This window comes from Janthinobacterium sp. SUN100 (assembly GCF_030397705.1).
Lineage (GTDB): Bacteria > Pseudomonadota > Gammaproteobacteria > Burkholderiales > Burkholderiaceae_D > Janthinobacterium > Janthinobacterium kumbetense.
This window is the reverse complement of record NZ_JAPUBU010000006.1, coordinates 1-56,439: the sequence shown is the minus strand read 5'-3', so window position 1 is coordinate 56,439 and position 56,439 is coordinate 1. Positions and strand designations below refer to the sequence as shown.

Annotated in this window: 55 protein-coding genes and 1 rRNA gene (1 of these 56 only partly in view); 21 read left to right on the top strand and 35 right to left on the bottom strand. The window is 62.7% G+C overall.

The features are described from left to right. Positions 1-524, top strand: the 3' portion of a protein-coding gene (gene fmt / locus O0881_RS25875) for a methionyl-tRNA formyltransferase (RefSeq protein WP_289906774.1). The gene continues 433 nt to the left of window position 1, outside the view; 524 of the gene's 957 nt are visible here — the last part of the coding sequence; its start codon lies beyond the left edge, outside the window; the stop codon is at positions 522-524. An 87-nt stretch (positions 525-611) separates the two neighbouring features. On the opposite strand, the gene O0881_RS25870 is transcribed toward fmt, so the two are convergent. Beyond that, positions 612-3,089: an IPT/TIG domain-containing protein gene (locus O0881_RS25870; protein WP_289913575.1), complete on the bottom strand. Its 2,478-nt coding sequence runs from the start codon at positions 3,087-3,089 to the stop codon at positions 612-614. Positions 3,090-3,730: 641 nt separating this feature from the next. On the opposite strand from O0881_RS25870, the gene metH reads away from it, so the two are divergent. After that, entirely contained in the window at positions 3,731-7,525 is a 3,795-nt protein-coding gene (gene metH, locus O0881_RS25865; RefSeq protein WP_180278628.1) for a methionine synthase, read from the top strand. A 120-nt stretch (positions 7,526-7,645) separates the two neighbouring features. After that, complete coding sequence (locus O0881_RS25860) at positions 7,646-8,017, top strand: SPW repeat protein (protein WP_099665530.1); 372 nt, start codon at positions 7,646-7,648, stop codon at positions 8,015-8,017. 72 nt (positions 8,018-8,089) lie between these two features. Here the strand turns inward: O0881_RS25860 and O0881_RS25855 are convergent, their stop codons facing one another. The 8 genes from O0881_RS25855 to rsmB all read right to left on the bottom strand — a co-directional run bounded on the left by O0881_RS25855 (position 8,090) and on the right by rsmB (position 16,314). Next, positions 8,090-9,370, bottom strand: coding sequence for an EAL domain-containing protein (locus O0881_RS25855; protein ID WP_077399474.1), 1,281 nt, complete (start codon positions 9,368-9,370; stop codon positions 8,090-8,092). Between the two features lie 137 nt (positions 9,371-9,507). Next, positions 9,508-10,287 carry a class II glutamine amidotransferase gene (locus tag O0881_RS25850; protein WP_099668254.1) on the bottom strand — a complete coding sequence of 260 codons (780 nt, stop codon included), beginning with the start codon at positions 10,285-10,287 and terminating at the stop codon, positions 9,508-9,510. 77 nt (positions 10,288-10,364) lie between these two features. Then, the gene (locus O0881_RS25845; RefSeq protein WP_077399469.1) at positions 10,365-10,622 is read right to left on the bottom strand and encodes a DUF3567 domain-containing protein; all 258 of its coding nucleotides are present in this window, start codon (positions 10,620-10,622) and stop codon (positions 10,365-10,367) included. A 153-nt stretch (positions 10,623-10,775) separates the two neighbouring features. Further along, positions 10,776-11,177: a GTPase gene (locus O0881_RS25840; RefSeq protein ID WP_099665531.1), complete on the bottom strand. Its 402-nt coding sequence runs from the start codon at positions 11,175-11,177 to the stop codon at positions 10,776-10,778. Continuing rightward, positions 11,174-11,893 (bottom strand): response regulator, encoded by a 720-nt coding sequence (locus O0881_RS25835; protein WP_034784724.1) that lies wholly within the window; start codon positions 11,891-11,893, stop codon positions 11,174-11,176. Before O0881_RS25835 ends, O0881_RS25840 begins: the two co-directional genes overlap by 4 nt. A gap of 98 nt (positions 11,894-11,991) precedes the next feature. Next, positions 11,992-14,289 (bottom strand): ATP-binding protein, encoded by a 2,298-nt coding sequence (locus tag O0881_RS25830; RefSeq protein WP_099665532.1) that lies wholly within the window; start codon positions 14,287-14,289, stop codon positions 11,992-11,994. Then, the gene (locus tag O0881_RS25825; RefSeq protein ID WP_251350982.1) at positions 14,289-14,795 is read right to left on the bottom strand and encodes a DUF4390 domain-containing protein; all 507 of its coding nucleotides are present in this window, start codon (positions 14,793-14,795) and stop codon (positions 14,289-14,291) included. The genes O0881_RS25830 and O0881_RS25825 overlap by 1 nt, the downstream gene beginning before the upstream one ends. A 97-nt stretch (positions 14,796-14,892) precedes the next feature. Continuing rightward, complete coding sequence (rsmB, locus tag O0881_RS25820; RefSeq protein ID WP_289913574.1) at positions 14,893-16,314, bottom strand: 16S rRNA (cytosine(967)-C(5))-methyltransferase RsmB; 1,422 nt, start codon at positions 16,312-16,314, stop codon at positions 14,893-14,895. Positions 16,315-16,690: 376 nt separating this feature from the next. Between rsmB and argS the strand changes: the two genes are divergently transcribed. The 7 genes from argS to O0881_RS25785 are packed head-to-tail and all read left to right on the top strand — an operon-like array spanning position 16,691 to position 22,877. Next, the gene (gene argS, locus O0881_RS25815; RefSeq protein WP_289913572.1) at positions 16,691-18,400 is read left to right on the top strand and encodes an arginine--tRNA ligase; all 1,710 of its coding nucleotides are present in this window, start codon (positions 16,691-16,693) and stop codon (positions 18,398-18,400) included. A gap of 20 nt (positions 18,401-18,420) precedes the next feature. Beyond that, the gene (locus O0881_RS25810) at positions 18,421-19,137 is read left to right on the top strand and encodes an SPOR domain-containing protein (RefSeq protein WP_289906768.1); all 717 of its coding nucleotides are present in this window, start codon (positions 18,421-18,423) and stop codon (positions 19,135-19,137) included. Positions 19,138-19,146: 9 nt separating this feature from the next. Beyond that, positions 19,147-19,818 (top strand): thiol:disulfide interchange protein DsbA/DsbL, encoded by a 672-nt coding sequence (locus tag O0881_RS25805; RefSeq protein WP_289913571.1) that lies wholly within the window; start codon positions 19,147-19,149, stop codon positions 19,816-19,818. Positions 19,819-19,855: 37 nt separating this feature from the next. Continuing rightward, entirely contained in the window at positions 19,856-20,617 is a 762-nt protein-coding gene (locus O0881_RS25800) for an SDR family oxidoreductase (RefSeq protein WP_289913569.1), read from the top strand. Positions 20,618-20,627: 10 nt separating this feature from the next. Continuing rightward, positions 20,628-21,422 (top strand): biotin--[acetyl-CoA-carboxylase] ligase, encoded by a 795-nt coding sequence (locus tag O0881_RS25795; protein ID WP_289913568.1) that lies wholly within the window; start codon positions 20,628-20,630, stop codon positions 21,420-21,422. A 4-nt stretch (positions 21,423-21,426) separates the two neighbouring features. Continuing rightward, the gene (locus O0881_RS25790) at positions 21,427-22,185 is read left to right on the top strand and encodes a type III pantothenate kinase (protein ID WP_289913567.1); all 759 of its coding nucleotides are present in this window, start codon (positions 21,427-21,429) and stop codon (positions 22,183-22,185) included. Continuing rightward, positions 22,179-22,877 (top strand): SPOR domain-containing protein, encoded by a 699-nt coding sequence (locus O0881_RS25785; RefSeq protein WP_289913566.1) that lies wholly within the window; start codon positions 22,179-22,181, stop codon positions 22,875-22,877. Before O0881_RS25790 ends, O0881_RS25785 begins: the two co-directional genes overlap by 7 nt. Here the strand turns inward: O0881_RS25785 and O0881_RS25780 are convergent, their stop codons facing one another. The 6 genes from O0881_RS25780 to O0881_RS25755 all read right to left on the bottom strand — a co-directional run bounded on the left by O0881_RS25780 (position 22,878) and on the right by O0881_RS25755 (position 29,761). Continuing rightward, positions 22,878-23,921, bottom strand: coding sequence for a septal ring lytic transglycosylase RlpA family protein (locus tag O0881_RS25780; RefSeq protein WP_289913564.1), 1,044 nt, complete (start codon positions 23,919-23,921; stop codon positions 22,878-22,880). Further along, positions 23,921-25,036, bottom strand: a complete 1,116-nt coding sequence (gene rodA / locus O0881_RS25775) for a rod shape-determining protein RodA (protein ID WP_077399426.1) — start codon at positions 25,034-25,036, stop codon at positions 23,921-23,923. Before rodA ends, O0881_RS25780 begins: the two co-directional genes overlap by 1 nt. A gap of 8 nt (positions 25,037-25,044) precedes the next feature. Further along, positions 25,045-27,015, bottom strand: coding sequence for a penicillin-binding protein 2 (gene mrdA, locus O0881_RS25770; RefSeq protein ID WP_289913563.1), 1,971 nt, complete (start codon positions 27,013-27,015; stop codon positions 25,045-25,047). Between the two features lie 12 nt (positions 27,016-27,027). Further along, positions 27,028-27,540 (bottom strand): rod shape-determining protein MreD, encoded by a 513-nt coding sequence (gene mreD, locus O0881_RS25765; RefSeq protein ID WP_289913562.1) that lies wholly within the window; start codon positions 27,538-27,540, stop codon positions 27,028-27,030. After that, positions 27,537-28,607 (bottom strand): rod shape-determining protein MreC, encoded by a 1,071-nt coding sequence (gene mreC / locus O0881_RS25760; RefSeq protein WP_289913560.1) that lies wholly within the window; start codon positions 28,605-28,607, stop codon positions 27,537-27,539. The genes mreD and mreC overlap by 4 nt, the downstream gene beginning before the upstream one ends. Before the next feature lie 110 nt (positions 28,608-28,717). Next, entirely contained in the window at positions 28,718-29,761 is a 1,044-nt protein-coding gene (locus O0881_RS25755) for a rod shape-determining protein (protein WP_010393186.1), read from the bottom strand. Positions 29,762-30,111: 350 nt separating this feature from the next. On the opposite strand from O0881_RS25755, the gene gatC reads away from it, so the two are divergent. The 4 genes from gatC (at position 30,112) to O0881_RS25735 (ending at position 34,605) form a co-directional block, all read left to right on the top strand. Next, entirely contained in the window at positions 30,112-30,414 is a 303-nt protein-coding gene (gene gatC / locus O0881_RS25750; RefSeq protein WP_077399414.1) for an Asp-tRNA(Asn)/Glu-tRNA(Gln) amidotransferase subunit GatC, read from the top strand. 53 nt (positions 30,415-30,467) lie between these two features. After that, the gene (gene gatA / locus O0881_RS25745) at positions 30,468-31,952 is read left to right on the top strand and encodes an Asp-tRNA(Asn)/Glu-tRNA(Gln) amidotransferase subunit GatA (RefSeq protein ID WP_099665545.1); all 1,485 of its coding nucleotides are present in this window, start codon (positions 30,468-30,470) and stop codon (positions 31,950-31,952) included. Between the two features lie 37 nt (positions 31,953-31,989). Next, entirely contained in the window at positions 31,990-33,465 is a 1,476-nt protein-coding gene (gene gatB / locus O0881_RS25740; RefSeq protein WP_289913684.1) for an Asp-tRNA(Asn)/Glu-tRNA(Gln) amidotransferase subunit GatB, read from the top strand. Between the two features lie 102 nt (positions 33,466-33,567). Continuing rightward, positions 33,568-34,605, top strand: a complete 1,038-nt coding sequence (locus O0881_RS25735; protein WP_289913559.1) for an oxidoreductase — start codon at positions 33,568-33,570, stop codon at positions 34,603-34,605. On the opposite strand, the gene O0881_RS25730 is transcribed toward O0881_RS25735, so the two are convergent. The 5 genes from O0881_RS25730 to O0881_RS25710 all read right to left on the bottom strand — a co-directional run bounded on the left by O0881_RS25730 (position 34,598) and on the right by O0881_RS25710 (position 37,533). Beyond that, positions 34,598-34,930: a hypothetical protein gene (locus tag O0881_RS25730; RefSeq protein ID WP_289913682.1), complete on the bottom strand. Its 333-nt coding sequence runs from the start codon at positions 34,928-34,930 to the stop codon at positions 34,598-34,600. The genes O0881_RS25735 and O0881_RS25730 overlap by 8 nt on opposite strands. Then, a complete protein-coding gene (locus tag O0881_RS25725; RefSeq protein ID WP_289913558.1) occupies positions 34,930-35,394 on the bottom strand; it encodes a carboxypeptidase regulatory-like domain-containing protein in 465 nt (154 codons plus the stop codon). The genes O0881_RS25730 and O0881_RS25725 overlap by 1 nt, the downstream gene beginning before the upstream one ends. A gap of 65 nt (positions 35,395-35,459) precedes the next feature. After that, positions 35,460-35,651 (bottom strand): YqaE/Pmp3 family membrane protein, encoded by a 192-nt coding sequence (locus O0881_RS25720; RefSeq protein WP_077399393.1) that lies wholly within the window; start codon positions 35,649-35,651, stop codon positions 35,460-35,462. 73 nt (positions 35,652-35,724) lie between these two features. Continuing rightward, entirely contained in the window at positions 35,725-36,618 is an 894-nt protein-coding gene (locus O0881_RS25715; RefSeq protein ID WP_289913557.1) for an alpha/beta fold hydrolase, read from the bottom strand. A gap of 21 nt (positions 36,619-36,639) precedes the next feature. Further along, positions 36,640-37,533: a LysR substrate-binding domain-containing protein gene (locus O0881_RS25710; RefSeq protein ID WP_289913556.1), complete on the bottom strand. Its 894-nt coding sequence runs from the start codon at positions 37,531-37,533 to the stop codon at positions 36,640-36,642. A 126-nt stretch (positions 37,534-37,659) separates the two neighbouring features. On the opposite strand from O0881_RS25710, the gene O0881_RS25705 reads away from it, so the two are divergent. Both O0881_RS25705 and O0881_RS25700 read left to right on the top strand, forming a co-directional pair. Next, positions 37,660-38,403, top strand: coding sequence for a sulfite exporter TauE/SafE family protein (locus O0881_RS25705; RefSeq protein WP_289906753.1), 744 nt, complete (start codon positions 37,660-37,662; stop codon positions 38,401-38,403). Then, positions 38,403-38,645: a GNAT family N-acetyltransferase gene (locus tag O0881_RS25700; protein WP_289913555.1), complete on the top strand. Its 243-nt coding sequence runs from the start codon at positions 38,403-38,405 to the stop codon at positions 38,643-38,645. Before O0881_RS25705 ends, O0881_RS25700 begins: the two co-directional genes overlap by 1 nt. Here O0881_RS25700 and pyrE read toward each other — a convergent pair. Further along, positions 38,642-39,304 carry an orotate phosphoribosyltransferase gene (gene pyrE / locus O0881_RS25695; protein WP_034784688.1) on the bottom strand — a complete coding sequence of 221 codons (663 nt, stop codon included), beginning with the start codon at positions 39,302-39,304 and terminating at the stop codon, positions 38,642-38,644. The two genes, O0881_RS25700 and pyrE, sit on opposite strands and share 4 nt — an antisense overlap. 108 nt (positions 39,305-39,412) lie before the next feature. On the opposite strand from pyrE, the gene O0881_RS25690 reads away from it, so the two are divergent. Then, a complete protein-coding gene (locus O0881_RS25690) occupies positions 39,413-40,189 on the top strand; it encodes an exodeoxyribonuclease III (protein ID WP_077399376.1) in 777 nt (258 codons plus the stop codon). 6 nt (positions 40,190-40,195) lie between these two features. Here O0881_RS25690 and O0881_RS25685 read toward each other — a convergent pair whose 3' ends face one another. The 13 genes from O0881_RS25685 to O0881_RS25625 form a co-directional block, all read right to left on the bottom strand. Next, complete coding sequence (locus tag O0881_RS25685; RefSeq protein ID WP_289913554.1) at positions 40,196-41,110, bottom strand: pseudouridine synthase; 915 nt, start codon at positions 41,108-41,110, stop codon at positions 40,196-40,198. Position 41,111: 1 nt separating this feature from the next. Then, positions 41,112-42,014 carry a M48 family metallopeptidase gene (locus tag O0881_RS25680; protein WP_077399370.1) on the bottom strand — a complete coding sequence of 301 codons (903 nt, stop codon included), beginning with the start codon at positions 42,012-42,014 and terminating at the stop codon, positions 41,112-41,114. Continuing rightward, positions 41,995-43,254: an AmpG family muropeptide MFS transporter gene (locus O0881_RS25675; protein WP_289913553.1), complete on the bottom strand. Its 1,260-nt coding sequence runs from the start codon at positions 43,252-43,254 to the stop codon at positions 41,995-41,997. The genes O0881_RS25680 and O0881_RS25675 overlap by 20 nt, the downstream gene beginning before the upstream one ends. After that, positions 43,254-43,865 (bottom strand): methionine biosynthesis protein MetW, encoded by a 612-nt coding sequence (gene metW / locus O0881_RS25670; RefSeq protein ID WP_289913552.1) that lies wholly within the window; start codon positions 43,863-43,865, stop codon positions 43,254-43,256. The genes O0881_RS25675 and metW overlap by 1 nt, the downstream gene beginning before the upstream one ends. Beyond that, the gene (locus O0881_RS25665) at positions 43,862-45,061 is read right to left on the bottom strand and encodes a homoserine O-acetyltransferase (protein WP_099665556.1); all 1,200 of its coding nucleotides are present in this window, start codon (positions 45,059-45,061) and stop codon (positions 43,862-43,864) included. Before O0881_RS25665 ends, metW begins: the two co-directional genes overlap by 4 nt. 135 nt (positions 45,062-45,196) lie before the next feature. After that, a complete protein-coding gene (gene ptsP, locus O0881_RS25660; RefSeq protein ID WP_077408955.1) occupies positions 45,197-46,939 on the bottom strand; it encodes a phosphoenolpyruvate--protein phosphotransferase in 1,743 nt (580 codons plus the stop codon). 44 nt (positions 46,940-46,983) lie between these two features. After that, on the bottom strand, positions 46,984-47,253 hold the full coding sequence (locus O0881_RS25655) for an HPr family phosphocarrier protein (RefSeq protein WP_034749416.1): 270 nt from the start codon (positions 47,251-47,253) through the stop codon (positions 46,984-46,986). A gap of 92 nt (positions 47,254-47,345) precedes the next feature. Further along, a complete protein-coding gene (locus tag O0881_RS25650) occupies positions 47,346-47,750 on the bottom strand; it encodes a PTS fructose transporter subunit IIA (RefSeq protein WP_035824452.1) in 405 nt (134 codons plus the stop codon). 14 nt (positions 47,751-47,764) lie between these two features. After that, entirely contained in the window at positions 47,765-48,721 is a 957-nt protein-coding gene (gene gshB, locus O0881_RS25645; protein WP_099665557.1) for a glutathione synthase, read from the bottom strand. A 97-nt stretch (positions 48,722-48,818) separates the two neighbouring features. Continuing rightward, entirely contained in the window at positions 48,819-50,117 is a 1,299-nt protein-coding gene (gene gshA / locus O0881_RS25640; protein ID WP_077399358.1) for a glutamate--cysteine ligase, read from the bottom strand. A gap of 204 nt (positions 50,118-50,321) precedes the next feature. Further along, complete coding sequence (gene amt, locus O0881_RS25635; protein ID WP_289913551.1) at positions 50,322-51,845, bottom strand: ammonium transporter; 1,524 nt, start codon at positions 51,843-51,845, stop codon at positions 50,322-50,324. Between the two features lie 11 nt (positions 51,846-51,856). Continuing rightward, positions 51,857-52,195, bottom strand: a complete 339-nt coding sequence (locus tag O0881_RS25630; protein WP_010393464.1) for a P-II family nitrogen regulator — start codon at positions 52,193-52,195, stop codon at positions 51,857-51,859. An 11-nt stretch (positions 52,196-52,206) separates the two neighbouring features. Further along, on the bottom strand, positions 52,207-52,974 hold the full coding sequence (locus tag O0881_RS25625) for a TorF family putative porin (protein WP_289913550.1): 768 nt from the start codon (positions 52,972-52,974) through the stop codon (positions 52,207-52,209). Between the two features lie 269 nt (positions 52,975-53,243). Here O0881_RS25625 and O0881_RS25620 point away from each other — a divergent pair, with 269 nt between their 5' ends. From O0881_RS25620 to O0881_RS25605, 4 genes are all read left to right on the top strand, one after another. Further along, positions 53,244-53,492 (top strand): accessory factor UbiK family protein, encoded by a 249-nt coding sequence (locus tag O0881_RS25620; protein ID WP_035824443.1) that lies wholly within the window; start codon positions 53,244-53,246, stop codon positions 53,490-53,492. A gap of 114 nt (positions 53,493-53,606) precedes the next feature. Then, positions 53,607-55,127: a YifB family Mg chelatase-like AAA ATPase gene (locus O0881_RS25615; RefSeq protein ID WP_289913549.1), complete on the top strand. Its 1,521-nt coding sequence runs from the start codon at positions 53,607-53,609 to the stop codon at positions 55,125-55,127. 64 nt (positions 55,128-55,191) lie between these two features. Further along, entirely contained in the window at positions 55,192-55,737 is a 546-nt protein-coding gene (locus O0881_RS25610; protein WP_289913548.1) for a hypothetical protein, read from the top strand. Positions 55,738-55,918: 181 nt separating this feature from the next. After that, the gene (locus O0881_RS25605) at positions 55,919-56,263 is read left to right on the top strand and encodes a DUF1840 domain-containing protein (protein ID WP_034749443.1); all 345 of its coding nucleotides are present in this window, start codon (positions 55,919-55,921) and stop codon (positions 56,261-56,263) included. Positions 56,264-56,323: 60 nt separating this feature from the next. Here O0881_RS25605 and rrf read toward each other — a convergent pair. Continuing rightward, positions 56,324-56,436, bottom strand: a 5S ribosomal RNA gene (rrf, locus tag O0881_RS25600). Positions 56,437-56,439 lie beyond the last annotated feature (3 nt).

Sequence of the window (56,439 nt, the reverse complement as noted above, 5' to 3'; positions counted from 1 at the left end):
TGCAGATGGAAGAAGGCCTCGATACGGGCCCCATGCTGGCCATCGAGCGCACGCCCATCGAGGCGGGCGATTCCACCGCCAGCCTGCACGACAAGCTGGCTACCCTGGGCGGCAAGATGATCGTCGAGACCCTGCGCAAGATGCAGCTGCAAGCGCTGGAAGCCGTGCCGCAGCCGGAAGCGGGCGTCACCTATGCGGCAAAAATCGCCAAGGAAGAAGCGGCGCTCGATTTCAGCCTGCCGGCGCTGGAACTGGGCCTGAAAATCCGCGCCTTCAATCCGTTTCCCGGCGCCTGCGGCCAGGTCGATGGCACCACCATCAAGATCTGGGCCGCCGACGTGCTCGAAGCGGACAGCAAGGAAGCGCCGGGCCAGGTGCTGGCAGCCGACGCCCAGCACGGCATCGTCGTGGCCTGCGGCAATGGCTCGCTGCGCCTGACGGAACTGCAAAAACCGGGCGGCAAGCGCCTGCCTGCGGCCGAATTCATCAAGGGCTTCCCCCTCGAAGGCAAGCGCTTCGCCTGACTTCACCGGATCGCACCGCGCCATCATGCCGATGGCCATAAAAAAAGGCTTGCCGCGGCAAGCCTTTTTTGCACCCGCCCCGCTAGCTTAGCGGCGCTGCACCTTCAGCAGGCGTGCGCCCACGGACGACGACAGGCTGACCTCGAAACGGCCGCCGGCCGGCACGGCGCTCACGTCGACATTGGCTTTGCCACCCGTCAAGTCACTGGCAACCACCGTCTTGCGGCCATCGGCAGCCACGTGCATGACGGCGGCATACGGTTCCGCCTCGGCATTCCAGACCAGCGCCAGCTGGCCGCCGCTTTGCGCCGCATCAAACGTGGCATCGTTGGCGGCAGCCTTGCTGCGGCGCGCCGGGCGTTCCAGCTTGGCCAAAGCCTTGCCATTTGCCAACACTTGCACATCGCTGATTTCGCCCGGGTTGGCGAAGCTGACGCGGAAATGGCTCATGGCGTTGCCGCCATGGTCGGCCACGGAGACGCCATCGAAGGGCAAGTCGATAGTCTGTCCGGACGCCGTCAACACGCGCAAGGTATAAGCATGGCCGCTGCCGCTGGCAGCGGCGCCGATGCGCGCCGACGAGGCAACGGCCGGGCGCAGAGCCACGCCGCCAGGCGTGATGCGGCCGGAAATGGTCAGGTAGCCGTTCTGGGCCACGGCCATGCTGGCGGCCAGCACATTGCTGCCCGTAATCTGCGTGCTGCGTTTTTCCAGGAATTGCTGCACCCGCGCATAGCTGTAGTCGGAGAACCAGGCGCCGCTGCAATAGCTCATCACGTCCTTCATCGGCGTGTTGCCATAGACTGCCTTGCTCAGCTGGCCGATGCTGCCTGCATAGTTGCTGTTGTACAACGGTTGCGGGCCCAGATTGCCATTCGCATATGGGTAGTCGACAGCAGCGCCAGCCGGACCGCCGCAGGCAACGTGCTGCAGCGAGTGGTTGTGGCCCAGCTCATGCACGAGCGTAGTCAGCCATAGAGGCCATTGATTGCCGAAGGGATCGACCGATGCAACGCTCTTGAACTGGGCATCGAGGCCGATGGCCGACGTGAAGTCGTTGCCGCTGCTGCGCTCGTTGATGTAGGCCAGGCCGGCTGCGTTGGTGACGGACATCCTCGGCACGAAACCATAATAGTAGGCACCGCTGTCTTCCATCGCGCGCCGGTTTTCCAGCTTGCCCAGGGCATCGCTCCACCAGCTGTCGGCCGTGCTGCTGCCTGGCAGGCTCAGCGCGGCGCGCGTCGTGATGCTGATATTTTCCGTCGCATACGGATACACGCGCAGCAGCGCGGCGCGGATCACCTCGGCGTCAGGCAGTTGCGCCACGCCATCATCGGTGCTCAAGGGCACGAGCACCAGACGGATCTTGGCCAGGCTGGCCACCACGGGCGCCGCTTCCTGGCTCACTTGCACGCCGTCATTGCCGACGGCCGTTACGCGCACGCGCACGCCGGGCAAGATCCAGCCTGCAGGCAGGACGGCACTGAAATTGCCGTTGAAACTGTCATCGTTCTTCGTCGTCGGCAAGAGCGCCGGTCCCGTCATCGCGATACTGCCCAGGTTGCTGCCATTGGCGGCGGTCGCATTCAAGGTGACCGCCGGGCTGGCCTGACCCGCCTGCCCGGCCAGCACGGACACGCGCACGGCGGCCGGCTTGCCGCGCGTCAAGCGCAAGGCCGTATTGCTGGCATTCAAATTCAGTACTTGCGCGAAATCAATACTGCCCAGGGTAAAGGCCGACACCGTGCCCGCATTCACGGCGATGCGCGACGCAGCCTCCAGCATCACGTTGCCCGTGGCCGCGGCCGGCGCGGACAGCAGCAGCTGGCTGGCAGTGGCGCTGACGATGACGGCCGGCGTATTGCCCACCGACGCCGAAGTGACCTGGTCGAGATTGCTGCCCTGCACCGTCACGGACAAGCCCCCGCTGTTGACGGCCGAGGTGATCGACGTCACCGTCACGCTGGCCAGCACCGTGTACGTGTCGCCGCTGAGCACATCGTTGTAGGGACCACGCACCGTCAGCGCGCCTGTCGCCGCGCCCGCAGGCACCAGCACCGTCACGCTGCCGGCCGTCTGGCTTTGCGGCGTTGCCGCCGCACCATTGCCAAACTGCACCGCCGTCACGGCGCCCATGCCGCCGCCCGTGATCGTCACGCTGGAACCGACGCCACCCGTCGCCGGTGCGACGCCGCCCACGCTCAAGGGCAGGTACACATTGACGTTATAGCTGGTGGCCGCCGTGCCGCTGGCGCTGACGAGGCTCAAGGCGCCCGATACGGGCACGCCCGGCATGGTCAGGGTGATGCTGGTGTCGCTGGCGGCGCTGGTGGCGACGGTCACGCCGCCCACCTGGAAAGCCGTCACGCGGCTCAGATTCGTGCCCGTAAGCACCAGGCTGCCCCCGACGGCGACATTCGCCGCCGAAACGGCCGTCACGGCAGGCAGCAGCACGGGCGTGCCCGACGTGGTCGCCACCACCGTGTCGCCGCCCCCACCGCCACCACCGCCGCAGGCGGACAGGCCCAGCATGACAAACAATGCGACAAGCAGATGGTTTTTCATGGCTGGCAACCATGTTGATGCAGCGCGATGCCGGGAAGGACACGAGATAAATGTGACATATTGGTGACTTTTGGTGAGAATTTAATTTCGAAGAACCAATATTATGGTTTAGTTCGATTCCCAAAGACAACTATTAATGCTTTTGATTCAATTGGTTTTGATAATAATTAAAATATCTGCTTGGCAAACTTTATTCTGAGCATTATTCCCCTCACTCTGTGTTGGCTAAAATCAAAATTACTTTCCTTTGCAGCTATTGCCATTCGACTCATTAAAAATATGCTGATGCGGCGTAAATAATGTGGAAATTTTTCCACAGCCTAGACGCCATATCGTTCTGCCAACTTTGCTGGAAGAATTAACGTTTTGAGTAAGATTTTCAGGAATGTAATTTTCAGAAGCAGGCGTGGCGGCAGACGATGTGTTGCAAGAAGGCCTGCCGTGGGGCGAACGGCCGCTTTTGCTTAAAACCAAAGCAGCCTGATGCCGTATAATTTTAGACCCGGTGAAATCAGGCGATTGCCACCTTCTGCCTGCCCTACCCGGCCGGCAACTCTCCGTCAGCTGATCCTGCTGACCCGCATCCGCCTCGTAACGTCTTGTCGCCGCGCCGCCGCCCGTTTGCCTATTGAAAGCATGAAATGAACGATACCGTGATCCCCGCCATGTCCCCGACCGAAGCCACCTTGCGCGCCATTCTGGCGCAGCGGATCATGATTCTCGACGGCGCCATGGGCACGATCATCCAGCAATACAAGCTCGACGAAGAAGCGTACCGCGGCGGCCCCGCCGGCCGCTTCATCGATTTCGCCGCGCCGGCCGACAGTGGCGCGCGCGAACTGTTCGTCAAGGGCAATAATGAGTTGCTGACCCTGACGCAGCCGCACATCATCCAGGAAATCCACGAGCGCTACCTGGCGGCCGGCGCCGACCTGATCGAAACGAATACCTTCGGCGCCACGACGATCGCGCAAGACGATTACCACATGGCCCACCTGGCCTATGAAATGAACGTCCAGGCGGCCAAGCTGGCGCGCGCCGCCTGCGATAAATATTCCACGCCGGACAAGCCGCGCTTCGTCGCCGGCGCCCTGGGGCCCACGCCGAAGACGGCGTCGATCTCGCCCGACGTGAACGATCCGGCCGCGCGCAACGTTACCTTCGACCAGCTGGTGGCCGCCTACCTGCAGCAGACGCAGGGCCTGGTGGAAGGCGGCGCCGACGTATTGCTGGTGGAAACCATCTTCGACACCTTGAACTGCAAAGCGGCCCTGTTCGCCATCGACCTGTTCTACGAGCAAAACCCGGATGTCGTACGCCTGCCGCTGATGATTTCCGGCACCGTCACGGACGCGTCGGGCCGCATCTTGTCGGGCCAGACCGTGCCCGCCTTCTGGAATTCCGTGCGCCACGCGAAACCGCTGACCATCGGCCTGAACTGCGCGCTGGGCGCCGCCCTGATGCGCCCGTACGCGGAAGAGCTGGCCAAGATCGCCGACACCTTCGTGTGCATCTACCCGAACGCGGGCTTGCCCAACCCCATGAGCGACACGGGTTTCGACGAGTTGCCAGCCGACACGTCCGCCCTGCTGCGCGAATTTGCCGACGCGGGCTTCCTGAACATGGCGGGCGGCTGCTGCGGCACCACGCCCGAGCACATCGCCGCCATTGGCGAGTTGCTGTCGAAAAACACCCCGCGCACCGTGCCGGCCCCATCGCACGACTTGCGCCTGGCCGGCCTGGAACCGTTCGTCGTCAATGACGAGTCGCTGTTCGTCAACGTGGGCGAGCGCACCAACGTCACGGGCTCGAAGGCGTTCGCGCGCATGATTCTCAACGAGCAATATGACGAGGCACTGTCCGTGGCCCGCCAGCAAGTGGAAAACGGCGCGCAAGTGATCGATATCAACATGGATGAAGCGATGCTCGATTCGCTGGCGGCCATGACGCGCTTCCTGAACCTGATCGCCTCGGAACCCGACATTTCGCGCGTGCCCATCATGGTCGACTCGTCGAAATGGTCGGTCATCGAAGCGGGCCTGAAATGCGTGCAGGGCAAGGCCATCGTCAACTCGATTTCCATGAAGGAAGGCGAAGAGGAATTCCTGCGCCAGGCAAAGCTGTGCCGCCGCTACGGCGCGGCCGTCATCGTCATGGCCTTCGATGAGAAGGGCCAGGCCGACACCTTCGAGCGCAAGATCGAAATTTGCGCGCGCGCATACCATTTATTGATCGATGCGCTGGACTTCCCGCCGGAAGACATTATTTTCGATCCGAACATCTTTGCCGTCGCCACCGGCATCGAAGAGCACAATAATTACGCCGTCGACTTCATCAACGCCACGCGCTGGATCAAGGAAAACCTGCCGTACGCGAAGATCTCGGGCGGCGTGTCGAACGTGTCATTCAGTTTCCGCGGCAACGATCCAGCCCGCGAAGCCATCCATACCGTATTCCTGTACCACGCCATCAAGGCCGGCATGACCATGGGCATCGTCAACGCCGGCATGGTGGGCGTGTACGACAACCTGGACCCGGAATTGCGCGAGCGCGTGGAAGACGTGGTGCTGAACCGCCGCGAAGACTCGACCGAGCGCATGATCGAATTTGCCGGCACCCTGAAGGCGGGCGGCAAGGCCGAGGCGCAAACCCTGGCCTGGCGCGAAGGCACGGTGCAGGAACGCCTGTCGCACGCGCTGGTGCACGGCATCACGCAATTCATCGTGGAAGACACGGAAGAAGCGCGCCAGGAGCTGCTGCACAATGGCGGACGCCCCATCCACGTGATCGAGGGTCCGCTGATGGCCGGCATGGACGTGGTCGGCGACCTGTTTGGCCAAGGCAAGATGTTCCTGCCGCAAGTGGTGAAATCGGCGCGCGTGATGAAACAGGCCGTGGCCCATCTGATTCCATTTATCGAGGAAGAAAAGCTGCTGGAAGAAAAGCGCACGGGCATCGTCGCCAAGCCGAAAGGCAAGATCATCATGGCGACCGTGAAAGGCGACGTGCATGACATCGGCAAGAACATCGTCACCGTCGTTCTGCAATGCAATAACTTCGAAGTGGTCAACATGGGCGTGATGGTGCCGTGCTCGGAAATCCTGGCCCGCGCCAAGGTGGAAAACGCCGACATCATCGGCCTGTCTGGCCTGATTACGCCGTCGCTGGAAGAAATGGCGTATGTCGCCAAGGAAATGCAGCGCGACGAACACTTCCGCATGCTGAAGATTCCCCTCTTGATCGGCGGCGCCACCACCAGCCGCGCCCACACGGCCGTGAAAATCGCCCACAACTACGAAGGCCCCGTGATCTACGTGCCGGACGCCTCGCGTTCCGTGTCCGTGGCGCAATCCTTGCTGACGCCGGAACAGCGCGACAAATACGTGGAAGACATCGAACTCGATTACGCGCGCATCCGCGAGCAGCACGCCAACAAGAAGGCGCTGCCGATTTTGCCGCTGGCGCAGGCGCGCGCCAACAAGATGCTCGTCCCGTTCGACGGCGCCTGCACGCCCGTGAAACCGAAGTTCATCGGCCGGCGCGTGTTTAAAAATGTCGACCTGGCCACCCTGGCCAACTACATCGACTGGGGCCCGTTCTTCCAGACCTGGGACCTGGCCGGCCCCTTCCCCGCCATCCTGACGGATGAAGTGGTGGGCGACGCGGCCACCAAGGTCTACGCGGAAGGCCAGGCCTTGCTGAAAAAACTCATCGACGGACGCTGGCTGACGGCCAACGGCGTGGTGTCCTTGCTGCCGGCCAACAGCGTCAATGACGACGATATCGAGGTGTACACCGACGATACGCGCAGTAGCGTGGCGTTCACGTATTACGGCATGCGTCAGCAGGGCGTCAAACCCGTGGTCGACGGCGTGCAGCGTCCGAACCAGTGCCTGGCCGACTTCATCGCGCCGAAGGCATCGGGCGTGAAGGATTACATCGGCATGTTCGCCGTCACCTCGGGCCTGGGCATCGAGAAATACGAAAAACGCTTCGAGGATGCGCACGACGATTACTCGTCCATCATGCTCAAATCCCTGGCGGACCGCCTGGCCGAAGCGTTCGCCGAATACCTGCACGAGCGCGTGCGCAAGGATTTGTGGGGCTACGTGCCGGACGAACACCTGGGCAACGACGACATGATCGCCGAGAAATATGTCGGTATCCGCCCCGCGCCAGGCTACCCGGCCTGCCCCGAACATACCGTCAAGAAAGAGATGTTCGAGGTCATGCAAGCCGAGGAAATCGGCATGCAGTTGACGGAATCGTATGCCATGTTCCCCGGTGCGGCCGTGTCCGGCTTCTATTTTGCCCACCCGGAGTCGAAATACTTCGTCGTCGGCAAGATCGGCATGGACCAGGTGGAAGACATGGCCAAGCGCCGTGGCGTCAGCATCGAGGACGTGGAACGCTGGCTGGCGCCGAACCTGTCGTAATGCCATAATATAAGCACAAGGCGCGCGGAACTTATCGCGCGCCGAAGCGCACTAACGCAGTATGCCGGCCGGCATGCTGCATGCCCGCTCCGGCCCGTTCCCAACCGGCAAGGAGGATATATGGCAACCAATTTCAAACTGAAACGCTGGCAGGATCAGGTGATCCTGTTGCTGGGCCTGTGGCTCGTCGTCTCGCCCTGGGCGTTTTCCTACCCCGAAGGCTCGCCGCAGATGATCAACGCCTTTGTCTCGGGCCTCGTGATCGCCATCCTGGCCGCCTTCGACCTGTACAAGACGTATTTCTGGGCCGTCGTCGTCAACCTGCTGGTGGGCGTCTGGGTCGCCGCCTCGCCGTGGATACTGCGGCTGGCCGAACAGCGCGTCGTCCTGTGGAACGAGCTCGTCGTCGGTATCGCCGTCGTCGTGCTGGCCCTGTGGGAGCTGCGCACCGACCCCGAACTGCACAAGCACTGGCCCGGCGCCGCGGCGTAGTGCAGCTACCGGCGTAAAAAAACCCCGCCGGGCACTGCCGGGCGGGGTTCTTGATATGGCTAGCTATGCCAATTACAGGGCGTATCTGACAACGTTATCGCTCCATTCGTAGGCGGCCATTTCCAGCTCCACCAGATCGTCCGGCGACATGGCCAGGTCGCGCAAGGTTGGCACGATCTCGCCTTCCATGTCTTCGATGCGCTCGATGCACTCGGCCAGGCGTAGCAGGTCGCCGTAGAAGCCTTCGCGCGACAGCAGCGCTTCGGCCACTTCGTCGATCACTTCGATCTGGCCGAGGATTTCCGACATCGGCACGCCGAACAGGGTATCCATCAGCGACATGATGCCGACCGTAAAGGCGATATCGGCCGAATGGGCGTGGTTCGGGCGCAGTTTATGCGCGAGCAATTCCAGCAAACGGCCGCGCGTGGTGGCCAGCATCAGCAGCGGCGTCATGCTATGGCCGCGCTTGCTTGGTTCCGCGTACAGCATGATTTGCAGCCAGCGCTGCAATTGGCGGCGGCCCAGCACGGTCACGGCCTGGCTCAGCGAATCGATGCGCTGGCGCGCGCCCACGGCCGGTGTATTGACCAGGCGCAGCAAGTTCAGGGCCAGCGACACGTCGCGCTTGATGGCCCGCTCGATGTCCATATTGTCGGCGTCCGACGTCACCAGGGTCATCAGTTCCATGACGGCCAGTTGCGACGGCGACAGTTTCTTGCCCGTCATGATGGCAGGCTTGGCAAAGTAATAACCCTGGAAGTAATCGAAGCCCAGGTCCAGGCCCGACTTGAATTCTTCGCGCGTCTCGACCTTTTCCGCCACCAGTTTCTTGTTTTCCTGCTTGAAACGGGGCGCCAGGGCTGCCAGCACTTTCGGGTCGACGGTGCTCATGTCCATCTTGACGTACTGCACCAGCGGTAGCAGTTCCTGCACTTGCGCCGTATCGGAGACGACGTTTTCCAGCGCGAAAGTGAAGCCATGGCCCACCAGCTCGCTGATACGCGCGCGCACTTCCGGCGTGACGGGCATCGATTCGACGATTTCCAGCACCACTTTTTCACGCGGCAGGAACACGAAGATGTCGCTCATGATCACGTCGGCATCGACGTTGACGAAACCGAGCGCGTCGCCGATGACCTTTTCCATGCCCAGCTGGGAAGCGTGGGCGATGACGGAGGCCGTGGCGGACAGATCGCTGGTAATGTTGGCGGGACCGACCGGAGCGTTGCGGAATAGCAACTCATAGCCAAACAGGGCTTGATTGCGGTCAAGGATAGGTTGTCGCCCCAGATAGAACTCGCGCACGCGCAAGGGTTTCGGGGTGATGTCGTTGCTGGAAATATCGATCATTAACTCTTCATCAATCACGTCGAGTGACACCGGCCGCGCCGCGCCCGCATCAAGGTTCACTATTGACAATACTTTAGCTGAATTCCGCCCGCGCTGTGGGTATTTTGGCAGCAATCCAGTTTATTGTCGTCAACAAATTAGGCGACTGGCGTGTCTTGCACCATCCCGTCGACAAATAATTTCAATTCGCCCGGCGCAAACGCCGTCCATTGCTCATTTGTCGTCAGCGGCTGGGTAACAATCACGGCCACGCGGTCCTGGGGTGTCGTCACCTGGGAAAAGTCCACGCTCAGGTCTTCATCGGAGAGTTTAGCAGTTGGAAACGGATGTTGTCGCACCAGATAGTGCAAGCTGGTAGAGCAATGGGCAAACAGCGCCTCGCCGCTCGACAGCATCATGTTGAACGTGCCGTGGGCCGCGATGCTGGGCAGCAACTCCGCCAGGGCCGCATGCAGTTGCGGCAATGCCGGCGGGGCATCGCCAAAGCGCGCGTGCAGTTCCTGCAGCAGGTAGCAGAAAGCCCGTTCGCTGTCCGTGCAGCCGACGGGGCGGTAACTGCCCGTCAGCACGGGGTTGAAATCCTTCAAATCGCCATTGTGGGCAAAGACCCAGTAGCGGCCCCACAGTTCGCGCACGAACGGGTGGCAATTTTCCAGCGCCACCTGGCCTTGCGTCGCCTTGCGGATATGCGCGATGACATTGCGCGACTTGATCGGGTAGCGTTTGATCAGTTCGGCCACGGGCGAGGCGATGGCCGCCTGGTGGTCGACGAAATGGCGCACGCCGGCGCCTTCGAAAAAGGCGATACCCCAGCCGTCATGGTGGGTATCGGTATGGCCGCCGCGCATGGCGAAGCCGGTAAAACTAAAGACAATGTCCGTGGGGACATTGCAATTCATTCCGAGAAGTTGGCACATGGTCTGTTTGCAGCTGAATAACACAACCACCATACCATGCCGTCAGACGGATTGGTATGGTGGCGATAGCCATCCGGTCAGTGCAACAGCACGGGCTGGCTCATGAGGGAATCATAGCTGCCCAAAAATTCATCGATCTCTTCCATGCTGGGTTCGCTGGCGATCAGCTCCGTGACGTCGCGGCGGAAGTGTTGCGCAAGGATGCCGGCGATAAACGTTTCCCGCTTGCCCCCCTTGTCGACGATTTCATAGCCGCCAAAGCGCAGGGCTTCGAGGTCGCCGTCGACGCCGAATTCCACGACGCTGTATTGTTCGCTGTTATAGATCAGGTTCATTTTGCATCCTTCGCTCAAGCAGGAGAAGCTCCTGCGGTGTCAGAACAGAGGTGGGGTTCACACGGTGCCATTTCAAGCGGCCATGCCACCCTGCGGGCTACAGAGTTGTAACGAGATGCAAACTACGACTGCGGTAAGGCGATCAAGAAATCGTCAGGAAACCACCATGTCTGCTTGCAGCGCCAGCAGGGCATCGTAGGGACTGGCGGTGAGCCAGGTGCGCAATTGTTCGATGTGCGTGGCGTCGGCCAGGCTGATGAACAAGTGTGCGGGTGGATGGCGCAGCAGACGATTCAATGTTACACGCAATACGAGATTGCCGCTGCAGCACAGGCAACCTGGCGCGATGCGCAACAGTTGCAATGGAAATGATGGAGGAGGAGAAACTTGCCCGGCCAGGTCGGCCAGGATGGCGTTGCCGTCAGCCAATCCTTCTAGGATCACGGCGGCCGGCTGGCCAGGCGGCAAGGCTTGCGCGATGGCCGCTTCACGCCCGGCGGCGCGTCCACCGCTGACCAGAGTCAGCGGCGTCGGACGCCGCACGGCTGCCGTCACAGGCTTTTCTTGGCCAACTTGCCCGGTTCGACGCCCAGCTGTTTCAGCTTGCGATATAAATGGGTGCGCTCGAGGCCCGTTTTTTCCGCCACGCGGGTCATGCTGCCGCCTTCGCGTCCCAGGTGATGTTCGAAATACATGCGCTCGAACGCGTCGCGTGCCTCGCGCAGCGGCAAGTCAAACGACAGGTTGTAGCCATGGCCTTCGGCCACCGCCGGTACGGCGATGCCTGGGCGCACCATCAGCTGTTGCGGCGCGCTGCCGCCAAAGCTCGGCACGGGATGGCTGCTTTCCTCGGCCACCACGGGTGCCACGGGGCGCGGCGCCACGCTCGGCGCGCGCACGGTTTCCTGTGCCCGCGTCAAGCCTTGCTGGACTGCCTTCAGCAGTTTTTGCAGGGCAATCGGTTTTTCCAGGAAGTTCATGGCGCCGATGCGCGTCGCCTCGACCGCCGTATCGATGGTGGCGTGGCCCGACATCATGATCACCGGCATGGTCAGCAAGCCGTCGCGCTGCCATTCCTTGAGCAGGGTGACGCCATCGGTGTCGGGCATCCAGATATCCAGCAATACCAGATCCGGCGCACCGGCGGCACGCGCTTCGCGCGCCTGCTGCGCATTTTCGGCCAGCTGGATAGCATGTCCTTCGTCGCCCAAAATTTCCGAGAGCAACTCACGGATACCCATTTCATCATCCACTACGAGTATGTTTGCCATTCGTGTCTTGCCTTCCTCATTTCGCCGGCCGTCGCGCACAAGATGCACACGGCGGACAACTATGATTTTATTAGTGTTTTAAATACTAAACCAGACCCTCACGCCAGGAATTCCTGGGCAGGAGTGTCGGGAGCTAACTTTAACAGCAAAATGACCACCGAAGCGCCATTGCCGTCGACCCGGTTCTCGATATCGATGCGTCCGCCGTGTTCATCGATAATTTTCTTGACCATCGCCAGGCCCAATCCCGTGCCGCGCGCCTTCGAGGTCACATACGGCTCGAAGGCCCGCGCCAGGATTTTTGGCGCGAAACCAGGGCCATTGTCGCTGATGGCCAGCCGCACGGCGATATTCACGCCGCCGTCCGCACTGCGATAATGAATTGCTTCCGTCCTTACGTCAATCCGCGGATGCGGCGAGTCCGGCGGCAGGTCGGCCATGGCGTCCTGCGCGTTCTGCAGCAAGTTGTGTATCACCTGGCGCAACTGGGTCGGATCGCCCATCACCATCGGCAGATTCGGCGCCAGCAGCGGGTGGATGATGTCGCCATCGTCGCCGCGCAGGTACAGGTTCAGTATCTCTTCGATCAGCTCGTTCAGACGCAGCGGCGTGAGCACGGCCGGCGGCGTGCGCGCATAGTCGCGGAAGTCGTCGACCATGCGCTTCATCGCATCGACCTGCTTGACGATGGTGGTGGTGGCGCGGCTGAGCAGGTCGGCATCAGGCTGCTCCAGCTTGCCTTCGAGCTTCATCTGCAGGCGCTCGGCCGACAGCTGGATGGGCGTGAGCGGATTCTTGATTTCATGCGCCAGGCGGCGCGCCACCTCGCCCCAGGCGATCGAGCGCTGCGCGGAAATCACGTCGGAAATATCGTCGAAAACGACGATGTAGCCGCTGCCGGACTCCAGCGGCAGGCGCGAACCGCGCGCCAGCAAGGTGATGTCATGCTCGTCGGCACTGCTGCCCAGGCGGCGCGGAATCTCGATCTGGCGCTGCCAGTGCAGGCGCTGCTGGTTGCGGCCCGATGCCGATTGCGCGCTTTGCGCCGTGAAGGCGCTGATGATGGCGCCGCCAAACTCTTCCATTCCAGCAATATTCGCCAGCGGCTGGCCCACCATGCTCATGCCCGAATGCTGCAGGATGCGCTCGACCGACTCATTGCAGGTCACCAGTTTAAAGTCGCCGTCGAGCACCATCACGCCGGCCGACATGTTCGCCAGCACCGATTCCAGGTGGGCCTTGGCGTTTTGCAAGGCGGCGCGGTTGCTTTCCACGGCCGTGCGCGCATCGAGCAACTGGCGCGTCATGATGTTGAACGACTGCGTCAGGGTGCCCAGTTCATCCTTGGTGGCGACGATGGGGCGCGGCGACAGGTCGCCCTCGGCCACGGCGCGCGTGCCTTCGGCCAGCAGCAGCAGGGGCTGGGCCAAATTGCCCGCGATCAGGAAAGCGCTGCCGATGGCGCCAAAAATGGCCAGCAGCAGGGTCAAGGTGAGGATTTCCATGTACATCTTGCGCAGTCCCACGCGCGCGACGAAACGTTCCTTGTATTCGCTGTAGGCGGCGCGCAGCACTTCGCCATTCGTCGCCAGCTTGGGCGGCACCGATTGCAGCAGTTGCAAATAGCGGGGCGAGACGGAAGGCCCCGGCACGGCCACCAGCACGCGCAGGCGCAGGCTGGCCGCCGTTTCCAGCGATGCCGGCAAGCCCGAGCGGAAACCGCCGCCGCCCGACTCCGTGCCATCGTCGTGCAGCTCCAGTCCGCCCTCGGCGGAGGCATAGCCGGCCGGCAAGGCCGCCTGCACCAGCATGGGCGGCGTCGGCAAGTCGGCCGCGCTGTGCGGCCCGGCGCTGGCCAGCAGCACGCCGTCGCCGCTGACGAGCATGACGTTTTGCATGCCCTCTTCGCGCAGCAGGCTCGTCAGCACGGCCGGACCGGCCACCGGGTCGGCGCCCAGTTCTTCGACGGCCTTGTGGCCCCGGTGGTCGAGCTCGACCAGGGCCGCATCGAGGCCGGCACGGCCCAGCTCAATCCCCGATTCCAGCGCCGCTTCGATCTTGACGTTGAACCAGGATTCGATGGAGTGGGAGACGAATTGCACTGAGACAAGGAAAATCACCAGGCCCGGCAGGATGCCGACGGCGGCGAACAGCATCACCAGGCGCGTCATCAGCTTGGAGCCGAACTTGCCGCTCTTGTAGCGCGCGTACAGGCGCGCCAGGGAAATGCCCACCAGCGCCAGCAGGGACACGGCGACGGCCGCGTTCAGGCCCAGCAGCCAGGTGTAATAGCGGTCGAAAAAGCCGGAATTGTCGGAAGCCGACGCCAGCAGGAACAGCAGGATACTGACAATGCCGCCGCCCACCACCAGCAAATAGCGCAATGCTTGACTCACTACTCCGCCGTATACAAGAAGGTTTTTTTATTCGAAGCCAGGCGCCAGTCGCTGTTATTGAAGGCATTGACCTGTATCGGCTTGGGCAGGTAGTCGCGGTCCATGCCCATGCGCAAGGTGACGTTGTACGTCTGCCCCACTTTCAGCTCGCCGCGCCGCGCCACCAGCCAGCGGCTGGGACGGCGGATCAGGAACAGCGCATCGTCGAGGGTGGGAAAGCTTTGCTGCAAGCCGCCGCCCGACACATGATACTGGCGCGTCAGCACGTTATAGGACAGCTTGCTGGTCTGGCGCGCCACGATGGCTTTTTCATCGAACCAGTACCAGCGGGGCCGGGTCAGTTCGATTTCTGTCGTGAAATACAGCGGCACGCCATGCTGTACTGCATCATCGAGGTCGTGATTGAGCTCGAAGGAATACGTGGCGGCCAGCTTGTAGCCCTCTTCGCCCGACTCGATATAGGCACGGGTGATCTCGACCATGTCGGCGGCATGCGCGCGTGGCATGGTACATGCCAGCATCAGCAGCAGGGCCAGGAGTCGGAAGAGTCGTGTTGTCACAAGTGTGCCGGTAGTGTCCGTAAGATAAGGTTCGACGAATCGCTCAAGCCGCATTTTTTTGGAATAGCGCATAGAACAAACCGTCGTGGTCCTGCTCCGCGCTGCCAGTCGGCAACAGCTGGCCAGGCGCTGTCAATCGGATCGCATTATTGCGTACCGCAAATGCCGCCGCCTGTGCCTCGGATTCTTGCGGCCACAATGAACATGTCACGAACAGCAATTTACCATCGGGGCGCAGCATCTGCCACAGGTTGTCCAGAATTTTGGAGGAAAGTGTTGCAAGTTGGAACGCATCACCCTTGCGGCGCAACCAGCGAATGTCGGGATGGCGGCGCACGATGCCCGAGGCCGTGCACGGCACGTCGGCCAGGATGCGGTCGTACTGCTGGCCGTCCCACCACGCGCTCGATTGCGCATCCTGCGCCTTCAGGGTGGCGTCCAGGCCCAGGCGCTCAAGGTTTTCCGCGATGCGCGGCAGGCGCTTGGCGTCCGCATCGATGGCCGTCACTTGCACGTCGGCCAGTTCCAGGATGTGGCACGTCTTGCCGCCCGGCGCAGCGCAGGCGTCCAGCACGCGCATGCCATCTTGCAAGTCCAGCAGCGGCGCGGCCAATTGCGCACCGGCATCTTGCACGGAAACGACACCCTGCTCGAAGCCGGGGATCAGCGCCACGCCGATCGGTTTGTCCAGCCGCACGGCGAACGGTCCCACCTGGCGCGCGGCAATGCCGGCCTCCGCCAGCACGGCCAGATACGCTTCGACCGTGCTCTTGCGGCGATTCACGCGCAAGGTCAAGGGCGGCACGGCATTGCCGGCCGTCAGAATGGCTTGCCAGTCGCGCGGGTAAGCCAGGCGCAGCGAGTCGATCCACCACTGCGGATAATTCCATTGTGCCAACGGTTGCTGCAGGGCCGCTTCCAGCAAGGATTTGCGCTCGCGCAAGAAACGGCGCAAGACGGCATTCACCATGCCCTTGGCATGCGCCAGGTCAGGATGCGAAGTGGCCACTGTGACAGCCTGGTCGACAACGGTAAACTCTTCGTACGGCTGCTCGCCCGGCTCGGCCGACATCAGCGACAGCGCGCAGCACAGCAGGGCGGCCAGCATCGGCGGCTCGGGCGCCTTCGACGTCATCAGGCCGACCAGGGTTTCGCTGCGGCCCAGCTGGCGCATGGTACGGTAGGAGATATCCTGGATGGCGCCGCGCGCCTGCGGGCTGGCGTTCGATTGCGTAAACACCTTGGCCAGCGCCTGCGGCAGGGCCGTGCCCGTGCGCACTTGCGCCACGGCATTAGCCGCGCCCAGCAGGCAAAACGCCAGCGAGTCGGCGCGCAAATCGGGTTGGAAGCCTGGCTGCAAGACCGGTTTCAGGTCGGGATGGTAGCTGGGACGCAATTTCGGTGCGGCAGGAGCCTGGCCTGGCGCCGGCTTGGTTTTCAATTTCAGCGTGGGGCGCTTGTTCATAGTTATCCGGTGTGGCTGCGCGCGGCGGGCTGCATGGTGGCAAAGTCGCGGCCGCGCGTCATCAATAAAGGGTCGATTGTAGCGTTTGTGGCGCCCTCTGGCCCAAGCGATTGCAGCGATACATGTAAATTGCGGCAAAAAACTGCATATATACAAGCAGAATGCGCCATGCTGATGTTTTCATGCACCAACATAGGCATGCTGTCCTGATAATATCGTGAAAAGCGCCGGCACGGGCACACTGCCGGCTGGCGTATTGTTCCCGGCAGCAAACCAGTATAATTAACGCAGTCTGGGCGGCTTGGGTACTGGCCGTCCGTTTTGCTTTTTGATTCATTCTATTCATTCTTAACGCGGTTCCACCGCCATCCTGCTCATGCTCGCCCAACAGAAACAAGAAATCATCGCCCTGTTCCAGGCCGCCCTCGCTCCCGTCCTGGCCGGCACCTCGCTTGCGCCTAGCGTAGTGCTCGAGCGACCACGCGATGCATCGCATGGCGACGTCGCCTGCAATATCGCCATGCAACTGGCCAAGCAGCTGAAACAGAATCCCCGCGAACTGGCGCAAACCATCGTGACGGCCGTGCTGGCCAATCCGGCCGGCAAGGGCCTGGTCGAGGCAGTGGAAATCGCCGGTCCCGGCTTCATCAACGTGCGCGTCTCCGCCGCCGCCAAGCAAGCCGTGGTGAAAACCATCTTGAGCGAGGCCGACAGCTATGGCCGCAGCACGGCAGGCGCCGGCAAGCAAGTCATCCTGGAATTCGTCTCGGCCAACCCGACCGGTCCGCTGCACGTGGGCCACGGCCGCCAGGCAGCCCTGGGCGACGCCCTGTCCTCGCTGTTCGACGCGCAAGGCTACCAGGTCACGCGCGAGTTCTACTACAACGACGCGGGCGTGCAGATCCAGACCCTGGCCAATTCCGTGCAGGCGCGCGCGCGCGGCTTCAAGCCGGGCGACGCCGAATGGCCAGAATCGGCCTACAACGGCGACTACATCGCCGATATCGCCAACGACTTCAAGGCAGGCAAGACGGTCTCGGCCAGCGATGGCCAGCCTGCCACGGCCAACGGCAACGTGGAAGACATCGATTCGATCCGCCCGTTCGCCGTTACCTACCTGCGCAACGAGCAAGACATCGACTTGCAGGCGTTTGGCGTGAAGTTCGACAATTACTATCTGGAATCGTCGCTGTACGCGGACGGCAAGGTCAACAGTGCGGTAGAAACCTTGATCAAGGCGGGCCACACGTATGAGCAGGATGGCGCGCTGTGGCTGCGCACCACCGACTTCGGCGACGACAAGGACCGCGTCATGCGCAAGACGGACGGCACCTACACGTATTTCGTGCCGGACGTCGCGTATCACCTGGTGAAATGGCAGCGCGGCTTCGTGCAAGCCATCAATATCCAGGGCAGCGACCACCACGGCACCATCGCGCGCGTGCGCGCCGGCCTGCAGGCGGTCGACATGGGCATCCCGCAAGGCTACCCCGACTACGTGCTGCACAAGATGGTCACCGTCATGAAGGATGGCGAAGAAGTCAAGATTTCGAAGCGCGCCGGCTCCTACGTGACCGTGCGCGACCTGATCGAATGGTCGGGCGGCGGCGACATCGCCAAGGGCCGCGACGCCGTGCGCTTCTTCCTGATCTCGCGCAAGGCCGACACGGAATTCGTCTTCGACGTCGACGTGGCGCTGAAAACCACCGACGAAAACCCCGTCTATTACGTGCAATACGCGCATGCGCGCATTTGCCGCATCCTGGAAAACTGGGGCGGCGATGCAAGCACGGTCGCCAGCGTCGACCTTTCCCCGCTGACGGCGCCGACCGAAGCGACCCTGCTGGCGACCCTGGCCGCCTACCCTGAAATGCTGGCGCGCGCGCAAGCCGAACTGGGACCGCACCAAGTCGCCTTCTACCTGCGCGACCTGGCCGCCAACCTGCACAGCTTCTACTTCGCCGAAAAAGTGCTGGTCGAGGACGACGCCGTCAAGATGGCCCGCCTGGCCCTCGTCATCGCCGCGCGCCAGGTACTGCGCAACGGCCTGGCACTGATCGGCGTGTCCGCGCCAAACAAAATGTAATCGCGAAGGTCAAACCGTCAATGAATCACGCTTCCCGCTTCTCTTCGTCCCGGCGCCAGCAGGGCAATACCCTGGTCGGCATCATCATCGGCCTGGTCATCGGCCTGGGCATCGCCGTGGTGGTCGCCCTGGTGATCACCAAGGGCGCCTCGCCCTTCACCGACAAGTCGGGCAAGGCCGGCAAATCGGCCGAGCCGACGGCTGGCCAGATCGCCGACCCGAACAAGCCGATGTACGGCAACAAGGAAGCGGCCAAGGAAGCGGCGCGCGACTTCTCCAAGGAGCCGCGCGAGATCGTCACGCCGACGCAGCCTGCCGCACCGGCGCCCGCGCCCGCCACCGCGCAGCAGCCGAAGGCGCCGCCGCCGGACGCGCTGCAGGAATTGATCGGTACCTTGAAGGACAAGCCGGCGCCGAAAACGCCGGCGGCAGCACCAGCGGCGCCCGCGCCGCAAGCCAAGGCCGACGCGAAAGAGGCCAAGGCCGATGCAGCCAGCGACAAATGGATTTATTATCTGCAGGCCGGCGCCTTCCATGACATGTCGGACGCCGAAAGCACGCGCGGCAAACTGGCGCTGCTCGGCTTCGAAGCGGCCATCAGCGACCGCAGCACCGATGCCGGCGTGCTGCACCGCGTACGGGTCGGGCCGTTCAACCAGCTCGAGGCGATGAACCGCGCACGCACCAAACTGTCTGAAAACGGCATCGATGTCGCCGTCGTCCGCAACCAAAAATAAGGAACCAGCATGCGTTTTCTGAAGAACATCCTGATCGCCACCGCCCTGTTCACCGCCGCCATGGGGGCGTCGGCCTCGCCGGCCGAGCCGAAGAACGGCGTCGAGTACGAAACCCTGCCCACGCCGCAGGCGACGGAATCGGGCAAGAAAATCGAAGTGACGGAATTCTTCGCCTATTACTGCCCGCATTGCAACGTGCTCGAACCGCAGCTGGCGGCCTGGGTCAAGAAACAGGGCGACAACATCGTCTTCAAGCGCGTGCACGTGTCGCGCGATGACAGCGTGGCGCCGCAGCAGCGCTTGTTCTTCACCCTGCAAGCCATGGGCCTCGTCGACAAGCTGCACACCGGCGTCTTCCACGCCATGCACGTGGAACGCAACCGCCTGAACACCGACGACGCCGTCTTCGACTTCGTCGCCAAGCAGGGCGTGGACCGCCAGAAGTTCATCGACACCTACCGTTCGATGGGTATCTCGGCCCGCGTGCGCCGCGCGGACGCCATGATGCAGGGTTATAACGTGACGTTCTGGCCCATGATCGCCATCGATGGCCGCTACATCACCTCCCCTTCGCAGGCGAACCAGGGCAGCAAGTCGGCACAGAACGAAGAGCAGCTGAACGCCCAGGCGCTCACGGTGATGGACGTGCTGGTCGCGAAAGCCAAAGCGGAAAAGAAATAAGCATGGCCACTTCCCTGGCGCGCCCGGGCGTCGCCTGATGCATCGCGTTTTCATCACGGGCGCGTCGAGCGGACTGGGCGCCGCCCTGGCGCTGCAGTACGCGCGCCAGGGCGCCCATCTGGGCTTGCTGGCCCGCCGCGGCGACACCCTGCAGCAACTGATCGCCTCCCTACCCCACCCTGAACGCCACCGCGCCTACGCCGTCGATGTGTGCGACCACGCCGCCCTGAAAAGCGCGGCCGGCGACTTCATCGCCCATGCCGGCGGCATCGACGTCGTCATCGCCAGCGCCGGCGTGTCGTACGGCACCTTGAGCGAACATGCGGAAGACCTCGACGCCTTCGCCCGTTTGATGGCCATCAACGTCACGGCCACCGTCGCCACCTTCGCCCCCTTCATCGCCACCATGAAAAGCCAGGGCAGCGGACGCCTGGTGGGCATCGGCAGCGTGGCCGGCATCCGCGGCCTGCCCGGCGCCGAAGCCTACAGCGCCTCGAAGGCGGCCGTCATCAGCTACTGCGAATCGCTGCGCCTGGAATTGAAACCGGCGGGCATCAAGGTCGTCACCATCACGCCCGGCTACATCGACACGCCGATGACGCGCCACAACGCCTACCGCATGCCCTTCCTGATGCCGGCCGAAAAATTCGCCGTGTGCGCCGCGCGCGCCATCGCCGATGGCGACAGCTACCGCGTGATCCCGTGGCAGATGGGCGTCGTCGCCAAGCTGCTGCGCGCGCTGCCCAATGCCATCTACGACCGGGCCTTCGCGAATGCGCCGCACAAGGCGCGCAACTGAACTGACCACCATGACGAAGCACTCAGACCTGAACAGCGCGGCCATCGCCGCCCATTGCGCCACAGGCGCCTCCCACGTGGCCATCGAAGTGGTCGACGAAACGGGATCGACCAACGCCGACCTGCTGGCGCGCTGCGCCACCCTGGCCGGCCCCACCCTGCGCATCGCCGGCCAGCAAACGGCCGGACGGGGACGCGCCGGGCGGCCCTGGGTGTCGCAACCGGACGCCAGCCTGATGTTCTCGCTGGCCTGGCGCTTCAAGGGACCGCTGCACCGGCTGGTCGGCCTGCCGCTGGCCGTCGGCGTGGCGCTGGCCGAAACCATGACGGCGCTGGGCGTGCCCGTGCAATTGAAGTGGCCAAACGACCTGCTCAAGGATGGGCATAAACTGGCCGGCATCCTCGTCGAGACGCAGCAGACGCCAGACGGTGGCGTGTGCGCCGTCATCGGCTGCGGCATCAATCTGCTGATGCCCGACGCGCTGGAACGGCAGATCGGCCGCAGCGTCTCGGCCGTGCCCTGGCTGGCGCAGATGGAGCGCAATACCCTGGTGGCAGCCCTGCTCAGCCGCCTGGCCGGCGTGCTGGCCGAATTCGACGACACGGGCTTTGCGCCCTTCACGGAACGCTGGAACGCACTGCATGCCTGGCAAGGCCAGCACGTAAAAATCCTCGACAATGGCCAACTGCTGCAGCAAGGCGTGGCGGCCGGCGTGGATGAACTGGGCCGGCTGCTGCTGCGCGGCGAAGATGGCTTGCAGCACATCATGTCCGGCGACGTGTCCCTGCGCCTGACGGGGGAGTAAGCGCATGCTGCTGCTGATCGACGCCGGCAATACGCGCATCAAATGGGCGCTCGTGGCCGCCGACAGCGCCACCGGCGGCTGGCTGGCCAGCGGCGCCGTCACGCATGCGCAGATCGACACCCTGGCCGCGCAGTGGGCGTCACTCGCCATCGGCGAAGCACTGCTGTCGAACGTGGCAGGCGCCGTCATCGGCACGCACCTGCGCGCCATGCTGCCGGTCGTTGCCCGCGACTTTGTCTCGCTGCCGCAGCTGGCGGGACTGAAAAATGGCTACCGCATGCCGTCGCAACTGGGCTGCGACCGTTTTGCCGCCGCCATCGGCGCGCACGCGCTGGCGCCTGGCCAGGCCGTCATCGTCGCCAATTGCGGCACCGCCACCACCATCGACGCCATCACGGCCGATGGCGTTTTCCTCGGCGGGATGATATTACCGGGGCTGGGACTGATGGCCAGCTCGCTGGCGCGCAACACGGCGCAGCTGCCGCAAATCGCCAGCGACGCCCTGCTGCCGGCCGGCTTTGCCGACAACACGGATGACGCCATCCTCTCCGGCTGCCTGGCGGCCCAGGCGGGCGCCATCGAACGGGCCGTGCGCATGCACGGCGCCGGCGCCTGCCTGCTGTCGGGCGGCGCCGCCGCACGCATCGCACCGGCCTTGGCGCTGGCGGTGCCGCTGCACCTGGTCGACAATATCGTCATGCTCGGCCTGCAGGCGGCCGCGCGCACCGGGGCTGCAGGAACACAAGGAAACCACCCATGCTGAAATTCGTCTTCTGGCTGCTGGCCGGCGTCAACCTGCTGGTACTGGCCATCGGCCAGGGTTATCTGGGCAGTTTTCGCACGGAGACGCGCGAGCCGGCGCGCCTGAAAAACCAGCTGCAGGCGACCAAGCTCGCCTTGCTGACGCAGGAGCAGGCCATGGCGCCCGCCACGCCGCCTGCCGCCGAAGAGGCAGTGACGCCGGCGGCGGCCGCACCGGCGCCACCGCTATCGTATGCCTGTACGGAAGTGGGAAATTTCCTGCTGGCTGACGGGCGCCGCTTCGAAGCGCAAGTGGCGTCGCTGGACCTGGGCGACCGCCAGTCGCGCCGCAACGTGGCAGGCCAGGAGATTTCCAGCTACATGGTGTACATCCCGCCGCAGGGCAGCAAGGAAGGCGCCGACCGCAAGGCAGGCGAATTGAAGCAGCTGGGCGTGACGAATTACTTCATCATGAATGAAAGCAGCCCGCTACGCTGGGGCATTTCACTGGGTGTGTTCAAGTCGGAAACCAGCGCGCAAAGCCAGCTGGCGTCGCTCAACAAACAGGGCGTGCACAGCGCCCGCGTCGCACCGCGCTACAGCGCCAGCAAGCAGATGGCTTACCAGTTCCGCGACCTCGACGCCGCCACGCGCGCGCGTCTGGAGAAAATTAAAACGCAATTCCCGGAGCAGGAACTGCGTAGTTGTAAATAACTATCGTTGAATCACGATCGGCTTGATGCCTGTCGATTCCGGCAAATTCGCCGCCGCGCGGGCCGCTTCGGCGCGGCTGGAGAACGGTCCGCCGTACAGGCGGAACAGGTTACCGGCCTGCACCACGCCCAGGGTACCGAGGGCTGCCGCGTATGGCGCCAGGCGCGAACGTCCCGATTCCGCATTGTCGGCGCGCGAGTAGGCGCCCAGCTGCAAATAGAAGCCGCTGGCCAGCGCCGCCGGCGCCGGCATGGCCACCGTCGCATCGACGGGCAGCATCTGCGTCGACACTTCCGGCTGCACCACGGCGCCCGTTTCCACCGGCGTATCGATGGAGATGGCCACCACGGACGGCACCGGCTTGGGCGCCGCACGGGCCGCCAGGATGGCGTCGATATCGGCTGGCAGCAGCCGCTCGACGACCACCTGGTGGCTGCCCTTGCCGAGGAAGCCCAGTTTCAGCGCCGCCGTGTAGGACACGTCGATCACGCGCGTGGCGTGAAACGGGCCACGGTCATTGATGCGCACGATCACCTGCTCGCCGCTGTCGATGCTCGTCACGCGCGCATACGATGGAATCGGCAAGGTCGGATGGGCCGCCGTCATCTTGTACATATCGTAGATTTCACCGGACGAGGTGCGCTGGCCATGGAATTTCTTGCCGTACCAGGTACCCGTGCCTTTCTGCTTGAACGGTTCGTTATCGGTGATCGGCGTATAGGTCTTGCCGAAGACGACATACGGGCGGTTCGAGCGCGTGGAATACGGCTCGTTGCGCACTTCCGCATCGGGCACGTCGCGCAGGTTGGCCGGCGGATTGTCGCCCGGGCCATCGTCCTTGTAGTAGCCGCCACGCCCGGAACCAGCCGCCGGCAGCGCGGGCAAGGTGGGATCCTGGCGCACAGGGGACTTGACCTTGCCGCCGGATGGCAGCGGCACGTTATTCGATGCGGGCTTTTGCGGCGTCGTGCCGCAGGCGGCCAGGGTCAGCAAGACCGTCAGGCCCAGCCCGCGCATGGCGAAGGTATCGAAAGGCGCGCGCATCAGGTCTGCACCAGCTTGCGGTGGCGCTGAATGCTCATCAGGATACCGGTGGCCACGCCCAGGGTCAGCAGCGCGGTGCCGCCATAGCTGAGGAATGGAAGGGGAACGCCGACCACCGGCACGATGCCGCTGACCATGCCCATGTTAACGAAGGCGTAAGTAAAGAAAATCATAGTGATCGCTCCTGCCAGCAGGCGAGTGAAAAAACTGGGGGCGTTGGCGGCGATCATCAGCCCCCGTCCCACCAGCAGCAAATACATCAGCATCAGGATCAAGTTACCGACCAGGCCGAATTCCTCGGAATATACGGCAAAAATAAAATCGGTCGTACGTTCCGGAACAAACTCCAGGTGGGCTTGCGTGCCGTGCGTCCAGCCCTTGCCCGTCATGCCGCCGGAACCGATGGCGATGATGGACTGGATGATATGGAAGCCCTTGCCCAGCGGGTCCTTGGTCGGGTCGATCAGCATCATCACGCGGTCGCGCTGGTAATCATGCAGGTGCGACCAGGCGATCGGCAGGCAGGAAACAAAAGTGATCAGCAAGCCGGCCAGCACCTTCCACGACAAACCTGCCAGGAAGATGACGGTAAAGCCGGCCGCCACCACCAGCAGCGCCGTGCCCAGGTCAGGCTGGCGCGCGATCAGATAGACGGGCGCCAGCAACAGCACGGCTGCCATCACGAACGATTTCCAGCGCAGGGCGCCCGCATTGTGCTGGAAGAACCAGGCCAGCATCAGCGGCGTGGCGATCTTCAGGAATTCGGACGGCTGGATGTCGATCACGCCGATATGCAGCCAGCGCCGCGCACCTAGCTTGATGGTGCCGAACAGCGCCACTGCCACCAGCAAGATCACCGACACCGTATAGGCGGGTACGGCGATGCGCATCATCATCTGCGGCGTGACGTTGGCCGCCACCCACATGACGAAAAAGCACAGCAGGATATTGCGCAAATGGTCCTCGATCTTGCCGGGGATGCCGATGCTGGCCGAATACAGGGTCAGCAGGCTGGTGCTGAGCAGCATCAGGATAATGATCATCAGCGGCGGATCGAACACCGCCAGATAGGGTTTGGCGCGCCGCCACAGCGAGCGCCTCTCGTTAATGGGCATGTGCTTCCTTATTGCCTGGCAGGTGCCGCCGGGGCAGCCTGCTCGTCAGTGATTTCTTCCAGGGTGCGCACTTCGTCGACATCTTCCTTGGGCACCTTGTTGGTGTCCTTTTCCTTGTCGCTCGGGCGCTTGCCCAGCAAGTAGTAGTCGAGTGCCTTGCGCGCGATTGGCGCGGCCACGCCGGCGCCGAAGCCCGCGTTTTCCACCACGATGGCAATCGCGATGCGCGGCTTGTCGGCCGGCGCGAAGGCCGTAAACAAGGCGTTGTCGCGCAGGCGTTCGGCCAGCAGCTTGGCGTTGTACTTCTCGTTTTTCTTGATGCCCACCACCTGCGCCGTACCCGTCTTGCCGCCCACCGTGTACTGCACGCCGGCGAAGATGCGCGCGGCCGTGCCGCCCTGTTCGCTGGTCACGCCCACCATGGCGCGCTTGATGGTGTCGATGTTTTCCTGCTTGAGCGCGATGCGGTAGCTTTCCTTGGGCACCGTCAGGGTGCGCGCGCGCGTGCTGGCGTCTTCGATGATCTTCACCAGATGCGGCTTCATCACCACGCCGTTATTGGCCAGGTTGGCCGTCGCGTGGGCGATCTGCAGCGGCGTATAGGAATTGTAGCCGGAACCGTTACTCACCGAAATCGTGTCGCCGCCCACCCATTTTTTCTGCTGCGGCGTCTTGAAGCGGTTGCGCTTCCATTCCGTCGACGGCAGCACGCCCGTCTTTTCGTTATTCAGGTCGATGCCCGTCAACTGGCCGAAACCGAACGGCTTCATGAAGTCGTGGATGGCGTCGATGCCCATGTCGCGGCCCAGCTGATAGTAATAGGTGTTGCACGAGACGACGATGGACTTGTGCATGTCCACCGTGCCATGGCCGCCCACCTTATCGTCGCGGAAGGTATGCCCGCCGAGGATGAAGAAACCGGGATCGGAAATCGACTGGCTCGGCGTGCGCTTGCCCAATTCCAGCGCGGCCAGCGCCATGAAGGGCTTGAAGGTCGAGCCGGGCGCGTAGGTGCCGGACAGGGGGCGGTTGACCATCGGCCGGTCCAGCGAGGTATTGAGCTCATTCCAGCTTTGCTGGTCGATGCCGTCGACGAACAGGTTGGGGTCATAGCCTGGCTTGGAGACGTAGGCGAGGATGTCGCCCGTGGCCGGGTCGATGGCCACGGCCGCGCCGCGCCATTCGCCAAACGCTTCCTCGACCACTTTTTGCAGTTCGATGTCGATCGACAGGATCAAATTGTTGCCCGGGGTGGCCGCCGTGCGCGACAGGGTGCGCATGGCGCGCCCGCCGGCCGACACTTCCACCTCTTCGTAGCCGGTGGTGCCATGCAGCTGTTTCTCGTAGCTTTTTTCCAGGCCTTCCTTGCCGATATGGTCGGTGCCGTTGTAGTTGGCCGCGTCCTCGCCCTCTTCCAGCGCCTTGGCTTCATTGCGGTTGATGCGGCCGATGAAGCCCACCACGTGCGAAGCGATTTCGCCCATCGGATACTGGCGGAACAGGCGCGCCTGCACCTCGACGCCTGGGAAGCGGAAACGCTGCGCCGTGAAGCGCGCCACTTCCTCGTCCGTCAGGCGCGTGCGCAGAGGCACGCTGACGAAGTTCTTCGATTCTTCCAGCAGCTTCTTGAAGCGGCGGCGGTCCTTGATGTCGATCTGCACCAGGGTCGACAGCTCGTCGATCACGGAATCGAGACTGGCGCTCAATTTCGATGGCGTGATTTCCAGCGTATAGGCCGAGTAATTGCGCGCCAATACCACGCCGTTACGGTCGAGAATCAGGCCGCGCGTGGGCACGATGGGCACCACGGCGATGCGGTTGTCCTCGGCCTTGGTGGCGTAATCCTCGTGCTTGATCACCTGCAGCCAGATGAACCGCGCCAGCAGCAGCGAAAAGCAGACGAAGACGAGCGCGCCCAGGATGGTCAGGCGCATGCGGAAAAAATGCAGTTCGCGCTCGGTGTTCTTGAGTTCAGTCATGGCAGGCGCTCGTCAGATCGGCCGGTTGTGGTCACGGTCCACGGCGCGGCGCTGCGGTGCCAGCAGGATCCACGTGACGAGGGGCCACAGGGCCACGGCGACGAAGCTCTCGATGAAATTGAGCCAGCCGGGGAAGCGGCCCGAGACGATCAGCCGCGTCAGCAATTGCAGCGCCTGCGTCAGCATCAGCAGCGGCAGCACGTGCAGCGCCTGCGTCAGGATGGGGAACCACAGCACGCGGCGGTGCATCATGATGGCGAAATACGACAGCAAGGTGTAGGCCAGCGCATTCTCGCCCAGCAGGGTCGAATCGTGCACGTCCATCATCAGACCCATGAAGAACGCCACGCCGATGCCGACCTTGCGCGGCTGGTGGATGCCCCAGAAGACCAGCACCAGGGCGACGAAATCGGGCACGCCGACGAACTGCCCCCACGGCAGCAGGTTCAGCAAAAAAGCGCACAGCAGGGAAAAACCGATGAACAGGGGGCTGACCGGCAGCAGGATGTAATGCGGGCGGTTCATCGTGTCGCTTCCTTCGGTGGCACGGCGGCAGGTGTTGGTACAGGTACTGCAGGCGCCGCCGGTTTCGGCACGGGGCTCGCAGGCGGTTTTGCGGCCGGCACTGCAGCCGTATGGGCGGCAGGTGGTGTCGCAGCGGCAGCCGCAGGCTCCTTGGCAGGGTCCTTGATCGGCGCCATCTTGCCGGCGATCTTGCGGCCCGTCTTGACTTCTTCGGCGGGCGGACGCGCTGGAATGTCCGGCGACGTCATCAAGATGAGCAGCTGGGTGTTGCGTTCGATACCGGCCAGCGGCTGGCACACGACGCGGCCGAACGGGCCATGCGCATTGCGCTCGACCAGCGTCACGCGCGCCACGGCCAGGCCGGCCGGGTACAGGCCGTCGAGGCCCGAAGTAATGACGATGTCGCCGATCTGGATGTCGGCGCTGGGGGCCGTGAAGCGCAGTTCCATGGTGCCGGACTTGCCGCGGCCGATGGCCACGCTGCGCACGCCGTTGCGCAACAGCTGCACGGGAATGGCTTGCTCTTCATCGGTCAGCAGGGTCACTTCGGAGGTAAACGGGAACACGCGCGTGACTTGCCCCACCACGCCGAGGTTGTCGATCACGGGGCGGCCCAGTTCCACGCCATGCTGGATACCGCGATCGAGCACGATCTTGCGCGTGGCCGAATCGCGCGTGTCATACAGGACTTCGGCCATCATGGTCTTGACGGGAACGCGCTCGCGCGCTTCCATCAATTTGCGCAAGTGGTTGTTTTCAACGATATTGAGCTGCGCCTGCTGCAGGATCTGCGCCGAGGCGATTTGCTCGTGTTTCAGGTCGCGCACCTGTTTTTCCAGGGCGGACAGCGAAGAAAAGTAATTGCCGACGCCAAGCGCCACGTCGCGCGGCACCAGGGCCGCCATCTGCACCGGATACAGCACGGTGCCGACGGCCTGGCGCACGGCCGTCAGCGCGTGCATGCGCGAATCGACCAGCAGCAAGGCGATTGAAATGCCGGCGAACACCATCATCTTGACGCGGGCGGAGGCGCCTTGTTTGAAAAGTGGCGGAGGACTGTATTCCATGACTTCCAATAATCAGGCCAGGCGCAGTGCGCCAACGTGCAGGCCCCGGTCAGACGCCGGCGCCAAAACCAAAAAAAGGCCGGAAAATGGTTTCCGGCCCTTCTGTCAGATTATTCGTAGGAGAAGATCGAGCCGAGCTTGTCCATACGTTCCAGTGCCATCCCGGAACCGCGCACCACGCAGGTGAGCGGGTCCTCGGCCACCAGCACCGGCAGGCCGGTTTCCTCCATCAGCAGGCGGTCCAGGTCGCGCAGCAGTGCGCCGCCGCCCGTCAGCATCATGCCTTTTTCGGCGATGTCGGCGCCCAGTTCCGGCGGCGTCTGTTCCAGCGCGTTCTTCACGGCCGAGACGATGTTGTTCAGCGGGTCGGTCAGCGCTTCGAGGATCTCGTTGCTGGAGATGGTGAACGAGCGCGGGATGCCTTCGGACAGGTTGCGGCCCTTGACTTCCATTTCCTTCACTTCCGAGCCAGGGAAGGCCGAACCGATGGCCTTCTTGATGGCTTCAGCCGTCTGTTCGCCGATCAGCATGCCGTAGTTGCGGCGGATGTAGTTGACGATGGCTTCATCGAACTTGTCGCCGCCGACGCGCACGGAACCCTTGTAGACCATGCCGCCCAGCGAAATGATGCCCACTTCGGTGGTGCCGCCGCCGATGTCGACCACCATCGAGCCCGTTGCTTCGGACACGGGCAAGCCCGCGCCGATGGCCGCTGCCATCGGTTCTTCGATCAGGTACACCTGCGAGGCGCCGGCACCCAGGGCCGATTCGCGGATGGCGCGGCGTTCGACCTGGGTCGAACCGCACGGCACGCAAATGATGATGCGCGGCGATGGACGGAAGAATTTCGAGTCGTGCACCATGCGGATGAATTGCTTGAGCATCTGCTCGGTGACGGTGAAGTCGGCGATCACGCCATCTTTCATCGGACGAATCGCTTCGATATTGCCCGGCACCTTGCCCAGCATCTGCTTGGCTTCCTTGCCGACTGCCTGAATGGTCTTCTTGCCATTCGGACCGCCTTCCTGGCGGATGGCGACGACGGATGGCTCGTCCAGGACGATACCGAGGCCGCGTACATAAATAAGGGTGTTGGCCGTGCCCAAGTCAATGGCCAGATCGGTGGAGATATACCTGCGTAAAAAACCAAACATGAGTGTCCTGTAGCGCATCGAGCTGCGCAAAAGCTGTTTATGGGGAGTTTCAAAGCGGGCGCTTTCAGGCACCCTGAAAATCCAAAAGGCGATTTTTCCGGGTTTCGCTTGGCGCTTGCGCAATCTTTTCTATGCTGCGGCAGCAGTCCATCAGCGCCGGCAACGCATTAACCCGCCATTCTACCTTATAATTTGAATGCGATTTGCTCAAAAACCATGGAAAAGTGCGACTCTTGCAGCCGCGAGTTACGCGGCATTCCTCGATTTTTGTGAGCAAAATAGCAGTAAATACCCGCGTTTTATCAAAACGCCAACTTAATACTAATGCGCGGCACTCCGCGCCATTCGCCATGTCCCTGACACTCTCCGACGTAAAACGCATCGCCCACCTGGCCCAACTTGAAATGGCCGACGACCAGGCCGTCACGTCTTTGGCCCAATTGAACAAGATTTTTGCACTCGCGGAACAAATGCAAGCCGTCAATACCGATGGCGTGGCGCCCCTGAGCCACCCGCTGGCCGCCCACATGGACAATATCGCCCTGCGCCTGCGCGACGATATCGCCACGGAACAGAACCGCCGCGATGCCTACCAGGCCGTGGCGCCGAAGGTACAGGATGGCCTGTATCTCGTGCCCAAGGTCATCGAGTAAACACGCCGTAGCGCTGTTCCCGCCTTTTTGCCGAATATCAAAATAGAAACGCCATGCATACAAAATCCATCAAACAGCTGTCCACGCTTTTGCAGAACAAGGAAATTTCCGCCGTTGCACTGGCGACGCATTTCCTCGACCGCATCGAAGCGGACACCTCGAACGCCTTCCTGCACGTCGACCGTGCCCTGACCCTGGCGCAAGCTGCCGAGGCCGACGCGCGCATCGCCGCGGGCACGGCCACGCCCTTGACGGGCGTGCCGATCGCGCACAAGGATTTGTTCGTCACGAAAGGCTGGCGCACGACGGCCGGCTCGAAAATGCTGGCCGACTACGCAAGCCCGTTTGACGCCACCGTGGTGGAGAAATTCCAGGCCGCCGGCATGGTCACCCTGGGCAAGGTCAATTGCGATGAATTCGCCATGGGCTCCGGCAATGAGAACTCGGCCTTCGGCGCCGTGCAAAACCCGTGGGACAAGACGGCCGTACCAGGCGGCTCGTCCGGCGGCTCGGCCGCCGCGGTGGCGGCTGGCCTGACGCCGGCCGCCACCGGCACCGACACGGGCGGCTCGATCCGCCAGCCAGCCGCGTTTTGCGGCATCACCGGCATCAAGCCGACGTATGGCCGCGTCTCGCGCTTCGGCATGATCGCCTTTGCCTCGTCGCTGGACCAGGGCGGCCCGATGGCCCGCTCGGCCGAAGACTGCGCCCTGCTCTTAAGCGCCATGGCCGGCTTCGACGAACGCGACTCGACCAGCCTGTCGCCGGAACAGGGCGGCGTGGCGGAAGATTTTTCGCGTGAACTGGGCCAGCCGCTGACGGGCTTGCGCATCGGCGTGCCGCGCGAGTACTTCGGCGAAGGCCTGGCCAAGGACGTGGAAGCGGCCGTGCGCGGCGCGCTGGCGCAGTATGAAAAGCTGGGCGCCACCCTGGTCGACATCTCGCTGCCTAACACCGCCCTGTCAATTCCCGCCTATTACATGATCGCGCCGGCCGAAGCGTCGTCGAACCTGTCGCGCTACGACGGCGTGCGCTACGGCCACCGCGCTACCGAGTACAAGGACTTGCAGGACATGTACAAGAAGTCGCGCGCGCAGGGCTTCGGGCCCGAAGTACAACGCCGCATCATGGTCGGCACCTATGTGCTGTGCCACGGCTACTACGACGCCTACTACCTGAAGGCGCAAAAGATCCGCCGCCTGATCGCGCAGGATTTCGACGCCGTGCTCAATGGCCCGAACGCCGTCTGCGACGTCATCATGGGCCCCGTCGCGCCGACCGTCGCCTGGGACCTGGGCGACAAGACGGACGACCCGGTGGCGAACTACCTGGCCGACATCTACACCCTGTCGACCAGCCTGGCCGGCCTGCCCGGCATGTCGATCCCGTGCGGTTTCGGCGAGGGCGAAAAGAACGCCAAGCGCCCCGTCGGCCTGCAAATCATCGGCAATTACTTTGGCGAAGCCAGGCTGCTCAATATCGCCCACCAGTTCCAGCAAGTGACGGACTGGCATACGCGCAGCCCGGCAGGCATTTAAGAAATAATTCGCGCAGCCCAGGCGGCGCCACCAAAAAATAAGCGAGAACACTATGCAATGGGAAGTCGTCATCGGTCTTGAGAACCACGTGCAGCTCACGACCGAATCCAAAATTTTCAGCGGTTCGCCGATCAAGTACGGCGCCGACGCCAACACGCAAGCGAGCCCCGTCGACCTGGCCCTGCCAGGCGTGCTGCCCGTGATGAACAAGCAGGCCGTCGACCGCGCGATCCGCTTCGGCCTGGCCGTCGGCGCCACCGTCGCGCCGCACTCGGTCTTCGCGCGCAAAAACTATTTTTATCCCGATTCGCCCAAGGGTTACCAGATCAGCCAATTCGAAGACCCCGTCGTCATCGGTGGCGCCCTGACCTTCGGCTATGAAAAGGATGGCGAATTCGTCACCAAGACGGTCAACCTGACGCGCGCCCACCTGGAAGAAGACGCGGGCAAATCGCTGCACGAAGACTACGCGGGCATGAGCGGCATCGACTTGAACCGCGCCGGCACGCCGTTGCTGGAAATCGTCTCGGAACCGGAAATCCGCAGCGCCGCCGAAGCCGTGGCCTACGCCAAGGCCCTGCACTCGCTGGTCATGTGGCTGGGCGTTTGCGACGGCAACATGCAGGAAGGCTCGTTCCGCTGCGACGTCAACGTTTCCGTGCGCCCCGTCGGCCAGAAGGAATTCGGCACGCGCTGCGAAATCAAGAACCTGAACTCCTTCCGCTTCATCGAGGAAGCCGTGCACGTGGAAGTGCGCCGCCAGATCGAACTGATCGAAGAAGGCGGCAAGGTCGTGCAGGCGACGCGTCTGTACGATCCGGACCGCAAGGAAACGCGCGAGATGCGCAGCAAGGAAGACGCGCAGGATTACCGCTACTTCCCGGACCCTGACCTGCCGCCGCTGGTCATCTCGCAAGCGTGGATCGATACGGTCAAGGCCTCGATGCCGGAACTGCCGGCCGCCATGCGCGCCCGCCTCATCAGCGAATACGCGCTGCCGGAATACGACGCGCTGGTGCTGACGCAGTCGAAAGCCATGGCCACCTATTTCGTCGCCGTGGTGGACAAGGCTGGCAAGGAAAACGCCAAGGCCGCCGCCAACTGGCTGATGGGCGACGTGTCGTCGACCCTGAACCGCGAAGGCGTGGACCTGGACGACGCCCCCGTCTCCGCCGCGCAGCTGGCCGCCATGCTCAAGCGCATCGCCGACGGCACGATCTCGAACAAGGCGGCAAAGGAAGTCTTTGCCGGCATGTGGGAAGCGAAGTCAGACGACGAAAATCTGGTCGACACCATCATCGACGCCAAGGGCCTGAAGCAGATCTCGGACTCGGGCGCCCTGGAAGCCATCGTCGATGAAGTGCTGGCGGCGAACGCCAAGTCGGTGGAGCAGTACCGCGCCGGCAAGGAAGCGGCCATCAACGCGCTGATCGGCCAGGCCATGAAAGCGTCCAAGGGCAAGGCCAACCCGGCGCAGCTGACGGAACTGCTGAAGGCCAAGCTGGCGGGGTAATCTTCGCGAGAGGCATGCAAAAGGACGCTGCGGCGTCCTTTTTTTATGCGCCGCCCGCTTGCAGTATGATCATGGATTCTTCCACGCACCTGTGAACATGCCATGAACAAGATCAAAACCGGCCTGGTCGGCTACGGCTTTGCCGGCTCCACCTTCCACGCGCCCGTGCTATCCACCATCGACGCCCTGGAATTGACGGCCGTCGCCTCCAGCAAGCCGGACCTCGTGCACCAGGATTGGCCGCAGGCCACCGTGTATGCGGAACCTGCGCAGCTGTTTGCCGATGCGGCCATCGAGCTGGTCGTCATTGCCGCCCCCAACGAAGCGCATTTCAGCCTGGCGCTGGCGGCCCTGCAGGCGGGCAAGCACGTGGTGGTCGACAAGCCATTCACGATTTCCAGCGCCGAGGCGCAAACCCTGATCGCCGTGGCGAAGGAACGCAAGCTGGTGCTCAGCGTGTATCACAACCGGCGCTGGGATGGCGACTTCCTGACCCTCAAAACGCTGCTGGCGCAGGGTGCCCTGGGGCGCATCGCCAGCGTCGAATCGCATTTCGACCGTTTCCGTCCCGAGATCCGCCAGCGCTGGCGCGAGTCCGGCGCGCCGGGCGGCGGCCTGCTGTACGACCTGGGTCCGCACATGCTGGACCAGGCCATGCAGCTGTTCGGCCAGCCGGAAAAGCTGTACGCCGATATCGCCCTGCAGCGCGACGGCGCACAGGCTGCAGATTATATGCACCTTGTGCTGTACTACGACCGGCTGCGCGTGGTGCTGCAAGCGGGTTGCCTGGTGAAGGCGCCGACGGCGCGCTTCGCCGTGCATGGCGACAAAGGCAGTTTCGTGAAGTTTGGCCTCGACCCGCAGGAAGACGCCCTGAAGGCAGGCGGCAGGCCGGGCCAACCCGGCTGGGGCGTGGATCCCGTGCGCGGCGCCCTGCACCTGGGCACGCAGCCGGACGGCCATGCCGAACACCTCGAGATGCAAGCGGGCCGCTACCAGGACTTTTACCAGGGCATGGCCGACGCCATCCGCCACGGCGCACCGGCGCCCGTGGCAGCCGAAGATGCGGCGACGACGATACGCCTGATCGAACTGGCGCTGCAAAGCGCCACCGAAGGGCGCGTACTCAAGGTCAGTTGATGACGAAGGCCAGCACCACGGCCCCCAGCGCCAGCAGGGCCAGGCCGCAAATGAACAGCAGTTCGCCCCACCATTCGTAGCGCAAGCGCGACTGGCCGGGGCGCAGCGACATGAACGAAAGCACGGCGCTGACGAGAAAGACGATGGCATCGACGGCCAGCAGCTTGTCGATGGCCACGCGCACCTCGCCGCGCGGCGCCAGGTGCCCGATCGACAGCACCGTCATGCATACGCCAACCATCGTCGCCGACGTGGGCAGGATATGGGCAGACAAACCGCGCGCCGGCACGCCCCGCTCGGGCGCCGCCTTGCCGTCGCCCGACATCAAGGCCGGCCCTGGTTCGTTCCCGCCGGCCAGACCAGCTCCACGCGCGCCGAGCTGCCCGCCTTGACCTGCACCTTGCGTTCCAAGGTCTTGCCGGCCAGGGTGGCGCGCAAGCGGTAGCTGCCCGGCGGCAGTTTCGCCAGCAGGAACGGTCCGCTGGCCGTCGTTTCCAGCACCGACAGCCCCTTGGCATCGCTGATCTGCAGCTTCACGTCGGAGGCAAATTCCGCCTTGCCTGCCGCCTGCACGGAAAACACCAGGCTCAGGGGCCAATGCCGGCTGGCGCTCTTGATGGCCGTCGACTCGTCGAGGCCGATGCCGCCGCTCAGGTACTCCACCGCCCCGCTCTTCTGCACGGGCGGCAGTGCGTTATCCGTTTGCGCCTGCGCCGCACTTCCCAGCAACAGCCCGGCGGCCAGCATTGCCGCCGCCAAGCCCAGGGTACCGCGTCTGTTTGATGCCATCTCACTCTCCTCGTGTCGGTTGAATCAAGATAGGAAGCGCAGCTTAGGCAGGACTTAGGAAACCATCAACGCCGGCGCATGGCCTCGGCGATCTTCTGGTCCGTCTTGAACTGGCTCAGCGCATATACGGCCCAGATCGTCGCTGGCAGCCAGCCGATCAAGGTGATTTGCAGGATCAGGCAAATGATGCCGGCGATCGGACGGCCGATCGTGAAAAAGGTCAGCCACGGGAATATCAGGGCAATCAGCAAGCGCATCGTTCGTTCCTTCAGTATTCCCCTGCGCCGCGGGGACCGGGCCGGCATGCGGCGGTAAAATCCATTGACCTGATTATAACGATACCTGCGCCTCACGCGGCGCGGGTGCCAGTTGTTTTTCCATCCACGCCAGGATGGCGGCGAAGATCACCTCGCGGTTCAGCTCATTGAAATTCTCGTGGTAATTGGCCGGATAGTAGTGATAGTCGAGCAAGCCATCGGGCACGCTGCGCAGCATGCTTTCCGTGGCGCGGCTGTCGGCCAGCTTGTCGTCACCGGCCACCACGGCGAACAGGGGGAAACGCCAGCCCGACAAGCCGCTCGCCAATTCCTTTTGCGCCGACGTCAAGGCATGGGCGAAACGTACCGAGGCGGCACTGGCGCGGATGCCGTCGCGCTCATCCTGGAAATGGCGCGCGGTGATGGTCTGGTCGTGCGTGAGCAGCATGGTCAGATTCCCCAGCGGTACCTTCATCGTGGGGAAGCGCTGCGCCAGCCAGCCCGACAGCATTTGCAGCACCTTTGGCACGGGAATCGCATTCACGTAATACGGCGATGAGATGACAAAACCCTTGATGGCCGGGTCGCCCGCAAAGCGCCGCAGCCCCAGATGCGTGGCGATCAAACCGCCCATGGAGTGGCCCATGACGAAAACCGGCACGCCTGGATACGCCTGCTTGACCCAGGCGAGGAACAGCTCTTCGTCGTCGAGGAAAGCCTCGAACGATGGGATATCGACCTTGCGCTGGCCATCGTGGCCCACCATGTCGAAGCTGACGGTGGCGATGCCGTGCTGGCGGAAGGTCAGCGCCGGTGTAACGTAGTCGCCCGCATGCGCCATGCCGCCGTGGATCGCCAGGATCACGGCACGTGGCTGTTGTGGCCCTGGCGGCTGCCAGATGTGGATGGGCCGCTCGACCTGGTCGCTGCACCGCAGGCTGGCCATCTTGTCTTCTGAAAAACGCATCGCTGCTCCTGTCATGCCCTGTCACGCCTTCAGGTGATCGATCAACTGGCGCGCATACAGGGGTAATTCACTGAACTGGCGCACGCAAATCGTCAGATTGCGTACCGACCAGGGATCGGATAATTCCAGGCAGCGTAGCGCCATCGTCTGCTGGCAGCGGCTGGCAGCCGCCAGCGGCACCACGCTGATGCCCACGCCGCTGGCCACCATGCGGCACACGGCATCGAAGCTGCGCAGGCGCACGCGCACCTTCAATGGACGCCCCAGGCGCGCCGCATGCATGCCCAGGTACTGCTGCATCGCGCTGTCGTCGGCCAGGCCGATGAAATCGTGATCCAGCAGCGTGGAAAACGCGACGACACCATCCTGGCCCAGCGCGCGGTGGTGCACGCCATCGGCCGCCGCGATGACCACCAGGCGGTCGGGGCGAAACAAAAACGTCTGCAAGCCGCGCATGTCGACCGAGTCGGACACGATGCCCATGTCGGCCAGCCCTTCCGAAACGGCCTTGACGATATCGTAACTGAGGCGTTCTTCCAGGTCGATGGTCAGGTTCGGATGGCGGTCGAGAAAAGCGCCGAGCGCCTCGGGCAAAAATTCGCTGAGCGCCGCCGTATTGCACAGCAGCCGCAACTGCCCTTTCAAGCCGCGCGCAAACTCACCGAGCTCGCCGCGCATTTTCTCCATTTGCAGTAAAACGAGGCGCGCGTGATGCAGCAAGGTCTGGCCCACGGGGGTCGGCTCCACGCCGCGCCGCCTGCGCAGCAGCAAGGGCATGCCCAGCATCTCTTCCATGCCGCGCACGCGCGCACTGCTTGAGGCCAGCGCCAGGTGACTGCGCGCGGCGCCCGCCGTCAGGCTACCCGCCTCCACCACGTTGACAAACAGCTGCAAATCGACCAGATCAAAGCGCATGGCGGCTCTCCTTTTCGCCATCTTATCAGCCTTCGTCTTTTACTAAGGCTGACTCAAAATAATCCACCTTGGCGAAATCCGCAAGCGCGCGCAGAATCCACGCAAAATCACTGTGGGATAAAAAAGATGGAGACGTCATTTCTGCTGGCCGTTGGCGCCAGCTTCCTCGTCGCTGGCTTCGTCAAGGGCGTAGTCGGCCTGGGGCTGCCGACGGTGGCCATGGGCACGCTCAGCCTCATCATGCCGCCCGTGCAGGCGGCAGCCCTGCTGATCGTGCCCTCGATGGTGACGAATGTCTGGCAACTGGCGGCCGGCCCCGGCCTGCGGGCGCTGCTGCGGCGCTTGTGGCCCATGCTGACCGCCGTCATGGCGGGCACGCTGGCGGGCGGCGCCTTGCTGCCGGCCGACAGCGGGGTCTGGGCCATCGTCGCGCTGGGCGTGGCGCTGATGCTGTATGCGCTGGCGGGCCTGTTCTCACTGCAGCTGCGCGTGCCGGCGCGGCACGAAGCGTGGCTGGGGCCCGTGGCAGGCGCGGTGACGGGACTGGTGACGGCCGCCACGGGTGTCTTCGTCATCCCCGCCGTGCCGTATCTGCAGGGATTGGGATTGGCGCGCGATGCGCTGGTGCAGGCGCTGGGTCTGGCGTTTACGGCGTCGACCGTGGCGCTGGCGGCCAGCCTGGCTTTGCACGGCGACTTCAGTCTCGGTGCGGCCGGCGCGTCGGCGTATGCGCTGCTGCCGGCGCTGGCCGGCATGCTGGCCGGTCAATGGCTGCGCGGGCGCATCGCGCAACCAGTATTCAAGCGATGCTTTTTTATCGGCCTGTTCGCCCTGGGTTTGCATGCGGCGCTCAAACCATGGCTGGCGTGATGCAGATAGACTGGCAAGGAGACAGCGCGCTGTGCGCATGGATCGACGGCCAGCAGGTGGCCATGCTCGACATCAGCAAGTGCGCGAATGAGGTGACGGTGAACATGCTGTTCGTGAAACCGCCGTTCCGCCGGCGCGGCATCGGCGGCGCGCTGCTGCGGCGGCTATTGCAATGCCATCCGCAGGCCAGCGCCGCCTGCAGCGACCCGCGGCTGCGGGCGCTACTGGAGAAGACTACTTAAATCCCATACTTGGTGCGGTATGCCGAAACAGCCTCTTTATGTTTCAGCAGTTCCGGATCGGCGCCCGCGCCATTCAGGTAGCCGAACAAGTCGTCCAGGTTGCCGATCGAGATGACTGGAATGCCGTACTGTTTCGACACTTCCTGCACCGCCGAACTTGGCGACAGCTGGCCATCGGGGCCCGAACGCTCCATGCGGTCCAGGGCGATCAGCACGGCGCATGGCTCGGCGCCGGCGGCGCGGATCATGTCCACCGATTCGCGCACCGAGGTGCCGGCCGAGATCACATCGTCAATGATGACGACTTTGCCATGCAATTTGGCGCCGACGATGGTGCCGCCTTCGCCATGGTCCTTGGCTTCCTTGCGGTTGAAGGCGAACGAAGTGTTGCGGCCCTTGCCAGCCAGCGCCACGGCGGTGGCCGAGGCCAGGGTGATGCCCTTGTAGGCGGGACCGAACAGCATGTCGAATTCCACGCCCGAATCGAGCAGGGTCTGCGCGTAGAACTGCGCCAGCTCGGCCAAGGTGGCGCCGTCATGGAACAGGCCCGCATTGAAGAAGTACGGCGACTGGCGTCCGGCCTTGGTGGTGAACTCGCCAAACCGCAAGACTCCCTTGGATACTGAAAACGCGATAAACTGCTGGCGTAAATTATTCACATTAGCCTCATTTTTTAAAAGTGCCTGTATTTTAATCCGCGCGCACCGGCGAGACAATCGCCATGCCGCGCCCGCCGGCCCCGTCCAGCGCCCTTTCACTCTAGACCTATGCCAAAAATTATCTCCGCCAACCTGAACGGCATCCGTTCCGCCGCCAAAAAAGGCTTTTTCAACTGGATGGGCACGCAAACGGCCGATTTCATCTGCGTGCAGGAATTGAAGGCGCAACTGCCCGACATGACGCCGGAATTCCTCAACCCGCACGGCTATCATGGCCATTTCCACTATGCCGAGAAAAAAGGCTATTCGGGCACGGGCGTGTACAGCAAGGTCGAACCAGACGCCGTGCATATCGGCTTCGGCAGCCCTGAATTCGACGCCGAAGGCCGCTACGTGCGCTGTGATTTTGGCAACCTTTCCGTCATTTCCGTGTACTGCCCGTCCGGTTCGTCCGGCCCGGAGCGCCAGGAAGCCAAGTTCCGCTTCATGGAACTGTTCCTGCCGCACCTGCTGGAATTGAAGGCGCTGGGACGCGAAGTCGTCATCTGCGGCGACTGGAACATCGCCCACCACGAAATCGACCTGAAGAACTGGAAGGGCAACAAGAAAAATTCCGGCTTCCTGCCGGAAGAGCGCGCCTGGCTGACGCGCGTCTTCGACGAAGTGGGCTTTGTCGACGTACACCGCGGCCTGGACAAGCGCGAAGACCAGTACACGTGGTGGAGCAACCGCGGACAAGCCTACGCGAAGAACGTGGGCTGGCGCATCGACTACCACGTCGCCACGCCCGGCATCGCGGCCCAGGCGCATACGGTCAGCGTCTACAAGGACGAGCGCTTCTCCGACCACGCGCCGCTGATCATCGACTACACGCTCAAGGCGTAAGCGCCGCTACAGGCTGCGCCGGCTTTCAAAATGGCGCGGCGCGCCGCTCAACGGGTCCGTGAAATCGATCGCACGCGCCAGCAACTGCAAGGGCTGCGACATATCGTCTTCCTTGCACGGCAGGGCCACCGGATAAAACGCGTCATTGACGATGGGGATGCCCAGCGAGGCAAGGTGCACGCGCAGCTGATGCTTGCGCCCCGTGTGCGGCTGCAGCCGGTACAGGCTCACATCGCCGCGCTCCTCGATCACGTCGATGACGGTTTCCGAGTTCGGCTCGCCCGCCTCCTCGCGCATGAGGAAAAACTGCTCGCCCTCGACCATGCGGCTGCGGTAGGTAAATGGAAAATCGCGGCCATCGAGGCGTGGCGCCAGCGCCTCGTACGTCTTGCGCACTTCGCGGCGCTGGAACAGCGATTGATAGGCGCCGCGACTGGCCACCTGGCGCGAAAAAATCACCACGCCAGCCGTCTCGCGGTCGAGACGGTGGATCGGCGTCAGGTCGGCGCAGTCCAGGGTTTTCTTCAGGCGCGTCAGCAGGGTCTCCTGCACGAAGCGTCCGGCCGGCGTCATGGGCAGGAAGTGCGGCTTGTCGACCACCACCAGGTGTTCATCCTGGAACAGGATCTCTTCCTGGAAGGGGATAGGCGTTTCCCGCTCCAGCTCGCGGTAGTAAAAAATGCGCATGCCGCGCTTGTAGGCGCTGCCAGGGCCCAGCACCGCACCGTCGCCGTTGACCACTTCGCCGCGCGCCATGCGGTCCCGCCATTGCGCGGCGCTGATCTGCGGATAGCGCTCGAGCAGAAACGCCAGCATGTCGGGCCACTGCCCTTCCGGCAGCCACAGGTAGCTGGGCGCCACGCCGTCGCGCATGGGCAACGGCGCCGCTGCCGGCTTGTTGCCGGGACTGCGTACAGACATCCTAGCGCTGCGCGATGGCGTTGCTGCGGTACGGCGGCAAGGCGTCCACGCTGACGCCCTTGCTGCGCGCGTACAGGGGCAGCACTTGCGCCATGTGGCTGTTCATCTGCGAGATGCGGTCCTTGCCCGACGGGTGAGTCGAGAGGAATTCCGGCGGCGCGCCCGCGCTCACGGCAGCCATCTTCTGCCACAGCACCACACCGGCGCGCGGATCGAAACCGGCGCGCGCGGCCAGGTCCATGCCGATCAGGTCCGCTTCGCGCTCATCGTCGCGCGAAAACTTCAGCATCACGCCCTTGGCCGCCATGTTCGTGGCGGTGCTGGTCAGATTCGGGTCGACGCCGAGCCAGGCTGACAGGCCGGCGCCCACCAGCTTCGAGCCGACGGCGGCCAGGTTGCCCTTGCCAGCCTGCGCTTGCGAGTGTTCGCGCAAGGCGTGCGAAATTTCATGGCCCATGACGACGGCCACTTCATCGTCGGTCAGGTTCAGTTTGGTGATGATCCCGCTGTAAAAAGCGATTTGCCCGCCCGGCATGCAAAAGGCGTTGACCTCGTCCGAGTTGAGCAGGTTGATCTGCCAGTTCCAGTTGGCCGCCGCATCGTTCCAGCGCGTGGCGAACGGAATGATGCGCTGGGCGATGGCGCGCAGGCGTTTCACTTGCGGATCGCTGTCCGGCACCAGCGCATTTTTTTCCTTCGCTTCGTTGACCAGCTGCGTATATTGCTGCTTCGATTCCGCATTGAAATCGGTGCCGCCGGCAAAGATGCGCGACGTCGACAAGGGACGCACCTTGATGCCATCCTGTACCGTCGCCTGCTGGGCGTAGACGGACAGGGGCGCCAGCGCCGTGACCGCGCACAGGCTGGCCAGGACGGTGTAACGTTTAAGGGATATTGGTGCCATTGGCAGACCTCCATGGAGCGATTTTAGGCAGCATCATCATGGCCGGGAAGGCCAGGAAGAAGCACACGATGAAAAACGAGAACCAGCCCAGCTCGGCGACCAGGAAGCCCACCGAGGCATTGATCAGGGTGCGCGGCACGGCGCTCAGGCTGGAAAACAGCGCATATTGCGTGGCCGTGTAGCGCGGGTCCGTGGTGCGCGACAGGAACGCGACAAAGGCGGCCGCGCCCAGGCCCAGGCTGGCGAAAGCTTCAAAACCGATCACGGCGCTCAATAGCATGGTGTTCGGCCCCACCTGCGCCAGCCAGGCGAATCCCAGAATCGCGATCGCCTGCAGCGCGCCAAACACCCACAGGCCCCGGTTGATGCCCAGCTTGAGCATCCACACGCCGCCCACCACGCCGCCGGCCAGGCTGGCCCAGAATCCCGTGGTATTGGCGGCCAGGCCGATCTGCGTCATGGAAAAACCCAGGTCCAGGTAAAACTTCGTCGCCAGCGCCGTGGCCATGCTGTCGCCGATTTTATAGAGTAATACGAAAGCGAGAATCCACATTGCGTTACGCCAACCATCGCGCGCGATGAATTCCTGGAATGGCAAGATGATCGCTTCGCGCATGGTCTTCGGCGGCGAGCCATACACGGTCGGCTCCCTGATCAGCAGGGTGCACACGAGGCCAGGCATCATGAAGGCGGCCGTGATCCAGAACACGGGCTGCCACGGCATGCGGTCGGCCAGGATCAGCGACAGCGCGCCCGGCACCATGCCCGCCACCTTGTACGCGTTGACGATGACGGCGGCGCCCAGGCCCTGCTCGTTATCGCTGAGGATTTCGCGCCGGTAGGCGTCGATGACGATATCCTGGCTGGCAGACAGAAAGGCCACGCCGCCGGCAGCGGCCGCGATCAGGCCGATCTGCGTGAGCGGATCGAGCATGCCCATGCCGCCGATGGAAAAGAACAGCGCCACCTGCGTCAGGGCCATCCAGCCGCGCCGGCGTCCCAGGCCCAGGATGCGGTAGCGGTCCATCAGGGGCGCCCACAGGAATTTCCAGATATACGGGAACTGCACCAGGGCGAACAGCCCCAGCGCCTTGACGTTCAATCCCGACTTGGCCAGCCATGCCTGCAGCAGATACAGCAGGATGAACAGGGGCAGGCCGGAACTGAAGCCCAGCACCAGCACGGCCAGCATGCGGCCATTGGCATAGGAACGCCAGCCTGGCGCCGGGCTTGTGCTCATCAATGCACCGCTTTTTTACGCAGGCGGAAGACGGCCAGGTCGCCGCGCAGGTTCGGCAGCACGGAAACCATCTTACCTTCGGCCAGGGCCACGCATTCGATCACTTCCAGGCCGCATTCCTCGGCCAGTTCGCGGAAGTCGTTGATGGTTGCGCAGCGCACGTTGGGCGTGTCATACCACTGGTAGGGCAGCGATTTCGACACGGGCATGCGCCCTTTCAGCAATGCCACGCGGTGCGGCCAGTAGGCGAAGTTGGGGAACGAGACGATGGCTTCGGCGCCCACGCGCACGATGTCGCGCAGCAGCGGCTCGACCTGTTTCATCATCTGCAGGGACGACAGGCACAGCACCGTATCGAAGCTGTTGTCGCCAAAGACGGCCAGGCCCTTTTCCATGTCCTGCTGGATCACATTGACGCCGCGCAAAGTACTGGCCAATACCTTGTCGTCGGCGATCTCGATGCCGTAACCGCTGCACTCCTTGTCGCTTTGCAGGTACTGCAGCATCACGCCGTCGCCGCAGCCCACGTCCAGCACATGCGCGTTGTCCTGCACCCAGTGGGCGATGAAGGCCAGGTCGGGGCGCAGCGCGCTCAATTCGTCAAAAGTCATGCGGTCTCCTTCGCGCCCTGGCGGACGGCGGTGTGCTGTGCAGGAGCGGGCAAGCCCGCCCCGATGTCGTTCCATACCTGCCCATAGTAGGCGCGCACCATGTTCATGTAGCGCGCATCTTCCAGCAGGAAGGCGTCGTGGCCGTGCGGCGCGTCGATTTCCGCATACGTGACCTGGCGGCGGTTGCAGACGAGCGCTTCGACGATTTCCCGGCTGCGCTCGGGCGAGAAGCGCCAGTCGGTGGAAAACGAGGCGAGGAAGAACTTGGCCTTGGTGCCCGACAGGGCCTTGGCCAGGTCGCCGCCGTGTGCGCGCGCCGGGTCGAAATAATCGAGCGCCTTGGTGATCAATAAATACGTGTTGGCATCGAAGTATTCGGAGAATTTGTCGCCCTGGTAGCGCAAATACGATTCGATCTCGAAATCGATGCCGAAGCCGAACTTGTAATCGCCCGTCTGCGCCGCATCGCGCAGCTTGCGGCCGAATTTTTCGGCCATGTCGTCATTCGACAGATAGGTGATATGACCCACCATGCGCGCCACACGCAAGCCGTTCTTCGGCACCACGCCGTGGGCATAGAAGTCGCCGCCATGGTAATCGGGGTCGGACAGGATGGCCTGGCGGGCCACGTCATTGAAAGCGATGTTTTGCGCCGACAGCTTGGCCGTCGAGGCGATCACCACGCAGTGGCGCAGGCGCTCGGGGAACATGATGCTCCACGCCAGCGCCTGCATGCCGCCCAGCGAGCCGCCCATCACGGCGGCAAACTGTGTGATGCCCAGTTCATCGGCCAGGCGCGCCTGCGCGCTGACCCAGTCTTCCACCGTGACGACGGGGAAGGAGGCGCCGTACGGCTTGCCGGTGGCGGGATTGGTGTGCATGGGGCCCGTCGAACCGAAGCAGGAACCCAGGTTGTTGACGCCGATGACGAAGAATTTGTTGGTGTCGAGCGGCTTGCCCGGTCCCACCATATTGTCCCACCAGCCCGTGCTTTTCGGCTCGTCCGCATACACGCCAGCCACGTGGTGCGAGGCGTTCAGGGCGTGGCAGACCAGCACCGCGTTCGATTTGTCGGCGTTCAGGGTGCCGTAGGTTTCATACATCAACATATAGTCTTGCAGCGATGCTCCGCTTTGCAGCTGCAAGGGTTGCGCAAAATACATGGTTTGCGGCGAAACAATTCCAATGGATGACATGTGTGTCGGTTTATAAAAGGGGGGCGGCCCCACGGGCCATGGTCGATGCAGCACCGCGATGATAGGTGCTGCAACTTTAGCATCAGGGCACCTCTTGCCGCGCGCGAGGTGTCCTGATGCTGATAAGGTGACAGTTTACATGAGCTGCAGTTGCTGGACAGCTTCCGCGATCACATTTGGTTCCATGGAACGCATAATTTTGCGCATTTGTGGCGCAATCAGGCCAAGATCGCTGTTGAGTATCTCTTGCTTGACTGCCAACAGCTGGGCCGGATGCATGGAAAACTCGCGCAAGCCCATGCCCAGCAGCAAGCGCGTGAGCTTCACGTCGCCCGCCATCTCACCGCAGACGGCCACGTCGATGCCCGCCTTGTGGCCGGCGGCGATCGTCATGGAGATCAGTTGCAGCACGGCCGGGTGCAGCGGATTGTACAAATGCGCCACTTCATAGTCGACGCGGTCGATGGCCAGCGTGTACTGGATCAAATCATTCGTGCCGATCGACAGGAAGTCCATGCGCTTGACGAACATGGGCAGGGCCAGCGCGGCGGCGGGAATCTCGATCATGGCGCCCACTTCGACCTCGTCGTCGAACTTGACGCCGTCCTCGCGCAGGCTGGCCTTCGCTTGCGCGATCATGGCCAGCGACTGGTCGATCTCGAACGCATGCGCCAGCATGGGAATCAGGATGCGCACCTTGCCGAAGGCAGAGGCGCGCAAAATGGCACGCAGCTGCGTCAGGAACAGCTGCGGCTCGGCCAGGCAGTAGCGGATGGCGCGCAAGCCCAGGGCGGGATTCAAGGCCGTATGGTCGGACTGGTCGAGCGGCTTGTCGGCGCCAATGTCGAGCGTGCGGATGGTCACCACGCGCCCCTTCATCGATTGCACCGTGTTGCGGTAAGCCTCGAACTGCTCGTCCTCGGTGGGAATCTTGTGCGCGCGGCCCATGAACAGGAATTCGGAGCGGAACAGGCCCACGCCGCTGGCGCCCGATTCCAGCGCGAACGGGCAATCCTCGGGCAGTTCGATATTCGCCAGCAGGGTAATCGGCGTGCCGCACCTGGTGACGGCCGGCGTCTTTTTCAGCTTGCCCAGCTTCTTGCGCGCGCGCTGCATGGCCACCTGGCGCTCGCGGTACTGCTCCAGCACCAGGGGACTGGGGTTGGCGATAACCACGCCCGCGTCGCCGTCGATGATCAGCCAGTCGTCCTGCTCGATCAGCATCGACGCCTGCGACATGCCGACGGCCGCCGGGATATCCAGGCTGCGCGCGACGATGGCCGTGTGCGAGTTCTGACCGCCCACGTCGGTGATGAAGCCGATGAAGGAGCGGTCGCGGAACTGCAGCATGTCGGCCGGCGAGATATCGTGGGCGACGACGATCATCTGCGCCAGCAATTCATCGTCGGCGGCCGCTTTCGGCAGCAGCTGTTCCGTACCCAGCAAGACCTTCAGCACGCGTTCGGCCACTTGCTGGATGTCGGCCTTGCGTTCGCGCAAATACGGGTCTTCGATTTCGTCGAACTGCGCCGATAATTCATCAATTTGCGTCAACAGCGCCCATTCGGCGTTGTAGTGGCGCGAACGGATGATGTCGAGCGGCGCTTCGGCGATCATCGGGTCCGACAGGATCAGCGCATGCACGTCGATGAACGCGCCCAGTTCCGTGGGGGCGTCCTTCGGCAGCTCGTTCCACAGGGTTTGCAGCTCCTTGTGGACGGCGGCGATGGCGTTTTGCAAACGCTGGACTTCCGCTTCGATCTGTTCCTGGGCAACCAGGTAGTGTTTGACGTCAAGGGCGGCCGGCGCCAGCAGATGCGCGCGGCCAATGGCGATGCCGCGGGAGACCGGGATGCCGTGGAGCGTGAAAGATGCCATGGGGTGACCTGTCGGAATGCGGCTGCGGCTGCGTTCGGCGGGCATTACTCGCCTTCGCCAAACCTGTCATTAATCAGGGCGGTGAGCGCATCGACACATGCCTGCTCATCATCGCCCTCGGCTTCCAGGGTCACTTTTGCGCCCTTGCCGGCGGCCAGCATCATCACGCCCATGATGGACTTGGCGTTGATGCGGCGCGCGTTGCGGGTCAGCCAGACGTCGCTCTTGAACTTGGCGGCGAGCTGGGTAAATTTGGCGGAGGCGCGTGCGTGCAATCCCAGCTTGTTGATGATTTCGAGTTCTCTTTGAATCATTTTTGTATGGTCTCTATCCCTGAATGCACTACGCTGATGACAATCTTGGCCTATAAAAACCGCCGCCTTCAGGGCGGCGGCCATGCACTTCCTTATTCTCCCACGCGGATGCGGTTATCGACGCGCACGGCGCCGCTTTGCGCACCGGCCAGCGCCATCTCCACCACCACGTCGAGCGTGTCGCGGCGATACGTGATGGCGCGCAGCAGCATCGGCAGGCTGATGCCGGCGATGACTTCCACCCGCCCCGCATCGGCCAGCTTGTTGCAGCAGTTCGACGGCGTGCCGCCCTTCACGTCGGTAATCACCAGCACGCCGGAGCCGTCGTCGAGACGGCAAATGGCGTCCGACGCCAGCTTTTGCACTTCCGCCAGGTCCTGGTCGGCGACGACGTCGATGGCTTCAAACCGTTCCGTTGGCCCCCGAAACACATGCGCGCAGGCGGCGATGAAGGCCTGTCCCAGCGGTGCATGTGTCATGAGCAAAATCCCTACCATAGTCATTTCACCTTCTAGCGCTGCTGCGCTTGCGCAACGCCATGCTCGACGGCGTCGACAAACATGGCCGCCACGTCAAAGCCCGTCTGCTGCATGATTTCCTGGAAGCAAGTCGGGCTGGTGACATTGACTTCCGTCAGATAGTCGCCGATCACGTCCAATCCTACCAGCATCAGACCACGCGCGGCCAGGATCGGGCCCAGCTTTTCCGCGATTTCCAGGTCGCGCGCCGTCAATGGCTGCGCCACGCCCGTGCCGCCGGCGGCCAGGTTGCCGCGGACTTCGCCCGCCTGCGGGATGCGCGCCAGCGAAAACGGCACCGGCTTGCCGCCGATGACGAGGATGCGCTTGTCGCCCTTGACGATGTCGGGAATAAACCGCTGCGCCATGATAGTCTGCGCGCCGTTCTCGCTCAGGGTCTCGATGATGGCGCCCAGGTTCAGGCCGTCGGCCTTGACACGGAAGATGCCCGTGCCGCCCATGCCGTCGAGCGGCTTGAAGATGACGTCCTGGTGCTTGGCGTGGAAAGCGCGCAGGCGCGCCTCGTTCGACGTCACCAGGGTCGGCGAAGTGAATTCAGAAAACTGGGCGATGGCCAGCTTTTCATTGTTGTCACGGATGGCGGACGGCTTGTTGAAGACGTGCGCGCCCTGCTTTTCCGCCAGTTCCAGCAGATACGTGCCGTACACGTACTCCATGTCGAACGGCGGGTCCTTGCGCTCGATGATGGCGTCCAGGGTCGACAGGCGCACTTCTTCGGTGGAAACGACCTTGTACCAGTCGTGTTCGTCACCCGTCAGCTCGATATGCTGTACCCGTGCCGTGACGATGCCCTCTTCCAGCGCCATGTCCTTCTGTTCAAACGCGTACACGGCGTGGCCGCGTTTGGCCGCCTCGCGCATCATGGCGAAAGTGGAATCTTTGTAAGTCTTGAAGCCTGCCAGCGGGTCGGCAAGGAATGCAATTTTCATGGTGCGTCCAATCGGGGAGCCTGGATAAGGAATGCTTGATTCTAGCCGAGATCGCCGGGCGCGGTAGTCACCGCGCCTGGCAAGCCGCAGGGATGGATCAATACACCTCGGGATTCGGGTCCGTGCGCTCCATTTCCAGCGACGCGGCCAGCAAGGCCAGGCGCGCCACCACGCCATACACATAGAAGCGGTTCGGCGCGGCCGTGCCCGGCTTGGCCTTCAAGTCCGGCACGGCATGCTGCTGGGCAAATGCCAGCGGCACGTACTGCGAGCCGGGCGCGTTCAGGTTCTGGTCCACGCCCTTTTCCGCGTGCACGCGGTAGAAGCCGCCCACCACATAGCGGTCGATCATGTAGACGACCGGCTCGGCCACGGCATCCTTGATGCTTTCAAAGGTCGGCACGCCTTCCTGGATGATGACATCGGTGACAACCTTGCCGTCCTTGACGATGGACATCTTGTCGCGCTGCTTGCGCGACAGGTCGCGCACTTCGCTGGCGTCGCGCACCGTCATGATGCCCGTGCCATACGTGCCCGCATCGGGCTTGACGATGACAAACGGCTTTTCCTTGATGCCGTATTCCTTGTATTTCTTGCGGATCTTGGCCAGCAGCACGTCGACGCTGGCGGCCAGCGCATCTTCGCCCTCGCCTTCCTGGAAATTCACGTCGCTGCACTTGGCGTGGAAGGGGTTGAGCATCCACGGGTCGACATCGATCATCTTGCCGAATTTCTTCACCACTTCATCGTAGGCCGTGTAGTGGTTGCTCTTGCGGCGCAAGGCCCAGCCCGCATGCAAGGGCGGCAGCAGGCTTTGCTCATGAATATTTTGCAAGATATCGGGAATGCCGTCCGACAAGTCGTTATTCAGCAGAATCGTGCACGGGTCGAAATCCTTCAAGCCCAGGCGGCGGCCATTGTTCAGGCGCACGAGGGGCTCGATGACGAGCATGTTGCCATCTGGCAACGCCAACGGTGTCGGCTGGGTGATGTCGGGCGACCAGGAACCGAAGCGCACGTGCAGCCCCGTCTGGCGGAAAATTTGCATCAATCGCGCCACGTTTTGCAGGTATTGCGGCGTCGTGTTGTGCAATTCCGGCACGATCAGCAGGTTGCGGGCATCCGGGCAATACTTGTCGATGGCGGCCATGGCCGCCTGCACGGACAAGGGCAGCATTTCCGTCGCCAGGTTGTGGAAACCGCCAGGGAACAGATTGGTATCGACGGGCGCCAGCTTGTAGCCCGCGTTACGCAAGTCTACCGAGCAATAGAAGGGCGGCGTGTGCTCTTGCCACTCCATGCGAAACCAGCGCTCAATGGCCGGCGTCGCGGCCAGAATCTTTTTTTCGAGGTCGAGCAGCGGTCCGGTCAGGGCCGTGACGAGATGGGGAACCATAGTTACATCCTTAAATTATGTGCAGTATTCAAAAAAGCACACAGAACTGCCGACTATATTACCGTGTAAGTACCCCAAATCGGGGCAAAAGCCTTGTTTTAAAGACCTTTTCCATTCCCATAACGAAAAAAAGGCACCTCAATGAGGCGCCTTTTCCAGCAGGACATGCCGCGCCGGGGCGCTGGCATGCCAGATAATTGCTATTTAGCCATGGTACGCTTGCTCGCCGTGGCTGGTGATATCGAGGCCTTCGCGCTCTTCCTCTTCCGGTACGCGCAGGCCGATGACGATGTCGACCAGTTTATAGGCAACGAGGGAAACCAGGGCCGACCAGAGGATGGTGGTGCCGACCGCTTGCGCCTGCACCCACACCTGATGGCCGATCGAGTACGGATCCGCCGACATCTTGTTGGTGACATAGTCGAAGATGCCCTGGCCGCCCAGTTGTGGTGCAGCAAACACACCCGTCAGCAAGGCGCCCAGGATACCGCCCACGCCATGCACGCCGAATACGTCGAGCGAATCGTCGGCGCCGATCAGGCGTTTCAGGCCATTCACGCCCCACAGGCAGACGACACCGGCCAGCAAGCCGATGACCAGGCCGCCCATCGGGCCGACAAAGCCGGCCGCCGGGGTGATCGCCACCAGGCCGGCCACGGCGCCGGACGCGCCACCGAGCATGGAAGGCTTGCCCTTGGAAATCCATTCGCCAAACACCCACGACAGGGTGGCGGCGGCCGTTGCCAGCAAGGTATTGACGAAAGCCAAAGCCGCCACGTCGCCCGCTTCCAGCGAGGAACCGGCATTGAAACCGAACCAGCCCACCCACAGCAGCGAAGCGCCGATCATGGTCATCGTCAGCGAGTGCGGTGCCATCGATTCGCGGCCGTAACCGACGCGCTTGCCGATCATGATGGCGCCCACCAGGCCGGCGACAGCGGCGTTGATGTGCACCACGGTGCCGCCGGCGAAGTCCAGTGCGCCTTTTTGCCAGATCCAGCCCGCCTTCAGGGCTTCGCTGGCCGAGGTGGCGGCGTTGGTGATCAGGTCAGGACCGGTCCAGAACCACACCATGTGGGCCGCTGGCAGGTAGGCGAACGTGAACCACAGCACGACAAAGGCCAGCACGGCGGCAAACTTGGCGCGCTCGGCAAAGGCACCGACGATCAGCGCGCAGGTGATGGCGGCAAACGTGCCCTGGAAAGCAACGAAAACGAACTCGGGAATGACGACGCCCTTGCTGAAGGTGGCGGCGGCGGCAAACGTGCCCTTGGCCGGATCCCAGATGCCGTTCAGGAACAGGCGGTCGAAGCCACCGAAGAAGGCGGTTTTTTCCGTGAAGGCGATCGAGTAACCGTAGATGCACCACAGCACGATGACCAACGCGAACACCATGAACACCTGCATCAGCACCGACAGCATGTTTTTCGAGCGCACGAGGCCACCGTAGAACAGGGCCAGGCCGGGGATCGTCATCAAGATCACCAGCAAGGTGCTGATCATCATGAAACTGGTGTCGCCCTTGTTGGCAACGGGCGCGGCGGCTGGCGCGGCAGCGGCCGGGGCCGGTGCGGCTGCATCAGGCACGGGCGTCACGGCCGGGGCGGCAACGGCCACGGTCGTGGCCGCCTCCGTCTTGGCGGGCGCATCGGCAAAGCTCGGCGTGGCGACGCCAAACGCACACAGACAGGCTATCCCGGCTAGCAATTTTGTTATATTTTTATGCATCAATATTCCCCTTAGAGCGCTTCGTTGCCGGTTTCACCGGTACGGATGCGGATGACCTGTTCCAGGTTGTAGACGAAAATCTTGCCATCACCGATTTTACCGGTACGCGCGGCGCCTTCGATCGCTTCGATGGCCTGGTCGACAATGGCGTCATCGACGGCCGCTTCAATCTTGGTTTTTGGCAAGAAATCAACGACATACTCGGCGCCACGGTAGAGTTCCGTGTGACCTTTCTGGCGGCCGAAACCCTTGACTTCCGTGACCGTAATGCCTTGCACATTGATAGCCGACAAAGCTTCGCGTACTTCGTCCAGTTTGAACGGTTTAATGATTGCAGTAATCATTTTCATGGCAGTCTCGCTTAAAAGGTTTTGGACACGGTCAGCACGAGACCGGATTTCGCCAGATTCTTGCCATTCGGTGCCATCGAATCGATATTGGCCTTGACGGCCGCCACGGAAACGGTCACCACGCCAAAGTCCTTGGTCACGCCGATCTTGTAATCGCTGTAGCTGAGGGAATCGTTGTGCTCGACCTTCTGACGGCCCGCATGCAGGTTCAACATGTAGCCATCATGCACCTCGACGTTGGCGCCCACGTCGAGGTAGCCGCTGTTCTTGCTGTCGGCAACGCCGAACAGATTGGTGGTCGAATGCGAGTACTTGATATACATCGGACCGTAGCCGAGCTGGCCGTACAGCTCGAAGGTGTTGGCATTCGTGCTCAGCCCATTCGATGGGTAGAAGTAGTACAGGCCGCCCACGTCATAGGTAAAATCCTTGCTGATCTCGCCCCGCTTGCCGCCGTAGATATCCCATTCCAGGTTGGTATCGCCGCCGCCGTCCTTGATCCATTTGATGCTCGACAGCCAGGTGCCCACATACAGGCCCGTCGGGTTATGGGTGTAGTCGGCACCGCCGCTGACAGCCGGGTTCAAGCGGCTTTGCGAGATGCCGCGGTAACGGTAGTCGCTGGTCAGCGCCACGTTGTAGCTCACCACGTTATCAGGTACGGCTTCGGCCGCAACAGGCGCCGCCACTGCATCCTGGGCCATGGCGCTACCGCACAAGGCGGTCATGGCCAGCGTCAACGCTGTAGCTAAAGTCATGTTCTTGGACAGATTCTTCATGGCGATTCCCTTTTATTGAACTTTTAAAGCGGTTGAGGTTTAAAATCTTGGCTGGAGATCACAAAGCGTTCATACCTTCTTTAGCAGAATACGTGCCAGCTCTATTGCCACCTTGACAGGTGCATTTCCGTCCATACATACCCTGCACACGGCCAGGAATGCGGCAACGGACTGCTGAAGCACAATGAAGCGCCCAGTTTCGCACCAGATTAACGCCGCTGTGCACCGCAATGGTGCGATGCACAGGCCGCACCATAAAAGGACTGACCATGGACATGAATACCTTCTTTAACGACTTGCAGGGCAAGATCCATCAAGCCATCGAAAACTCGCCGGCCAAGGATATCGAGAAAAATGTGAAATCGATGATGACCCAGGGCTTCGCCCGCCTCGATCTCGTCACGCGCGAGGAATTCGATATCCAGGCGCAAGTACTGGCCAAGACGCGCGCAAAACTGGATGCACTGGAATTGCGCCTGATCGAACTGGAAACGCGCCTGAACGATCCAAAAGCCTAAGCCGCCGCTGCACGCAGGGCGCCGTAATCGGCGACCTTGCTGGCATACATCAAGCCTCACACCTTTTCAAGCGCTAGACTGATCCTGCCCGCGTCCGCGCTACAGGGGAGTCTGATGAGCCTGGCCGTCCTGAAAAGCCGCGCCCTGGCCGGCATGGAGGCGCCCGAGGTAAGTGTCGAAGTCCACCTTGCCAATGGCTTGCCTTCGTTTACGATAGTCGGCCTGCCGGATACGGAAGTGAAGGAGTCTCGCGACCGTGTGCGTGCCGCGTTGCAAAACTGCGGCTTCGAGATGCCGGCGCGGCGCATCACGGCCAATCTGGCGCCGGCAGACTTGCCCAAGGAATCGGGCCGCTTCGACTTGCCCATCGCACTGGGCATCCTGGCTGCCTCCGGCCAGTTGCCGGGCGACCAATTACACCACTATGAATTCGCGGGCGAACTGTCGCTGTCTGGCCAGTTGCGCCCCATCCGCGGCGCCTTGGCCATGACCTTTGCCATGCAGCGCAGCCAGTCGGGCACGCCACGCGCCTTCATCTTGCCGCAGGCGAACGCGGACGAGGCGGCTCTCGTCAGCGATGCCTGCATCTATCCCGCCCACAGCCTGCTCGAGGTCTGTGCGCATTTTGCCAGGCACGCCAGCCAGACTGCCCTGCAACGCCACCAGCCCGTGCTGGCACCGCACGCTTTTCCCTATCCCGACTTTGCCGACGTGCAAGGGCAGCTGCAGGCACGACGCGCACTGGAAGTGGCGGCAGCGGGCGGTCACAACGTCCTGATGGTGGGACCACCGGGCGCAGGCAAGACCATGCTGGCCAGCCGCTTCCCTGGCGTGCTGCCGCCCATGAGCGATGAAGAGGCGCTGGAATCGGCGGCCGTGCATTCGCTGGGCAGCCACTTCAAGGTGGAACACTGGAAACGGCGGCCCTATCGCGCCCCGCACCAGACGGCATCCGGCGTGGCCCTGGTGGGTGGCGGCAACGTGCCGCGCCCGGGAGAAATCTCGCTGGCCCACTGCGGTGTGCTGTTTCTCGATGAAATTGCCGAATTCCACCGCCGGGTGCTCGACGTGCTGCGCCAGCCCATGGAATCGGGCGTGATCAGCATTTCACGCGCGGCACGCCAGGCCGAGTTTCCTGCCCGTTTTCAATTGATCGCCGCCATGAATCCCTGCCCGTGCGGCTATCTGGGCCACGCTTCCGGTCGTTGCCGCTGTACGCCAGACGCCGTATTGCGCTATCACAATCGTCTGTCGGGCCCCCTGCTCGACCGTATCGACCTGCAGATTGAAGTGGCCGCCATGCCGCCGACGGCGCTGGGGCGACGTGCAGGTGCCGGCGAAAGTACGCAAGCGATCGCCGCGCGGGTAGCGGCAGCCTATGCCTTGCAGTTGGCACGTCAGGGAAAAGCGAACCAGCAGCTGAGCAACACAGAAATCGAACAACATTGTCGCCTGGAACCACATGGCGAACAGTTGTTGCATGGCGCCATGACGCGCCTGCACTGGTCTGCGCGCACCTACCACCGGGTGCTGCGCGTGTCGCGCAGTATCGCGGACCTGGCGGGCAGCCCCGCCATCACGCAAGCGCATGTTGCCGAAGCGATCCAGTACCGGCGCGTACTGCGCGAGATATAAGGCAAGCGGTGAAGCCCACACGTGCGCGATTGCGCGTGATTGGCAGCGCTGCTACCATCTGCTGATGAAAAAAACATCACTTGCCCTCTTTCTGGCTACGCTCGCGGCCGCCAGCATCCTGTCCGCCTGCAGCCCGAAATTCGACTGGCGCGACTATCGCAGCCCCGACGCCCAGTTTACGGCCCTGTTTCCGGGCAAACCGGCTGTGCTGACGCGCGAGATCGATCTCGACGGCAAGAAAGTCAGCTTGACCATGACGGCGAGCGAGGTCGATGGCAATACCTTCGCCATCGGCAGCGCCGTGCTCGACAGCGCGGAACAGGCACAAACGGCCCTGCCCGCCATGCAGACAGCCCTGTTGAAAAATATCAATGGTGTCGTGCGCAGCGAGAAATCCGCATCGACGGCCAGCAGCACGGCGGCCGGCAGCCATCAACGCAGCGCGCTGAGCGTCGAAGCGACGGGAACGCAGCAGGGCAAGCCGGTCCTGCTGGTCGGCCGTTTTGTGGCGCAGGACAAACACATCTTCCAGATCATCATACTCGGTGAAGAAAGCAAGTTGTCGCGTGACACCATCGACACGTTCATGGACTCGGTGAAACTGGATTGAGACTTAACGATCGCTTAAAACGGATGTTTTCACGGTAAACACACTCTTGTAAATACGTGCGTTGTCCAACAGATGGGCCTATCCGGCTTGCAAATGTGCAATCCGGGCAATCGGACGGCCTGTGCGACATTTCAAGTCGTGATATTGTTTCGACACTAACAACAAGTTTCAGAAAGCGCTTATGTTGATCTCATTCAAATCCAAATCCTCCCCAGAAGTGCTGATGTACCAGGAACATGCCCAGCGCATCCTCGACATCCTGCACAAGAACCCCACGCGCGGCGTCATCACGCCAGCGGAAGCGGGCGATGCCCTGGCCCTGCTGGAAAAAGAAGTCGCGGAAAGCAAACTGCATCCGGAAAATGACATCGAACACGATGCGCATACGCCGGAAACGCTGGAAGACGGTGAAACAGGCGCCCATGCGCGCGCGCAAAAAGTGCATTTTTCGCAGCGCGCCTACCCCTTGATGGAAATGCTGCGCTCGGCCAAGGCGGAAAATGAAAGTATCACCTGGGGCATCTGATCCGATGAATGCTGCAGACGAAAAAAAACCCGCACCTAGCGGGGTTTTTTTATATAACAAGCCTGACGATAACCTACTTTCACACTGGTTGCAGCACTATCATCGGCGCAAAGTTGTTTCACGGTCCTGTTCGGGATGGGAAGGGGTGGGACCAACTTGCTATGGTCATCAGGCAT

Coding starts and splice junctions, on each gene's coding strand:
- O0881_RS25870 (WP_289913575.1), bottom strand. CDS start 3,089: ATGAAAAACCATCTGCTTGTCGCATTGTTTGTCATGCTGGGCCTGTCC.
- metH (WP_180278628.1), top strand. CDS start 3,731: ATGAACGATACCGTGATCCCCGCCATGTCCCCGACCGAAGCCACCTTG.
- O0881_RS25860 (WP_099665530.1), top strand. CDS start 7,646: ATGGCAACCAATTTCAAACTGAAACGCTGGCAGGATCAGGTGATCCTG.
- O0881_RS25855 (WP_077399474.1), bottom strand. CDS start 9,370: ATGATCGATATTTCCAGCAACGACATCACCCCGAAACCCTTGCGCGTG.
- O0881_RS25850 (WP_099668254.1), bottom strand. CDS start 10,287: ATGTGCCAACTTCTCGGAATGAATTGCAATGTCCCCACGGACATTGTC.
- O0881_RS25845 (WP_077399469.1), bottom strand. CDS start 10,622: ATGAACCTGATCTATAACAGCGAACAATACAGCGTCGTGGAATTCGGC.
- O0881_RS25835 (WP_034784724.1), bottom strand. CDS start 11,893: ATGGCAAACATACTCGTAGTGGATGATGAAATGGGTATCCGTGAGTTG.
- O0881_RS25825 (WP_251350982.1), bottom strand. CDS start 14,795: ATGCCACGCGCGCATGCCGCCGACATGGTCGAGATCACCCGTGCCTAT.
- rsmB (WP_289913574.1), bottom strand. CDS start 16,314: ATGAACAAGCGCCCCACGCTGAAATTGAAAACCAAGCCGGCGCCAGGC.
- argS (WP_289913572.1), top strand. CDS start 16,691: ATGCTCGCCCAACAGAAACAAGAAATCATCGCCCTGTTCCAGGCCGCC.
- O0881_RS25810 (WP_289906768.1), top strand. CDS start 18,421: ATGAATCACGCTTCCCGCTTCTCTTCGTCCCGGCGCCAGCAGGGCAAT.
- O0881_RS25805 (WP_289913571.1), top strand. CDS start 19,147: ATGCGTTTTCTGAAGAACATCCTGATCGCCACCGCCCTGTTCACCGCC.
- O0881_RS25800 (WP_289913569.1), top strand. CDS start 19,856: ATGCATCGCGTTTTCATCACGGGCGCGTCGAGCGGACTGGGCGCCGCC.
- O0881_RS25795 (WP_289913568.1), top strand. CDS start 20,628: ATGACGAAGCACTCAGACCTGAACAGCGCGGCCATCGCCGCCCATTGC.
- O0881_RS25790 (WP_289913567.1), top strand. CDS start 21,427: ATGCTGCTGCTGATCGACGCCGGCAATACGCGCATCAAATGGGCGCTC.
- O0881_RS25785 (WP_289913566.1), top strand. CDS start 22,179: ATGCTGAAATTCGTCTTCTGGCTGCTGGCCGGCGTCAACCTGCTGGTA.
- O0881_RS25780 (WP_289913564.1), bottom strand. CDS start 23,921: ATGCGCGCGCCTTTCGATACCTTCGCCATGCGCGGGCTGGGCCTGACG.
- rodA (WP_077399426.1), bottom strand. CDS start 25,036: ATGCCCATTAACGAGAGGCGCTCGCTGTGGCGGCGCGCCAAACCCTAT.
- mrdA (WP_289913563.1), bottom strand. CDS start 27,015: ATGACTGAACTCAAGAACACCGAGCGCGAACTGCATTTTTTCCGCATG.
- mreD (WP_289913562.1), bottom strand. CDS start 27,540: ATGAACCGCCCGCATTACATCCTGCTGCCGGTCAGCCCCCTGTTCATC.
- mreC (WP_289913560.1), bottom strand. CDS start 28,607: ATGGAATACAGTCCTCCGCCACTTTTCAAACAAGGCGCCTCCGCCCGC.
- O0881_RS25755 (WP_010393186.1), bottom strand. CDS start 29,761: ATGTTTGGTTTTTTACGCAGGTATATCTCCACCGATCTGGCCATTGAC.
- gatC (WP_077399414.1), top strand. CDS start 30,112: ATGTCCCTGACACTCTCCGACGTAAAACGCATCGCCCACCTGGCCCAA.
- gatA (WP_099665545.1), top strand. CDS start 30,468: ATGCATACAAAATCCATCAAACAGCTGTCCACGCTTTTGCAGAACAAG.
- O0881_RS25735 (WP_289913559.1), top strand. CDS start 33,568: ATGAACAAGATCAAAACCGGCCTGGTCGGCTACGGCTTTGCCGGCTCC.
- O0881_RS25730 (WP_289913682.1), bottom strand. CDS start 34,930: ATGTCGGGCGACGGCAAGGCGGCGCCCGAGCGGGGCGTGCCGGCGCGC.
- O0881_RS25725 (WP_289913558.1), bottom strand. CDS start 35,394: ATGGCATCAAACAGACGCGGTACCCTGGGCTTGGCGGCGGCAATGCTG.
- O0881_RS25720 (WP_077399393.1), bottom strand. CDS start 35,651: ATGCGCTTGCTGATTGCCCTGATATTCCCGTGGCTGACCTTTTTCACG.
- O0881_RS25715 (WP_289913557.1), bottom strand. CDS start 36,618: ATGCGTTTTTCAGAAGACAAGATGGCCAGCCTGCGGTGCAGCGACCAG.
- O0881_RS25710 (WP_289913556.1), bottom strand. CDS start 37,533: ATGCGCTTTGATCTGGTCGATTTGCAGCTGTTTGTCAACGTGGTGGAG.
- O0881_RS25705 (WP_289906753.1), top strand. CDS start 37,660: ATGGAGACGTCATTTCTGCTGGCCGTTGGCGCCAGCTTCCTCGTCGCT.
- O0881_RS25700 (WP_289913555.1), top strand. CDS start 38,403: ATGCAGATAGACTGGCAAGGAGACAGCGCGCTGTGCGCATGGATCGAC.
- O0881_RS25690 (WP_077399376.1), top strand. CDS start 39,413: ATGCCAAAAATTATCTCCGCCAACCTGAACGGCATCCGTTCCGCCGCC.
- O0881_RS25685 (WP_289913554.1), bottom strand. CDS start 41,110: ATGTCTGTACGCAGTCCCGGCAACAAGCCGGCAGCGGCGCCGTTGCCC.
- O0881_RS25680 (WP_077399370.1), bottom strand. CDS start 42,014: ATGGCACCAATATCCCTTAAACGTTACACCGTCCTGGCCAGCCTGTGC.
- O0881_RS25675 (WP_289913553.1), bottom strand. CDS start 43,254: ATGAGCACAAGCCCGGCGCCAGGCTGGCGTTCCTATGCCAATGGCCGC.
- metW (WP_289913552.1), bottom strand. CDS start 43,865: ATGACTTTTGACGAATTGAGCGCGCTGCGCCCCGACCTGGCCTTCATC.
- O0881_RS25665 (WP_099665556.1), bottom strand. CDS start 45,061: ATGTCATCCATTGGAATTGTTTCGCCGCAAACCATGTATTTTGCGCAA.
- ptsP (WP_077408955.1), bottom strand. CDS start 46,939: ATGGCATCTTTCACGCTCCACGGCATCCCGGTCTCCCGCGGCATCGCC.
- O0881_RS25655 (WP_034749416.1), bottom strand. CDS start 47,253: ATGATTCAAAGAGAACTCGAAATCATCAACAAGCTGGGATTGCACGCA.
- O0881_RS25650 (WP_035824452.1), bottom strand. CDS start 47,750: ATGGTAGGGATTTTGCTCATGACACATGCACCGCTGGGACAGGCCTTC.
- gshB (WP_099665557.1), bottom strand. CDS start 48,721: ATGAAAATTGCATTCCTTGCCGACCCGCTGGCAGGCTTCAAGACTTAC.
- gshA (WP_077399358.1), bottom strand. CDS start 50,117: ATGGTTCCCCATCTCGTCACGGCCCTGACCGGACCGCTGCTCGACCTC.
- amt (WP_289913551.1), bottom strand. CDS start 51,845: ATGCATAAAAATATAACAAAATTGCTAGCCGGGATAGCCTGTCTGTGT.
- O0881_RS25630 (WP_010393464.1), bottom strand. CDS start 52,195: ATGAAAATGATTACTGCAATCATTAAACCGTTCAAACTGGACGAAGTA.
- O0881_RS25625 (WP_289913550.1), bottom strand. CDS start 52,974: ATGAAGAATCTGTCCAAGAACATGACTTTAGCTACAGCGTTGACGCTG.
- O0881_RS25620 (WP_035824443.1), top strand. CDS start 53,244: ATGGACATGAATACCTTCTTTAACGACTTGCAGGGCAAGATCCATCAA.
- O0881_RS25615 (WP_289913549.1), top strand. CDS start 53,607: ATGAGCCTGGCCGTCCTGAAAAGCCGCGCCCTGGCCGGCATGGAGGCG.
- O0881_RS25610 (WP_289913548.1), top strand. CDS start 55,192: ATGAAAAAAACATCACTTGCCCTCTTTCTGGCTACGCTCGCGGCCGCC.
- O0881_RS25605 (WP_034749443.1), top strand. CDS start 55,919: ATGTTGATCTCATTCAAATCCAAATCCTCCCCAGAAGTGCTGATGTAC.